We start from the raw sequence: 57,671 nt of genomic DNA, 5'->3' as shown, positions 1-57,671 counted from the left end.
CCGCCAGCGAACGCACGGTATTTCTGCAGATCAAAAACACGTCTGATAAAGACATGAGTGGGCTGCAGGGCAAAATTGCTGATGCTGTGAAAGCAAAAGGATATCAGGTGGTGACTTCTCCGGATAAAGCCTACTACTGGATTCAGGCGAATGTGCTGAAGGCCGATAAGATGGATCTGCGGGAGTCTCAGGGATGGCTGAACCGTGGTTATGAGGGCGCAGCAGTTGGTGCAGCGTTAGGTGCCGGTATCACCGGATATAATTCCAGTTCTGCCGGTGCCACACTCGGTGTGGGCCTTGCTGCCGGTCTGGTGGGTATGGCTGCAGATGCGATGGTGGAAGATGTGAACTATACCATGATCACGGATGTGCAGATTGCAGAGCGTACTAAGGCAACGGTGACAACGGATAATGTTGCCGCCCTGCGTCAGGGCACATCAGGTGCGAAAATTCAGACCAGTACTGAAACAGGTAACCAGCATAAATACCAGACCCGTGTGGTCTCAAATGCGAACAAGGTTAACCTGAAATTTGAAGAGGCGAAGCCTGTTCTCGAAGACCAGCTGGCCAAATCAATCGCAAATATTCTCTGATTATCTTCCGGAGGCTGGTCTGACCGGCCTCCTGACTGACGCCTCGCTTTGCTCGTTGTCCAACCCCGGAAAGAAATAAAATAAATTTTATTTCTCCCCGGCGTTTCCGAAATAAATATGAAAACACTGAGCGGTTGTGCAAATTCTTTGTGCGACCGTGAAGTGTTGCCGGCGAAGCCGGAATTTAACGGTTATTAATCTTTTCATCATTAATAATCAGTCCGACTGACTTTTTTCTTCGGAATATCATCATGAGTTTTAACGCAAAGGATATGACCCAGGGCGGTCAGATTGCGTCCATGCGTATCCGCATGTTCAGCCAGATCGCCAATATCATGCTTTACTGCCTGTTTATTTTTTTCTGGATACTCGTTGGTCTGGTTTTATGGGTAAAAATAAGCTGGCAGACGTTTGTGAACGGCTGTATTTACTGGTGGTGTACCACGCTGGAAGGCATGCGGGATTTAATCAAGTCCCAGCCGGTCTATGAGATCCAGTATTACGGCAAAACCTTCCGGATGAACGCTGCTCAGGTACTGCATGATAAATATATGATCTGGTGCGGAGAGCAGCTATGGTCCGCATTCGTTCTGGCTACAGTTGTGGCACTGGTTATTTGCCTGATTACCTTCTTTGTTGTCTCCTGGATTCTGGGGCGTCAGGGTAAACAACAGAGCGAAAATGAAGTCACAGGTGGTCGTCAGCTGACGGAGAACCCGAAAGACGTTGCCCGGATGCTGAAAAAAGACGGCAAGGACTCCGATATACGGATTGGCGACCTGCCGATTATCCGGGATTCCGAAATCCAGAACTTCTGTCTGCACGGCACGGTCGGGGCCGGTAAGTCGGAAGTTATCCGTCGTCTGGCCAACTACGCCCGTCAGCGTGGAGATATGGTGGTGATTTATGACCGTTCAGGGGAATTTGTTAAAAGTTACTATGATCCCTCCATCGATAAAATCCTGAATCCGCTGGATGCCCGTTGTGCCGCCTGGGATTTGTGGAAGGAGTGCCTGACACAGCCGGATTTTGATAATACCGCAAATACTCTGATCCCGATGGGCACAAAAGAGGACCCGTTCTGGCAGGGTTCAGGACGTACCATTTTTGCGGAAGCGGCGTACCTGATGCGTAATGACCCCAACCGCAGCTACAGCAAACTGGTGGACACACTGCTTTCCATCAAAATCGAAAAACTGCGTACCTTCCTGCGTAATTCACCGGCGGCCAACCTGGTGGAAGAGAAAATTGAGAAAACGGCGATTTCCATCCGTGCTGTGCTGACCAACTACGTGAAAGCCATCCGTTACCTGCAGGGGATTGAGCATAACGGTGAGTCTTTTACCATCCGTGACTGGATGCGGGGTGTCCGGGAAGATCAGAAAAACGGCTGGCTGTTTATCTCGTCGAATGCCGACACCCATGCCTCCCTGAAGCCGGTGATCTCCATGTGGCTGTCCATTGCCATTCGTGGTCTGCTGGCAATGGGAGAAAACCGTAACCGTCGTGTGTGGTTTTTCTGTGATGAGCTACCCACGTTACACAAACTGCCGGACCTGGTGGAGATCCTGCCGGAAGCCCGTAAGTTCGGTGGCTGTTATGTGTTTGGTATCCAGTCCTATGCCCAGCTGGAAGATATCTACGGTGAGAAAGCGGCTGCCACGCTGTTTGACGTCATGAACACTCGTGCCTTTTTCCGTTCTCCCAGCCATAAGATTGCAGAGTTCGCTGCCGGTGAGATTGGTGAGAAAGAGCACCTGAAAGCCAGCGAGCAGTATTCCTACGGTGCTGATCCGGTACGTGACGGGGTATCGACCGGTAAGGATATGGAGCGCCAGACGCTGGTCAGTTATTCCGACATTCAGTCTCTGCCGGATCTGACTTGTTATGTCACCCTGCCCGGACCGTATCCGGCAGTAAAACTCTCACTGAAATATCAGGCACGTCCGAAGGTTGCCCCTGAGTTTATTCCGCGTGACATCAACCCGGAAATGGAGAACCGTCTGAGTGCCGTACTTGCCGCAAGGGAAGCAGAAGGTCGTCAGATGGCCAGCCTCTTCGAACCGGATGTGCCGGAAGTTGTTTCCGGAGAAGACGTGACTCAGGCTGAACAGCCGCAACAGCCGCAACAGCCGGTGTCTCCTGCCATAAACGATAAGAAGTCAGATTCAGGTGTGAATGTTCCGGCAGGGGGGATCGAGCAGGAGCTGAAAATGAAACCGGAAGAAGAGATGGAACAGCAACTGCCACCCGGGATCAGTGAATCCGGTGAAGTGGTGGATATGGCCGCTTATGAGGCATGGCAACAGGAAAATCATCCGGACATCCAGCAGCAGATGCAGCGTCGTGAAGAGGTGAACATTAATGTGCACCGGGAGCGTGGGGAGGATGTTGAGCCGGGAGATGATTTCTGATGATGAGTATCGCGCAGGTCAGATCGGCCGGAAGTGCCGGTAACTATTATACCGACAAGGATAATTACTATGTACTGGGCAGCATGGGAGAACGCTGGGCCGGCAGGGGGGCTGAACAGCTGGGACTGCAGGGCAGTGTCGATAAGGATGTTTTTACCCGTCTTCTGGAGGGAAGGCTGCCGGACGGAGCGGATCTAAGCCGCATGCAGGATGGCAGTAATAAGCATCGTCCCGGCTACGACCTGACCTTCTCCGCCCCCAAAAGTGTCTCCATGATGGCCATGTTAGGTGGCGATAAGCGCCTGATTGATGCACATAACCAGGCCGTGGACTTTGCTGTTCGTCAGGTGGAGGCGCTGGCCTCCACACGGGTGATGACGGACGGACAGTCAGAAACGGTACTGACCGGTAATCTGGTGATGGCACTGTTTAACCACGACACCAGTCGCGATCAGGAACCACAGTTACACACGCATGCGGTGGTGGCTAATGTTACGCAGCATAACGGTGAGTGGAAGACACTGAGCAGTGACAAAGTGGGGAAAACGGGGTTCATTGAGAATGTGTACGCTAATCAGATTGCCTTTGGCAGGCTCTACCGGGAAAAACTGAAAGAGCAGGTTGAGGCGCTGGGCTATGAAACCGAAGTGGTGGGTAAGCACGGTATGTGGGAGATGCCGGGCGTACCGGTGGAGGCCTTTTCCGGACGCTCACAGACTATCCGGGAGGCCGTCGGGGAAGATGCCTCGCTGAAATCCCGGGATGTGGCGGCACTGGATACGCGAAAATCCAAACAGCACGTCGATCCTGAAGTCAGAATGGCTGAATGGATGCAGACGCTGAGGGAAACCGGGTTCGACATCCGGGCGTATCGTGACGCGGAGGATCAACGGGCGGAGACCCGCACGCAGGCGCCCGGGCCTGCTTCACCGGACGGGCCGGATGTGCAGCAGGCGGTGACACAGGCGATTGCCGGATTAAGTGAACGCAAAGTGCAGTTTACGTACACGGACGTGCTGGCCAGAACGGTCGGCATACTGCCGCCGGAAAATGGTGTGATTGAACGGGCACGCGCCGGTATCGATGAGGCCATCAGCCGTGAGCAGCTTATCCCCCTCGATCGTGAGAAGGGGCTGTTCACGTCCGGGATTCATGTGCTCGATGAGCTGTCAGTCCGGGCACTCAGTCGTGACATCATGAAACAGAACCGGGTGACCGTACATCCGGAGAAAAGTGTCCCCCGGACGGCCGGTTACAGCGATGCGGTCAGTGTTCTGGCACAGGATCGCCCGTCGCTGGCTATTGTGTCCGGGCAGGGCGGTGCAGCCGGGCAGCGTGAGCGGGTGGCGGAGCTGGTCATGATGGCCCGGGAGCAGGGGCGGGAGGTGCAGATTATCGCCGCTGACCGTCGCTCGCAGATGAACCTGAAGCAGGATGAACGGCTGTCCGGTGAGCTGATAACCGGACGTCGTCAGCTGCAGGAGGGCATGGCCTTCACGCCGGGCAATACTGTTATCGTTGACCAGGGCGAAAAACTCTCCCTGAAAGAGACGTTAACCCTGCTGGACGGTGCTGCACGTCATAACGTACAGGTCCTGATAACCGACAGCGGGCAGCGAACCGGTACAGGCAGTGCACTGATGGCCATGAAAGATGCCGGGGTGAACACATATCGCTGGCAGGGGGGAGAACAGCGGCCGGCCACCATCATCAGTGAACCGGACCGTAATGTCCGCTATGCCCGGCTGGCAGGAGATTTTGCGGCCAGCGTGAAAGCCGGAGAAGAGAGCGTGGCACAGGTCAGCGGGGTACGGGAACAGGCCATACTGACACAGGCCATTCGCAGTGAGCTGAAAACACAGGGCGTGCTCGGACACCCGGAGGTAACCATGACCGCCCTGTCACCGGTCTGGCTGGACAGCCGGAGCCGTTATCTGCGGGATATGTACCGTCCGGGGATGGTGATGGAGCAGTGGAACCCGGAGACACGCAGTCATGACCGCTATGTTATCGACCGGGTGACGGCGCAGAGTCACAGCCTGACCCTGCGGGATGCGCAGGGTGAAACGCAGGTGGTGCGTATTTCCTCCCTGGACAGCAGCTGGTCGCTGTTCCGGCCGGAAAAAATGCCGGTGGCAGACGGCGAGCGTCTGAGGGTGACCGGGAAAATTCCCGGACTCCGCGTCTCCGGCGGTGACCTCCTGCAGGTGGCATCCGTCAGCGAGGACGCGATGACGGTTGTTGTGCCGGGACGGGCTGAACCGGCCTCCCTGCCTGTGGCTGATTCACCGTTCACGGCACTGAAGCTGGAGAGCGGCTGGGTGGAAACGCCCGGGCATTCCGTCAGCGACAGTGCGAAGGTTTTTGCCTCCGTCACACAGATGGCAATGGACAACGCCACCCTGAACGGTCTGGCCCGCAGCGGTCGTGATGTCCGGCTGTATTCCTCACTAGATGAAACCCGTACTGCGGAAAAACTTGCCCGCCATCCCTCCTTTACGGTGGTTTCTGAGCAGATAAAGGCGCGTGCCGGTGAGACATTGCTGGAAACCGCTATCAGTCTGCAGAAAGCCGGGCTTCACACGCCGGCACAGCAGGCCATTCATCTGGCCCTTCCTGTGCTGGAAAGTAAAAACCTGGCCTTCAGCATGGTGGACCTGCTGACAGAGGCGAAGTCGTTTGCTGCAGAAGGAACCAGTTTTACTGAACTGGGAGGGGAAATCGATGCGCAGATAAAACGGGGTGATTTACTGTATGTGGATGTGGCAAAAGACTATGGCACAGGCCTGCTGGTTTCCCGTGCGTCGTATGAGGCAGAAAAGAGCATTCTTCGCCATATTCTCGAAGGTAAGGAGGCGGTCACGCCGCTGATGGAGAGAGTACCTGGCGAACTCATGGAGAAACTGACATCAGGACAGCGCGCCGCCACCCGCATGATACTGGAAACGTCCGACCGCTTCACGGTGGTGCAGGGCTATGCAGGTGTGGGTAAGACCACACAGTTCCGGGCGGTGATGTCAGCCGTGAACATGCTGCCGGAGAGTGAGCGTCCCCGTGTCGTTGGGCTGGGTCCCACACACCGTGCGGTCGGGGAGATGCGCAGCGCCGGCGTGGATGCGCAGACATTGGCGTCTTTTCTGCATGACACGCAGCTGCAGCAGCGCAGCGGAGAAACGCCGGATTTCAGCAACACGCTGTTCCTGCTCGATGAGAGCTCAATGGTGGGCAATACCGACATGGCACGGGCATACGCCCTGATTGCGGCCGGTGGCGGTCGTGCCGTGGCCAGTGGTGACACGGACCAGCTGCAGGCCATCGCGCCCGGTCAGCCTTTCCGTCTCCAGCAGACGCGCAGTGCTGCCGATGTGGCCATCATGAAGGAGATTGTGCGTCAGACGCCGGAACTGCGGGAGGCGGTATACAACCTGATTAACCGGGATGTGGAAAGGGCACTATCCGGGCTTGAGAGTGTGAAACCGTCTCAGGTGCCACGTCTGGAGGGCGCATGGGCACCGGAGCACTCCGTGATGGAGTTCAGTCACAGCCAGGAAGCGAAACTGGCAGAAGCGCAGCAGAAGGCGATGCTGAAAGGCGAGGCTTTCCCGGATGTCCCCATGACACTGTATGAAGCCATTGTCCGCGACTATACCGGCAGAACACCGGAAGCACGGGAGCAGACGCTGATTGTCACGCACCTGAATGAGGACCGGCGCGTGCTGAACAGCATGATTCATGATGCACGGGAAAAGGCCGGTGAGCTGGGAAAAGAGCAGGTCATGGTGCCTGTCCTGAACACAGCGAATATACGCGACGGGGAGCTGCGTCGTCTCTCCACCTGGGAGACACATCGGGACGCACTTGCCCTGGTGGATAATGTGTATCACCGGATTGCCGGTATCAGCAGGGATGACGGGCTGATAACCCTGCAGGATGCTGAAGGTAACACGCGGCTGATTTCGCCCCGGGAGGCGGTGGCTGAAGGCGTCACACTGTACACCCCGGACACCATCCGGGTGGGAACCGGTGACCGGATGCGCTTCACGAAGAGTGACCGGGAGCGCGGTTATGTGGCCAACAGCGTCTGGACGGTGACAGCGGTTTCCGGTGACAGTGTCACGCTGTCGGACGGACAGCAGACCCGGGTGATTCGCCACGGTCAGGAGCGGGCAGAGCAACATATTGACCTGGCCTATGCCATCACCGCCCACGGTGCGCAGGGGGCAAGTGAAACCTTTGCCATCGCGCTTGAAGGTACGGAAGGCAGCCGGAAACAGATGGCCGGCTTTGAGTCAGCCTACGTGGCCCTGTCGCGTATGAAGCAGCATGTGCAGGTGTATACCGATAACCGTCAGGGCTGGACGGATGCCATTAACAATGCCGTACAGAAAGGAACTGCCCACGATGTGCTTGAGCCGAAATCGGACCGGGAGGTCATGAATGCAGAGCGGCTGTTCAGTACGGCGCGGGAGCTGCGGGACGTGGCGGCCGGCCGTGCCGTTCTCCGTCAGGCAGGGCTGGCCGGGGGAGACAATCCTGCACGGTTTATTGCACCCGGGCGCAAATATCCGCAGCCGTATGTGGCACTGCCGGCTTTTGACCGTAACGGCAAGTCAGCTGGTATCTGGCTGAATCCGCTGACCACGGATGACGGAAACGGGCTGCGGGGCTTCAGTGGTGAAGGCCGGGTGAAAGGCAGTGGGGATGCGCAGTTCGTGGCCCTGCAGGGCAGCCGTAACGGAGAGAGCCTGCTGGCTGATAATATGCAGGATGGTGTCCGGATTGCCCGTGATAATCCTGACAGCGGTGTGGTGGTAAGAATCGCCGGTGAAGGTCGTCCGTGGAATCCCGGTACCATCACCGGTGGTCGCGTGTGGGGGGATATCCCGGACAACAGCGTTCAGCCGGGAGCCGGAAATGGCGAACCGGTCACGGCAGAGGTACTGGCACAGCGGCAAGCTGAAGAGGCCATCCGCCGTGAAACGGAACGCCGTGCGGATGAAATTGTCCGTAAAATGGCAGAGAACAAACCTGACCTGCCGGACGGCAAAACAGAGCAGGCTGTCAGGGATATTGCCGGGCTGGAGCGTGACCGATCTGCCATATCTGAACGGGAAGCCGCGCTGCCGGAGAGTGTACTGCGTGAACCACAACGGGTGCGGGAAGCGGTCCGGGATGTTGCCCGGGAAAATCTGCTGCAGGAGCGACTGCAGCAGATGGAGCGGGATATGGTTCGTGCCCTGCAGAAAGAGAAAACCCTGGGCGGAGACTGATACAGGAAGATAAACGCTGATGACAACGGATAACACGAACACAACACGTAATGATTCACTGGCTGCCCGGACCGATACCTGGTTGCAGTCGTTGCTGGTCTGGTCACCCGGACAGCGGGATATCATCAAAACGGTGGCACTGGTGCTGATGGTTCTGGACCATGCAAACCGCATTCTGCATCTGGACCAGTCGTGGATGTTTCTGGTCGGGCGTGGGGCCTTTCCGCTGTTTGCCCTGGTGTGGGGGCTGAATCTGTCCCGTCATACGCATATCCGGCAGGAGGCCATTAACCGGCTGTGGGGATGGGCGGTGATTGCCCAGTTCGCATATTATCTGGCCGGCTTTCCCTGGTATGAGGGGAATATCCTGTTTGCCTTTGCAGTTACGGCACAGGTGCTGACATGGTGTGAAACGCGCACCTGGTGGCGTTCCGCAGAGACCATGTTGCTTCTGGCAATGTGGTTGCCTTTCTCCGGCACCAGTTACGGCATTGCCGGGCTGCTGATGCTGGCAGTCAGCCACAGGCTGTACCGGGCGGAAGACAGAATGGAACGTCTGGCGCTGGTCGCCTGCCTGCTGGCTGTTATTCCGGCGCTTAACCTTGCCACCAGTGATGCAGCGGCGGTGGCCGGCCTTGTGATGACGGTGCTGACCGTTGGTCTGGTGTCGTGTGCAGGAAAATCATTACCCCGTTTCTGGCCCGGGGATTTTTTCCCGACGTTCTATGCCTGTCATCTGGCTGTGCTGGGCGTTCTGGCGCTGTGACGGGTATGGTATCTTTGGCCGCAAGAGGATGATTCGTCAGAGGCAGAACACAGCATGACAGAGCAGAAGCGACCGGTACTGACACTGAAGCGGAAGACAGAGGGAACAGCGCCTGTCCGCAACCGGAAAACCATCATCAATGTCACCACGCCACCAAAATGGAAGGTGAAAAAGCAGAAGCTGGTGGAGAAAGCGGCTCGGGAGGCAGAGCTGGCGGCAAAAAAAGCGCAGGCCAGACAGGCGCTGTCCATTTATCTGAACCTGCCCACACTGGATGAAGCCGTGAACACCCTGAAGCCCTGGTGGCCGGGATTATTTGACGGTGACACCCCCCGGCTTCTGGCCTGCGGTATCCGGGACGTGTTACTGGAAGACGTGGCGCAGCGGAATATCCCGCTCTCGCATAAAAAACTGCGCAGGGCGCTGAAGGCCATCACCCGTTCAGAAAGCTATCTGTGTGCCATGAAAGCCGGTGCCTGCCGGTATGACACGGAAGGGTATGTGACGGAGCATATTTCTCAGGAGGAGGAAGCGTATGCGGCAGAGCGTCTGGATAAAATCCGCCGCCAGAACCGGATAAAGGCAGAACTTCAGGCCGTGCTTGATGAGAAGTAAAAAAAGCCTCCATCAGAGAGAGGAGGCAGGGAAATAAGGCTTAAAAGGAAATAAACTTCCGTACCCGAAAGGAAGCCAATTCAGTAGATTATTTAACACCATAATACTGACGGGTTAAAGAGGAGTGATAAAGATGAATGGATTCAGAAACAGTTCACGGAACGGTCAGGTCTGGCGCTGGCAGCGTGCCGGAAGCCGGGCCGTTATTCTGGAGGTCAGTGGACGCTGGATGGAAGCGGCAGAAGGATGGCGACGGGCTGCCTGTGTTGCGCCCCGGACAGACTGGCAGCAGTTTGCCCGAAAAAGGGCTGAACACTGCTACCGGCGCTGCCGGGGAAGGGTGTAACGAAAAAGCAGCCTTCATTACTCCAGGAGTCAGAAGGCTGAAAGGAGTTTATGAGATTTGCTTTTTTAATATCCGGTCGGGCAGTATGACCAGTCAGTTCTGAGTAGCACAGAGTTTTTTCCGTATTAAGTCGCGATTTTATATTTTGTGATTAATGTCACGAAATAACGTCTTATTCAATGTGCGCTGCAATATTCAGGATTGCCTGAAATACAGGTGTACAGGTGCCATTTATTTGTTATGGATAATAATATGAGGAAATATATTCTACTGGGATTATTTATTTTTTTTATGGTCGGTATTGTCTGCAGATGTTCACGGGCAGATTTATGCACCAGACGGAATGAATGTTAATTAGTTTATGAATACAACAGGGGCTGATCAGCAATCACCGGAACATCGTAGCTGACGCGTTCGCAATGCTCAGTTGTCCCCCCCGGAAACGGGAAAAAGTAAGTTTTCCCCCGCTCCCGGCGTTTTTGTAACAAAAACAGGCAAATGGGGGTAATAGCCAGCAACAGGGAATGTGGTATTATCGCGGCGGGTGTCTGAGCCTTTCTGGTTCAGGCAAGACGCAGGTACCAGAAATGCGAAGACCCCACTCGTTAATCCATTAACTCGTGAGGTCTGCATGAAGTACCTTAACACTACTGATTGTAGCCTCTTCTTTGCAGAGAGGTCAAAGTTTATGACGAAATATGCCCTTATCGGGTTGCTCGCCGTGTGCGCCATGGTGTTGTGTTTTTCACTGATATTCAGGGAACGGTTATGTGAGCTGAATATTCACAGAGGAAATACAGTGGTGCAGGTAACTCTGGCCTACGAAGCACGGAAGTCCCCGCTTTCCGGAAGTGTGAGGTATTTCAGGGGCAGACATCCTATATACCAGAAACAGCCGGTCCCGCCCGGGGCCGGCACCCTGGCTAAGGCATTTCCAGCTTTTCAGTCATTTCATTATCAAAATCACATTAAACGGTCGTAATCAGACATGATTTGTGCGCCAACACAGATCATCGTCACAACTTTCAAGTCGCTGATTTCAAAAAACTGTAGTATTCTCTGCGAAACGATCCCTGTTTGAGAATTGAGGAGGCGAGATGTCGCAGACAGAAAATGCAGTGACTTCCTCATCAGGCACCAAGCGTACATACCGGAAAGGTAACCCTGTTCCGGCCAGAGAGAGGCAAAGAGCTTCTCTGGCTCGCAGAAGCAACACTCATAAGGCTTTTCATGCGGTTATTCAGGCCCGGTTAAAAGACAGGCTGAGTGAACTTGCGGATGAGGAAGGTATTACTCAGGCGCAGATGCTTGAAAAACTGATTGAATCAGAGTTGAAACGCAGAGCGACTTCGTAAATATTCACATTCTTGCTTATCTCAGGAGTGAGTGGTAGATTGCTGATCGTTTAAGGAATTTTGTGGCTGGCCACGCCGTAAGGTGGCAGGGAACTGGTTCTGATGTGGATTTACAGGAGCCAGAAAAGCGAAAACCCCGATAATCTTCTTCAAGTTTGGCGACTAGAAAGATTACCGGGGCCCCATAAAACCGCATAGCCAACAATTCAGCTATGCGGGGAGTATAGTTATATGCCCGGAAAAGTTCAAGACTTCTTTCTGTGCTCACTCCTTCTGTGCATTGTAAGTGCAGGATGGTGTGGCTAATCATGAAACACATTCAGTAATAGCGGGTGGGATTGAATCAGATCTTCACATTGATTCCAGCAAGTATCCTCACCCGTTTTGCTGCCTTCTCCAGAAAAGGGCTCATTTTGACTCCTTCAAGCATCTGATCTTCATCAGAGGTTTTCTTGCAATAGCGCATGGCAAACGTAAAAATAAAATCAGCGCGTCGATGGTTAGTTTTTATGTTTCCCTCGTACAAGTAATGTGCGCACACTACATCCCTGATACGAACAAAGTTAACTTATCTGTTAAAGAGCTTTCAGTTTGTAGTGGAGGTTCATACACTCGTGTTTGGAGAGCCCTCAAAACTCTTGATAATGATCTTCATCTCATCGCTTTTGATGGAGGAACCATCTGGTTCAGACCAGATATGTTCGAAACTTTACGTGTCGGCCCAGACGAGCTAGTTGCCGCCCGTAGGAGGGGGAATAGTGTTGGAGGGGGACATGGCTGATCTCCTTCAAAAATACTATTCACAGGTTAAAAACCCGAATCCGGTGTTCACACCCCGTGAAGGTGCCGGAACGCTGAAGTTCTGCGAAAAACTGATGGAAAAGGCGGTGGGCTTCACCTCCCGTTTTGATTTCGCCATTCATGTGGCACATGCCCGTTCGAAGGGACTGCGTCGGCGCATGCCACCGGTACTGCGTCGCCGGGCTATTGATGCGCTGCTGCAGGGGCTGTGTTTTCACTATGACCCGCTGGCCAACCGCGTCCAGTGCTCCATCACTACGCTGGCCATTGAGTGCGGACTGGCGACGGAGTCTGCTGCCGGAAAACTCTCCATCACCCGGGCCACCCGAGCCTTGACGTTCCTTGCAGAGCTGGGACTGATTACCTACCAGACGGAATATGATCCGCTTATCGGGTGCTACATTCCGACCGATATCACGTTCACACCGGCGCTATTTGCCGCCCTTGATGTGTCTGAGGATGCAGTAGTTGCTGCGCGCCGCAGTCGTGTTGAATGGGAAAACAGACAGCGCAAAAAGCAGGGACTGGATACCCTGGGTATGGATGAACTGATAGCGAAAGCCTGGCGTTTTGTGCGTGAGCGTTTCCGCAGTTACCAGACAGAGCTTAAGTCCCGTGGAATAAAGCGTGCCCGTGCGCGTCGTGATGCGAACAGGGAACGTCAGGATATCGTCACCCTGGTGAAACGGCAGCTGACGCGTGAAATCTCGGAAGGGCGCTTCACTGCCAATCGTGAGGCGGTAAAACGCGAAGTGGAGCGTCGTGTGAAAGAGCGCATGATTCTGTCACGTAACCGTAATTACAGCCGGCTGGCCACAGCTTCCCCCTGAAAGTGACCTCCTCTGAATAATCCGGCCCGCACCGGAGGCATCTGCACGCCTGAAGCCTGTCGGCGAACAAAAAAACAGCACCGCATACAAAAAACAACCTCATCATCCACCTTCAGGTGCATCCGGTCCCTCCTGTTTTTGATACAAAACACGCCTCACAGACGAGGAATTTTGCTTATCCACATTTAACTGCAAGGGACTTCCCCATAAGGTTACAACCGTTCATGTCATAAAGCGCCATCCGCCAGCCTTACAGGGTGCAATGTATCTTTTAAACACCTGTTTATATCTCCTTTAAACTACTTAACTACATTCATTTAAAAAGAAAACCTATTCACTGCCTGTCCTGTGGACAGACAGATATGCACCTCCCACCGCAAGCGGCGGGCCCCGACCGGAGCCATTTTAGTTACAACACTCAAATACAACCACCAGGAAAACCCCGGTCCCGCGCAGAACTGAAACCACAAAGCCCCTCCCTCATAACTGAAAAGCGGCCCCGCCCCGGCCCTTCGGGCCGGAACAGAGTCGCTTTTAATTATGAATGTTGTAACTACATTATCATTGCTGTCAGTCTTCTGGCTGGAAGTTCTCAGTACACGCTCGTAAGCGGCCCTGACGGCCCGCTAACGCGGAGATACGCCCCGACTTCGGGTAAACCCTCGTCGGGACCACTCCGACCGCGCACAGAAGCTCTCTCATGGCTGAAAGCGGGTATGGTCTGGCAGGGCTGGGGATGGGTAAGGTGAAATCTATCAGTCCGTACCGGCTTACGCCGGGCTTCGGCGGTTTTACTCCTGTGTCATATGCAACAACAGAGTGCCGCCTTCCATGCCGCTGACGCGGCATATCCTGGTGACGATATCTGAATCGTTATATACTGTGTATATACGTAGTAATGACGAGGTGATAAATGGCACAGGTTAATATGAGTTTAAGAATCGACGCTGAACTGAAGGATGCTTTTATGGCCGCTGCAAAAAGCATGGACCGTAATGGCTCCCAGTTAATCCGGGATTTTATGCGCCAGACCGTTGAACGGCAGCATAATACCTGGTTCCGTGACCAGGTTGCGGCAGGACGTCAGCAACTCGAGCACGGCGATGTGCTTCCCCATGACATGGTCGAATCCTCTGCTGCAGCATGGCGGGATGAAATGAGCAGGAAGGTTGCCGGTAAATGATGGAGATATTCTGGACCATGCTGGCCAGCCAGGACAGGAAGCGCATTCGTGAGTACATTGCGGAGCAGAACCTGATGGCTGCCATTGAACTGGACGAACGGATTGGTTATTCAGCCAGCAGCCTGGCCGGGCAGCCGTATAAAGGCCGCAACGGTCGTGTGGAAGGTACCCGGGAACTGGTTATTCACCCGCATTTTGTTCTGGTTTATGAGGTCGACAGCCAGTGGGGAAAAGTGTATATCCTGCGAGTATTGCATACTGCACAGAAGTGGCCATAGAGGGGCTGTCCGGATATAAAAACGTCTGACGGAGATGCAAGAACCATGAATAATGATGAGCTGGTCACCAGACGTGCGCAGGCGATTGCCGAAGACAGGTGTTTCTCGAAAGGACGTCTGCGCGATGAATTCAGAATGAAGCCAGCCCCCGGTGCTGAGCCGGTTAAGTGGTATAAAAATAGTTATGGTGGCAGGTTCGCTGTATACCGAATTGCAGACTGTGTTCCGATGCGTGAGAAACGCCCTCTGACGAGTAAACAACAGCTGGCTGGCCAGCGGCTTTCCGTTTTATCCCGACTAAACAGCACCAGTGGCCGGATGGCACGGCAGGCATATGACTGGCTGAGTCTGGCACCACTCTTTCTGGATACTGAAACGACAGGACTGGATAATACCGCGGAAGCCCTGGAAATCGGCCTGACCGATGCGGCCGGTCAGGTGGTATTTGAAACCAGGCTGAAGCCCACGGTCGCCATCGGGGCGCAGGCCGCCGCCGTGCATGGTATCAGTGAGCAGGCTCTCTGCGGCGCACCATCATGGACAGATGTGGCGCGGCAACTGCGTCATGCTATCGGGGGCCGACCAGTAATTATCTTTAATGCCCGGTTCGACATCCGCATTCTGAAACAGACTGCTGCCGCACATAGCGATCCGGCTGACTGGCTGGAAGAAATGACGGTATATTGTGCGATGGAGCTGGCAGCAGGATATTATGGGGCCACCAACCGCTATGGCACGATTTCACTGGCCAGTGCTGCCAGCCAGGCCGGACTGACCTGGGAAGGGCTGGCACACTCAGCGATCGCCGACGCACGGATGACGGCAGGGGTGGTAAACGCTATTGCTGCATATCATCTGGAACTGCTGCAGGAACAGGCACGGCTGGAAATCTGACCGCCTGGCCTGTATACCGCAATCATTTACGTTATCCGGACGTAAATCCGCCGCTTGTTGCTGTCAGCATGTTAATGCTAATGTATGCGTACATTAGCATTAATGAGGGATGATATGTGAGAGACAAAACCAGGGAGGCCATGCGGCTTTTTTTAGGCGGCAGGTGCTACACGGCTGAAAAACTTGAAAAGGATTATCTGGCTGAAGTGGCTAATTACAGTAACGACCGCTGGGAAGCACCGCAACGTGCCGCACGCCTGGCTGCCAGCGTAAAGCGTTACAAGACATCAGAAATGCTGCGCTTTATTTTTGCTACCATTGCCTACGATCCCGATCCAGATTTAACCCCGCTGACTGTGAGACGTTTGTGCAAGACATTGTTCGGCAGAACCGGAAGCCAGTGGCTGGTTGTTGAAGTTTTTGGGGAGAAGGGGCGTCAGCACCGCAGCGCGGACAGCAATCCGGAGATGGTGGAAAAAATGGCTGCCAGATATCGTCATGCCGCCGAACTACACTGGTCCGCAACGCTGGCAGAAATTGAACGGGTAAAGCGGCTTTATCAGACGAAAATTAAGAAATCCAAAAAAGAAGTGGGTTGACTGCCATTGTTATTCTTTTCCTTCATCATTAATGCTAATGTATGCATACATTAGCATTAATGTATGGTGCGTTAAACGTACAATAATTTCGAATATCCAAACTGATCTCATACACGCTTGTAAGCGGCCCTCACGGCCCGCTTACGCGGATTAAAATTTATCAGCCAGCCTCCTGTTCTCCCTTTCTTTTGTCAGTGTACCGGTGCATGACAACATAATCACAGCATGATAATAATAATCAATAACAATAAGCTGTGTCACGTTTACATCATGGAACGGAGGTGTTCCTGTGACCTTTGAGCAGAAAAAAGCCCGGGCCATTGCCCTGATGGACAGCAAAAAGATGTGGCGGAGCAATTATGCCCCTCCTCTTCTGCGTATTCTCTGGAGGCTGGGTATCCGGCTTCCGCCATTACCCTTTATGCCGTTCTGGCAGGTCACGCTGTTGATGGGGAGCTTATGGGGCATTTCCTGGGGATGTGCAATGTGGTTTATCTACTTGGGGCCGTCAGGAATGGTGGCAGGTGAGGCCATTATTATAAGTATCACGGGTGGTTTTTTGTTCGGACTGCTCATGGCCTCTTTCCACTGGTGGCGCAGGAAAGTTAACCGGCTGCCATCATGGGATGACGTGTAAACCGTGCTGGCATGTTTTTACGGAGTGACGCTTTCATTAACCTGTACACGAACTTCTATTCCGGCATCATGACAGGCCTGCAGCCACTGCGCCACTTCCAGCGGATCGCCCTCCCGGCGTACCACTCTGCCTTCTTTATTCCATAACTGCAGACAGGTGCTGCCGTCGAGACGCACCACAAAATCCCCACGACAGGCCTGATACGTTATGCCGTTCAGCTCCACCGCCAGATCAGTGGCAGAAGTGCCGCCTGCGGGCAGACCTGCTGCCGGGACCAGCGGCAGTACGACGACTTCTGCCGCACGCTGTTCTGCCCGGATGCGGTCCTGTTCTGCCAGCAGCAGAGGCTGTGCCACGGCCCGGCCGGCGTCCGTCAGCTCCACTGCCAGCTGCAGGTTCGGAGCGCGCAGGGTACGCAGCCAGCCGGCATCCTCCAGACGACGGCAGGAGGCGCGCAGGTTTGGCCCGTAGACCGGGGCTTCCCCGCTTCGCTCCAGCACCCGTTCTATGTCCCGCGTCAGCACGGGTCCTGGCCGTTTTTCATCAAGGGCAGCCAGCACAATCAGCACTCTCCGCTGCAGTGGCGACGGTCGGCGGCTCTGGGTCATTTCCAGTCATCCTCCGGCCAGATGAGCTTTCTGAGGCGCTGATGGTCGGCGTCAATGATCTCCTGTCTCTTTATGGCATTCATTGAGGTATAGCCATTTATGGCCAGTTCATGCCAGAAGATCAGCACGGCTCCGGCTTTGGCTGACTCGCAGAGATAAGTTACGCCGTGGCTGTCCAGATTGCATTCCCGGATGCGTTTTTCCGCAAACCGGGTCAGTTGTTCATAGCTGAGTGAAAACGTCATTTCCTGATCCATCCTGCACGCTCCATCTGATAATGTTCTGATAGGTAAAAATCATATCCTGCATGATTTGTGTGCTCTTGATTTCTGATAATATCAGATATTGTTTAATTTTTAATGATAAAAATCATATCTGATATGATTTTATGTGAATTGCTTAATTATCATATCATTTGCCCGTTTCCCGTCGTGCAGATCCGGTTTCCGGCTTAATCGGAAATGTCGTACCAGAGCCGTCAGGCTGACCGGATGGTATAGTGGATTCTCGAACCGGAACGGGAGGGTTAGATGGGAAATTATTCAGATTTTGAGACCGATTTTGTTCAGCGAACACTGGCGCTTATCGATCAATATAACGAAATGATTGAGGTACAGGGCAAGCCATTCAGGGAGCAGTACAACTACACGTTGACCCTGAATTGCCTTCTGGGTCTTATTGTGTTACCGAAAGAGAGGGCGTTATCTTTCCTGCCTGCCGACCGTTTAACGTTGCAGCTTAAAGCTGAAATGGGATTACATGAGTCACAGTTGCCCGGACCGGAAATGAACCTGCGGGAGTTGATCCATAAGATGCGGAATTCAGTGGCTCATCTCTGTGTCCAGGTAAAGTCAGTCAGCGATGCACACCTTGTAGACTGGATTGTTTTCAGAGAATCCCATGGAGATGGGGACGTCTACGCCAGCTTCAGCGCTCCGGAGCTTTTACCCTTTCTGAAATATTATGCGACCCTGCTGCTCGACAATATGGCCCGCCGTGGAGCCCCAGCTGTTAACGTCTTGGGTTTGTGAGGGATTTACACAATGTTGATTCTCGATTGCTCCTCACGATCTCAGGCGCTGCTTTCACTTTCCTCCGGTTTTGGTTGCAGTGTAATGGAGCTAAAAAAGGTTTTGTTATCTCTCGATCTTGAACAGATTTACGAGACGGATCATTCCATCATGATCGACTCTCAACAATATCTGAGAGAGTACGTATGTAGGGAGCTGGGTTCTCCGGGCAAGTTCACCACCGCATACTGGTTTCACGGTACCCGCACTTCAGCTGACAATACTTTTGACAGTGGTTTACTTCCGCTGAACCAGACTGAGTCACTGGTGATGGATATGCTGGTAAATCTCGCACCAGACGCTGTGGTCAAAGAGAGATTGCAGGCGTGGAATTTTCATGCTGGCGTACCTGATACTCTCTTCCGGACGCGCACCAGAAACGAAATGCACTGGGGGCCATACGGGTACCTTGTACAGGAGGTTCATTTTCATGCCCGCAAACTCTGGCAGCACGATTATCTGCGGCTACCGGAGCTGGTAGAAGATGTCTGCAATGCTTACCAGAAAAAGTATGGGCAGGATCTTACAGAACATTATCTTAAGGTACTGAAACCCTGCATAGTCTGTTTCAGGGCAGATATTGAGTATGAAAAAGGTGCATTTGAAGCCGCGCTAAGTTACGCATACACGTCCGTTAGAAAATTGCCGCCGGATAGCGGTGCAGTGTTCGGTATTGATCGACATGGTATATCTGTTTGTCTCGATGAAATTGTGAACGTTGAATTCACGAAGTTGCATGAGCTTGATGGCTGAATCTTTTAGGTTGTACCTGTCATCCATACTACGTTTGTAAGTACCAGTGTTTCCTTCAGGAAACACTGGTTTGTGACAGATAATCTAAACAGCCTTATATATGTCTTTTAAATTACTGTAATTATTTAACTAAAACACAGGCTTTGTTGTTTAGCAGCTCAAATGTATTGTTATTATTAAATACGCAGTGTGACAAGCGAGCAAAAGATGACATCACTTATAGTTACTTCGTTACGCAAAACCGGTCCTTGCCTTAGCTCTGTACTTGTAGAGGAAATGCAGAAAACCCAGGGAGTTAATCGTGATACCGCGCGCAAACAGATTTCCCGGGCGGCTTCTGCAGGGCAGATCCACTGTGTTGACAAGCTTTTCCCCAAGCGCGAACGATTTATTTATCTGAAGCAGCAGTATGGTAGCGGGCGCTTCTGGTCCAGTCTCAATACAGCCCTCCTTGATACCGGGTCGGCCTACGGTCTTGCCCTGAGTTGCCTCCGGGCTCGCGGGGGGATCCTGCCGGTCAGGCATTTTCCTTCTGCCTGCGGTTCACCAGTAGCAATGAAAAACAGATTATCATGGAAGTCAGTTCTGGACGGTCTGCTTCAGTACAAGATGGTCAGGTTCGTTACGTTACCCGGTCTGGGGGAGTGCGTGGCCCTGACAGAAAAAAATGATAACGGGTATCAGCGCGCGCTCCATCCCCTCAAAGCCAGGCTGCTTACAGAGTCCGTTCTGATGAAATCCCTGAGTCAGTGGGTCCGACATAACGGTATCATCAGTTACGACACGCTGCGCACACGGGAAGAACTCGATTCAGATCAGGCGCCCTGTGTGGCAAATTTTGATTTTGACGTCACTGCTGCATCCTATCTTAATCCTCTTCTGCAGTTCTCCCTGTCAGGGGAAATTCGGCCTGGTTTCTTTGTCTGCGATATGCTTCTGGGCTGTAAGCTCAGTCTTGTGCACCTCCAGCCCTTTATTACAAAATGTCGTTCAATAAACAGCCTCAGGAACAGCCCAAGATGCCTGTTTATGTTTGTTGCCGACGAATACAGCGAAGAAGCTTTTCTGGAAATGAAGCGTGCCGGGATAATACCCGCGACACCGGAGAATCTGTTCGGAAAAGACTTTGCTGATGCACTCTTTCAGTTACGGGATCTGGTTGGTTCAATAACGCTCAGCTTAAGAGATAATATAGCCGCAATAGATGACATCATGTCCAAGCTTGAGAGTATTGCCGGAGTAACCAGTCAGCTTCAGGGGGATTTATTTGAATATATTGTCGCTGAGACCGTGCGCATAAACAGTAATGATGTTGAGGTTGGTAAAATATGTAAGTCAGAGAGGAAGGGGACTGCAGAATGCGATGTCCTGAGCCGACAGGGAAATGCAAAAATCACCTTTATTGAATGCAAGGGTTATAAGCCCTATTCGACAGTGAAACATGAAGATGTGAAAAGATGGATTGGTAAACAGGTGCCGGTATTCTTCGATTATGCCAAAAGGGAATACCCCAATGCTGAAATTAATGTTGAGTTATGGACTACTGGTAAACTCGGCGATGATTCCAGAGAGTCTCTTCGTAAGTTTCAAGAAAATAACTCAACTAACCTGCGTTATAATATAACCGTCATAGAGCCGCATGAGGTCCGGATAAGAATAAAGGCGACTTGGAATGACGCTCTTATCCGGGTTTTTGAAAAGCATTTCCTCAGCTATCCGGAAAAAATCGTTCGCCGTAAACATGTTCCCGAACCCGTCAGACTTGCAGGTCACGATGAGGCAACAGAATTCGACTTCTGATGCGGTATACCTGTTTAATCAGAGAGAAATGTTATGGACTACACAAAAAATCAGCATGTACTTTCACAGTGGGTGTTACGCAACTTTCGCAGCGATGACACAGCCCTGTCTGCAAAAGAAAAGCAGCGAGTATGGTGTCACACCGTGTATATGACGCCTGATAAAGAAAATGTTCTTCACACGCAACCTCTGCCAATATCCAGTGTGGCAGTATCGAAAAACTGCTTTCGCCTTATTGATGCTGAGACAGGGCAGCCTTTCGATATTGAAGACGAACTGGGTGTCTACGAACGCCTGACCGCCGGGATCGTGAACGATATCATTCATGAGCACAATTTCTCACGCCTTCGTCACACGCAGCCGGAAGATTTTCCGGTAGAGAAACTCGCCAGTTTTGCGGTGATGCAGTTAATGCTCAATCTGCACAATCCACAAAATAAAAATCCGTACAAGCATGAAATGCTTGAACAGTTCCATGCAGATATACAGGATCACTTATCAGAATACATCCATTCGATAAATCAGTTGCCTCACACAAATCCTGAGTTAATGGACGATCATTTCTATCTCAAAATTTTGCGCGTTGCTAATTCAGTTTCTTCCGAAGAAGATAAAAGCAGAGCGCTGTTTGTTTTGTTTGGACTTTTATCAATTCTGAATAAACCAACTCTATATGACAAAATCAATATATTAAGAAACAAGATTTTTGCTGGTATCCATACCATTGAGGTTATTCATACAGGTCATGATTTCGACAGCACTGAACCCAGACCGGCATTCGCAATAGCACCCAATATCTTTTGTCTTTATAAAGATGAAAACAGAATTTATCTTCCTTTATCCCATAACTTTACTCTCAGCTTTATTACTGGCGTTGCATCATATTTCAATCCGCGAATAGACGTTTTTTCTCCTCGTCCCGAGCGGCTAAAATGCAGCCAAGATCGGAGCCTAAACTTTTTCAAGGTCTCGTTTGATTACATTGACAATGTAATGACAACAATCGATATGTATAATGTTGGCTCTTCCAGTACTTTTTATTCAGCCTATGAGCTAAGCAAGCTTAATGAATATCTGGATAAGCAGGATTTGGATCATGGCTATTATTATACGCCGGAAAACCCTGTGCTGTGGCAATCTGCTCAGGAGGATGAATTATGAATGCGGATGCCGAAGGGTATTTCAGCGATCTTATCGAGGCCAAAAAATTTAATGGCTATACGCTGGTCAGCGGAGAAGACTGGCAGAAGCCCACAGTCGACGAAATCCAGCTGGTCAGGGGACTTATCTCCCTTACTGACAGCCAGCTGGCCAACCGGCTGGCTGTGAACGAGCGGACAATCCGGAAGTGAAAATCAGGCTAGGCCAGTATGGTGTACACGACCTGGTGCTGGCTGGCCGGACTGGGGATGCCGCTCGATAAGATTATCAATGGCTGAAGATACGTTTCCAGATGCGTCTGAAAATGAAGCGTCTCTGATATCGCCAGTGAGAACGGTAAATATGGGGGAGACGGTCATAGTTTTTCCAGAATAATGTCCAGCCCTGATACCCCTTCACTACTAACTGAATGATGCAGCCGGTTTGAAAGATGCCATATGCGATGGCGGTGAGGATGAGAAATACAGTCATACGATGTTCCTTATGTAAAACTGTATTTAGGAAATCCGACGCGGCCTTTAAGACCGCCTTCCAAAAAAATGAAAAAAAGTTTTCTCAGACCTTTTGTTGCGATATTGGCACCACCATTCCATTAGTTTTGCTTACTAAGCAATAATCTCCTCATCACAACAATTAACTGGTTTTTGTGCTTAACCCGCAACAATTAGTCTTATCTTCTCCGCAGATCCGGTTTTCGGCAAAGTAGGATCTCGACCACAGCAAGCCTGTTTTGCTTTGCATCCGTAAATGCGGCAAACCGTTGAACGGCAGCATAATACCTGGTTCCATGACCAGGTTGAGGAAGGACGTCAGCAACTCGGCTGAACACCAACTAGAACACCTGTGCGGTGTATATCCCTAAATCAGCACTCGACAGGGCGTTCTCCGATAACGGGAAATGTGGACGCTCTGGGCGAGTTATTCGCCTCCTGTAGCTGGCTGATTCAGCCCTCCGCTGAGCCTAACGTCTTGCTTCTCCTGGCCGGAGAATGTTGTTAACGTAGATCAAAAACTGTAGATGTAACGGACTACGGCACTCAGGCGTTTTATCGAGAATCATAGTCTGATTGAAAGGTGGTCTTTTCAGATAGGAGAAGAATAATTATGGCAGATACAGATGTGGATTTGATTCTTTTCGGTATAAGGGCTCAACTGGACTACTGCGTTCAGTTGAATATACGGTGTGAGCGTCGCAAAAATGAGCTTCAGCATCGTCAGAACCTGCTTTTTAAAGAGATTACTGATGCCCTGAAGAAATATGAATCTATAGGCTTTGGCATTATTTTTACTGGTGATCATGATCTGTGTTGTAGGACATCAGAAGGGGACTCTTTTCCATTTCCTCTGCCAGCTTTTTCAATAGTACGTACGTGCGAACAAAAGAAAAAAAGACGCCTTCATTTTAAACCCAGAGTTAATGATAACGGCGCGATCTCATACGCTTTAGAAAACGATTACGATGTAATTTTAGGAGAACTGTCATGGCAAGCGTGCTCACCCGGACAGAATGATGGCTACTGGTTTATAAATGCAGTGCGACGTAGTCATGAGAGCATCAAGAGTTGTCCTTTTAATTTTAAAGGAGCTGAAATGTTGTTTGCAATACTGTGTAACTAACCGTCTGAGGCGAAGGTGACTATGGGTTTACGCTGACACTCAGGCAACCAGAATTGTTTATCGGATGTGCTCCGGCATACGTAAATCCTACACCGGAGCTAAGGAGGGATTACTTCTGAAGGTGCAGCTCCTTCAGATTTGTTTCAAAGTAATCAACATAAATTCGTTCATTTTTGGGCTTCATTATCAGCTGAATACCGTTGGGAACGGGCGGACATGAGGCCCGGTAGGTAAACATCTCATCCTGGATATTCCGGAGCGTATAAGCCAGTTGCTCTTCTTCTGCCCTTCCGGACACCCTTATGCCGGATAATTCCTTCTCAACGTACTTTTTCAGCTTCTCGCTTCTTTTCATACTGCTGCGATTATCCAGAAACTGAAGCAAGAAATAGCGGATGACCGGCAGTGTGAACACCACATAGAAGAGGATCTCATTCAGCCCGGATTTCATGACGATGCCGTAAACAAGCATCGCGACAGGCGAGACAATAAAAGCGGAAAGATAAAATACGTGCAGAACCTCCCTGAGCGATTTGTCCCAGCCGAGATTTTTTCCGTGGCAAAGGAGCGCCATTACGGCCTGCGGCGCGTCATACACCTTACTGACGTACCACCCCTCTTCGCCAAATCGCTTTCGTGCTTTTTCCGGGCTGTCTCTAAAATATGCAGCTTCCCGGATGATGTCATCCCGTGGGATCTCCTCCACCTTCAGTTCATTACGCCGGATGCCAAGTACCCGGCAGTCGTACATTTCCTGGATTGAGGCTGCCTTCCTGCGCAGAGCCGAGATGTGTCCACTGATAACAATGTTAAAGGTAAGCACCAGGAGTCCATATAACCCCAACAGCGAAGACAACAACTCTGAATCGACAAATTCCCGGCTCCGGTTGTATACGGTAACGAAAGAAAGCAGGAGCGGTACGATGATGCTGAAGAGAAAATTCAGTCTGTTCCAGTTTTTTACCCTGTCGTAGACACGGGCCTGCGCATACAGTAAATCCATGTTTTCTCTGGTCGACTGGTTTGTGTAAATGGCATTCATGGTTCACCCGTAAACAGGAAAGAACGGCCCGAACACATCGCGCCATTTATTGATGGATTTTTCATACTCTTTATTATTTTCAAACCATCTCGCCTCCGATACCTTTTGCGCATCGAGATAACATCTGTCCGATATCGCCTTACGTGCCTCGGCTGAAAGTGAGTTGATATCACCCTGTATGCCTTTGGGATCGTTGACAGAGTACCGCACGGATTGACCAAGGTGGCGGAAAAGAGCTTCCAGCTCCATGTCAACAAACGATGAGCAGGATGTCCTGCCAGCGTAATAGTCCAGAATCAGCGTTTCCAGCAGGTAGGAACTCATGGATGGCATCGTCGGTCGCCGCTGCCAGTATTTGACTGCTCTGATGACATTGAGCACATTGCCGTTATTCTGCACATTGATAGTAGTGACTCTGTCCCTGTCTTTACGGGGGTCGGTAAACTTCCAGTGGCCGTTGCCATCGGGGATCAGGTAGTAAGTCCGTCCAAAGGCATCTTCGCTGGTAATAAAGCAGGGGACGATGTCAAAATTCCAGTCCTTGCTGACCAGTTTCAGCGTGACAGCTTCCTGGTTACGCCTGATATCAGCTTGGGCGTACTGGGCAATGTCCTGCAGGCGGTTTTTAAAGGCATTCAGAATTCTGACGGAGCAGACGGTGTCAGCTCCGGAATGGCGGTAACTGTGCAGACGTGACCCCTCTCCGGAGGAGGTTACAGTTATCCGGTCACTCAGGATGGTATAGGTGGCACCTTGCCCGGTTAAGCCAAACATCAGATCGATATCATCAAGCGGACGGATTTTGGTTCTTCTGGCAAAGGAGCCAAAGGCAATATGGATCGCTGGGAAACTCACCGGAAATTTATCGTCCTTCTCAAAATCATTCATCTTACCGATAAGCCAGTCGCGACTTGCACGCGCGTCATCGGTATCTGCCTTTTTGAGATTCACGGTATCTTTCATAAATTCGTTAAAGGCAGCTATTACTGTGGTCGCCATGTTCAGTCCTTTAATTATTTATTACAAAAGGCGCAGGGCTCTGTCGTACATCTGAACATTCCAGTGCCCAGGAAGAGTCGGTACAGTTTATTCTTAGTACCGCAAGTTCACTACCGTCTCGCTCTCTACAAGGGCATATAATTTACATGGGAAATATGAGCCTCGTTCTTTCATTGATAATTATTCAATGTATTTCAGTTATTAATGACAAATAAGCAATAATGCAATTAAGTTAAAAATATATCATTAGTATTGCATTATCAGCACAAATCCTTCTTCCCCTCTCCTGAGATCCGAAAAAAGTAATAATCGGAAAATTGAAAAAGCCGCAAAGCGGCTTTTTCTGCATGTTCTACATGCCTGAGGAAATCAGGTTTTACTGAGCCATGAGCCGTAAACTTCCCTGCGCCGCTCAAAGGCCTCCCGCCCGCCCTCCATCACAGAAATGATATGTTGTTGTACTGGCGGGGCATCCACACCGCCAGCGGATGTCTGGATCTTTCCGCCCGCATATTTACAGGTACAGACATTCTCTGCATCTCCCAGCACCGGTATGTTGGCATTATGAGTGGCAAAGATAAACTGGGTACGGGGTTTCATTGTCCGGATGATTTTAATCACGTCGTCATAAATAGTCTGATTGTCCAGGTCATCTTCGGGCTGATCGATGATCACCACATCATTATCCTGCTGATTCAGAACAAACAGCATTAAAGCGGAGGCGCGCTGACCCAGCGAATGTTGTTCCAGGGGCTTGCCCCGGAATTCAATGGTGTAGGTATTCGGGATCTGCCAGACAATCAGCGATTCTATCTGCTGTTCCAGATACACGCTGAATGTCTCTGCAGAACCGCTGATAATCCCCGGCAGTTTATCCCTGTTCAGCCAGAGCTCGCCAAAATCTCTGAAGCTGTCAGCCACGGTCTGGTAAGTACTTTCCCGCAGCCGGCTGCCGGTGAAGGCCTCTTTCAGAACGGCCTGCATGGCTTTTTTGTCGTTTGCAAAGGATGGCACGATCTTCAGAGGCGAATCGGCCTGGCTGATGCCGGTCAGCACGGCTTCAATTTCCTGATACTCTTCCACCCACAGTTCATGCAATCGGTTCAGCGCTTCTGTCAGATTTTTCTCCAGTAACGCCTGACTGCTTTCAGCCCGGGTCAGCTCGGCAATTTTCTGTTGCGCAAGTTCCAGCCCGGCCTTCAGTTTCAGAAAGTCAGCCGGATCGGCTTTTTCCACGCCTGCCTGCCGTAGCTCTTCAGCTAGGCCACGCTCTATTTCGGCAAATTCTTCCGTCAGCGCCAGCTTTTTCTCCAGAAAAGCCTGCTGCTTTGTATCGAGTTCTGTGAGAAGCTGGCGGGCGCCGTCCACAATCGTGCTCAGGGAGCTGAGATGAGCGGTAAAGCGGTCATATCCCTCACGATAATCATCAATATCCGCTTGGTTATGGGGGGACTCATGTTTTTGATCCTGCTTCAGCTCATCGAGTGTTTCCCTGATCACGTCCTGCATACTGTCCAGCGCCCGAGTTGCTCGTGCAGTAGTACTGCTGAGGTAGCGCTCATCCCGTCCGAAGGTGGTCTGACGCGCCAGTTTTTCTTCCATACCGTGCTGGGCATAAAAGCGCAGGCGGAACTGCGCATCCTTCTCTTTCGCCTGCCATTCACCGAGTGTTTCTCCTGATGTTTTCAGACGACGATACTCGCGTAACTTGTCAAGGACGACCTCTTCCTGCTGGCGGATTTTGTTTCGCACGGCAGCCAGGCGTTCTCCAACCAGTTTTTCAATCAGGTCGTGTTCAAATCCGGCCCCGGTATTGGACAGATCTTTCTGGCCAAAATACACCGGCTTGTGCAGCACCGTTTCCCTCAGCGTCACCCCGTGCTGGATCTGTCCGTCAAAAATGATCTGCGGCTCCTGACCGAAGATACGGACTATCTGATAGGTCCGCCCGTGACGGCATACGGCCTCAACGGTAATCTTCCCCCCGCTTTTGAGTAAATTACTGACCAGATTTTCTTTGTAATCGCGGTCAGAAGCCTTCTCGCCAAACGGAATGTCCAGGGCATACCGGAGCCCTTCAAGGATGGAGGATTTGCCGCTGCCGCGGATTCCTATCAGGGTGTTCAGCTCCGGAGATAATTTCACTACTGTTCCGCCAAGCGAACCGGCTCCCTCGAATGCTATCTGGCGGATATGGCTGTGCCTCAGTGCTGGTTTCTCCCTGCTGACGCGGTGCGGGAAATCCTGTAGCGCAAAGCGGACAGCCTCAAAACTGTAATCCCCCAGTTTCAGATAGCTGGCGACCTTTCTGGCACCAATGTGATCCAGCGTTTTGGCATCGCATCCCTGGACTTCGGCAGGGTAGCGTTCACCGAGCACGTCCTTAATTTTGACCCGCAGGTCGTGGGTCATCACCTTCTGAAATCCCGTTACGCGCCGGCGGATAAGCTCGTTATCAAAAAGCTCTCTGATCCTGCCAGGGCTCAGCCCGCCCCATAATCCGTTAGGGGCCTCCACGTGGGCAAACACAATAAAGTAATCCCGTTCGTACCGGTCAAGGCGCTGGATAGTCTGTGTTATATTTTCTGTTGAACGGGCATTTTCGTTCTCAAAATTATCAATGCCCGCAAACGTGGAAGTCAGGAAACTTTCAATATGGTTTGTCTGCTGCGGATTGATAAACCATTCATCAGCAAACACTACTAGTGTGTGTACACCGGCTTGGCCATCATTAACGGATAGCTCCACGCCGGGAAGCAGTTCTATGCCTTCATGGCGCGCAGCTTTGCGCAGTGCCTTAAACTCACCGGGATCGAATTTATTGTGATTGGTGATCACGCCGACGCCCACTTCAGCCGCTTTCAGGGCACTGACGTAGTCGCGAATATATCTGTCGGATTCACCGGCATAGCGAAATTCTTTATCTGCACGGGTATGAAGATGAAAATCTACCTTGACCCAGCAGGAGCCATTCTCAAATACAGGATACATTCCTTGATACCTTTATTCAGTTGCTGATAAATGCCCGAAGGCTTTGAATAATTTTATTCATATTAAGGCGATTTCGTTCCGGCTTCATTTTATTTCCGTCAAGGGTTAATCAATATTTGATCTGAACCCGAAGCACATGTAACGGTTACGCATGAGAGGTGGGCTTTCTTTCCGGTGTGCTGATTGCAGCAACAGAGTGTGATGATTGTTGCCTATCATGCAATGTTGAAATAAAAGCAATAATAATTGGTAATTATTGCTTTATTTGTATTAGTTTCTTTCACTTCTCGCAGAGATCCGAAAACTCCTGGTTCCGGATCCGCAGATCCTTCGCTGCCGTCCGTTGGCCAGATTTCACAGGATGTTGTGTTCATGCCCGCTGACATAACACTGTATGTTGTGTTTATTCCCGTGTTCGCGAGCCAGTCATCAGCGGCAGAAAAGATCACTTCGCTTATTCACTGATCGTGATCAACTTCCTGAAATTCCTGAATCCTATAAAAATCGGATCATGAAAAAACAGTTATTCTGTAATTTAGCATGGTTACTACATTGCTGGTTATTACTGCCATGGTTACTTTTTGTGTTGGTTATTGATGTGAGTGTTAATAATAGCCTGATAACAATATTCCATTGCCTGAGGCATGCTATAGCGTAATACTGGTGTATACTTAATTGTGTATAGAGAGTATGTAGGATGAGGTGCATTATGAAGCAGCGCATTACAGTCACCGTCGACAGTGACAGCTATCAGTTGCTCAAGGCATATGATGTCAATATCTCCGGTCTGGTAAGCACCACCATGCAGAATGAAGCCCGTCGTCTGCGTGCCGAACGCTGGAAAGCGGAAAATCAGGAAGGGATGGCTGAGGTCGCCCGGTTTATTGAAATGAACGGCTCTTTTGCCGACGAGAACAGGGACTGGTGAAATGCAGTTTAAGGTTTACACCTATAAAAGAGAGAGTCGTTATCGTCTGTTTGTGGATGTCCAGAGTGACATTATTGACACGCCCGGGCGACGGATGGTGATCCCCCTGGCCAGCGCCCGCCTGCTGTCAGATAAAGTCTCCCGTGAGCTTTACCCGGTGGTGCATGTCGGGGATGAAAGCTGGCGCATGATGACCACCGATATGGCCAGTGTGCCGGTCTCCGTTATCGGGGAAGAAGTGGCCGATCTCAGCCACCGCGAAAATGACATCAAAAACGCCATTAACCTGATGTTCTGGGGAATATAAATGTCAGGCTCCGTTATACACAGCCAGTCTGCAGTCATGGTACCGGCAGTGTATTCTGCCGGACAGCCTGCATCGCTGCCTGTTGCCATTGATTATCCGGCTGCGCTGGCACTCCGCCAGATGTCGATGGTTCATGATGAACTGCCAAAATACCTGCTCGCCCTTGAAGTGAGTGCCCTGCTCCATTACGTCCCGGATCTGCGCCGCAAGATGCTGCTGGCCACACTGTGGAACACCGGTGCGCGCATTAATGAAGCACTGGCGCTGACGCGGGGGGATTTTTCGCTCGCGCCTCCGTATCCGTTTGTGCAGCTGGCCACTCTGAAGCAGCGGACAGAAAAAGCAGCCAGGACGGCAGGAAGAACGCCAGCCGGGCAGCAGACTCACCGGCTGGTTCCGCTCTCTGACTCCTGGTACGTCAGCCAGCTGCAGACGATGGTGGCAACACTGAAAATCCCCATGGAACGGCGTAATAAACGAACAGGCAGGACAGAGAAAGCGCGGATCTGGGAAGTGACGGACAGAACGGTCAGGACCTGGATTGGGCAGGCGGTTGCCGCCGCTGCTGCTGACGGTGTGACGTTCTCTGTTCCGGTCACACCACATACGTTCCGCCATTCCTATGCGATGCACATGCTGTATGCCGGTATACCGCTGAAGGTTCTGCAGAGTCTGATGGGGCATAAGTCCATCAGCTCAACGGAGGTCTACACGAAGGTGTTTGCACTGGATGTGGCTGCACGGCACCGGGTGCAGTTTTTGATGCCTGAGTCTGATGCTATTGCGATGCTGAAACAATTATCCTGAGAATAAATGCTCTTGCCTTGCTTCCATTACTGCTGCTGAATGGTTGGATGTCAGTAAAACGGAATAAAGCTTTTGAGGTCAGCTTGGATATCGAATTTATTGTACTATAAGGGCTTCCCCGAACAGTCAACGGTTATCGATTCGGCCCCTGTTGTCAACAACGGATGAAAAGTGATCCACTTATATCTCCACCAACGGCCCAATATTGATCCACCGTTTTACTCAGGATTAGCTTCTGCTATAACCCCGGCCTTTCGTTTCTGTCTGAGTCGATAGCTTTCTCCTTTGATTTGAACGACATGTGAGTGGTGTAAGATACGGTCTAGCATCGCTGAGGTCAGTGCTGCATCACTGGCGAACGTTTGATCCCACTGCCCGAACGGCAGATAGCCTATTTCATCAATGATGAGCAGGCGGGGGGCCATTACTCCACGCTGAAGCGTCGTTTTATAACGGCCCTGACGTTGTGCCGTAGATAACTGAAGTAACAGATCTGCTGCTGTTGTGAAGCGAACTTTGATACCTGCACGGACTGCTTCATAGCCCATCGCTATTGCCAGATGGGTTTTCCCCACACCTGATGGCCCCAGTAATACGATATTTTCATTACGTTCTATGAAGCTGAGTGAGCGTAACGACTGGAGTTGCTTCTGCGGTGCTCCGGTGGCGAATGTGAAGTCATACTCTTCGAACGTTTTCACCGCCGGGAAGGCTGCCATTCGGGTATACATCGCCTGTTTACGTTGATGACGTGCCAGTTTTTCTTCATGAAGCAGATGCTCCAGGAAGTCCATATAACTCCATTCCTGGTCTACTGCCTGTTGTGACAGCGCAGGCGCTGCGCTTATAAGGCTTTCCAGTTGCAACTGCCCGGCGAGCGCCATCAGTCGTTGATGTTGCAGTTCCATCATCACGCCACTCCTCTGCAGAATGAGTCGTAGATGGAGAGTGGATGATGCAGGGGGTGTTTGTCGAAGTTCACCAGATTTTCATCAAGATGCACGTCATACTCTTTTTTCTCCGGAGGCAGTGCCAGCATGGACTGCTGCTCTTCGAGCCAGCGATCGCAGGGACGGGCCTGGATTGTTTCATGCTTTCGTTGGTTAGCGACATCGTGCAGCCAGCGCAGACCGTGGCGGTTGGCTGTTTCAACATCGACAGTGATCCCCATCGGGCGCAGGTGAGTCATTAGTGGGATGTAAAAACTGTTACGGGTGTACTGCACCATCCGTTCCACCTTACCTTTAGTCTGTGCCCTGAAGGGGCGACACAGTCGGGGAGAGAAGCCCATCTCCTTGCCGAACTGCCACAGCGAAGGATGGAACCGGTGCTGACCGGTCTGATATGCGTCACGTTGCAGAACCACAGTTTTCATATTGTCATACAACACTTCGCGCGGCACACCACCAAAGATGTCAACGCCACGATGTTTGACCGTTACCGTCTTATATCACTGGCGCTGACACTACCGGGTAAACGAAGACAAAAGTCCGCCATTGCCAAATATACTGAACCGGCAATTTAACCCCGCCGCATCAAACCGCGTCTGGTGCGGCGACATCAGTTTTATTCGCCTGCAGGACAAATGGTGTTATCTCGCGCTCGTGTTGATTTATATTCACGGCGGATTATCGGTTCAGCCCTCTCATTAACCGCTGATGCTGAGTTGGTTTGTAGGGCTTTGCGTAATGCACTGGAAATACGACCGATGATGGCCGCATGCTGCTTCATTCAGATCAAGGTGTTCAGTATAAAAGTAATAAATACAGAAAGTTACTCTGCCGTTATGGGGTAATGCAAAGTATGAGTCGCAGAGGGAATTGCCTGGATAATTCGCCGATGGAAAGTGTCTTTCGCAGCCTTAAAAGTGAATGGCTTCCGAAAGGTGGTTATGGTGATTTTAGCCATGTGGTACGCGATATAAACCAGTGGATTAATGGTTATTACAACGTTTATCGACCTCACACGAACAACGGTGGTTTACCGCCTTGCTTACATGAAGAAAAGTGAAAACAGGTTATCCCGGTGTCCTGATTTTGTGATCCACTACATTCTTTTTTCAACCTAGCTCCGAAAAAAGATAGTTACGGTCCCTTATTCCGAGCAGGTGAGCCGGGGCTAGCAGTCGCACAGGATGTTCTGAGATTACCCAGCAGAGATCCGTAACGTCATATACACAACGAACGGCTTGAGTCGGTTGAACAATGTGATCAAACATCCAAGAAACATAAGGTGTTCCCGACGAGCGAGGCCGTAAAAAAAGGGGGATTTGATAATCTTGGTCGTATCACAGAAATGGACAATACCGCTTTATTATCAAGTTTGGTGACAGCCATGACAGTCACTTTTGAACAAAGAAATTTACCCTAAAATGGGCAACAGACTCAAATTTAGGAGTTTACACATCACATTTAACATTAAGAACATGTATAAATAAGAAACTTCCATTGATAATGGGGGTGACTTGAAGTAAGCCTTATTTTTCACCTCCTTTGTATTCAAAGGAGGTTTTTTTATCTTATTTATCTAAATAAATACTTAATCCATCTGTTATTTAACAAATCGGACGTTTTTTTGCGCACTTGATAACTCTTACTTTCGCTGATATCAATTTTGAGAAAATTAATATCAGATGAATAAAGTATAATATTTTCTAGGTAATATTAATAATATTAAATTAATCAGAACCACCCGCTATATGGGTGGTTCTGAGTTTTAGACTTGTTTTAATGAAGCTAGCAACTTTCGTACAAATGCATCTGCAGGTAGCGGTGATGATAATGCAATGCCTTTTAAATATTTAACTCCTCTTTCAATCATATAACCTGCCTGTTTCTTCGTTTCTATACCATCAGCAATAACATCTATATGCAGTTGTTTTGATAAATCAATAATTGTAGTTGCTATTATATCTGTTAAACTATTGCTTTCTATATCATGGAACATTGTTTTATGTAGGTTTACATAGGAGAAAGGTATATTTTGCAAGTGTGAAAGCTCAGCATATCCCATACCGAAATCATTAAGCGATAAATAAACATTATTATTTCTGATACGTCTTAAAGAAGACTGGTATCTTCTTATTATGTAAAGTTCTTCTTTAGTTGAAAACTGCAAGACAAGTCTTATCCGTTCCGTTCCGAAAACTTTAATAAAATGTAAACACTCCCTTTCTATATCACAGGTAAGAATATCTTCAGGATTAATGTTTATCGTAATAAAAAAACCATGTGGAAGATTATTTTTAATTGGTGAGAATAGTTTGTTGATATGTCCAAACAAATAAGATATTTTGTTATCATTGGGGTTATAATTAATTCTGTCAGAATCTAGTGCAAAAGCACTACCATCTGAATTTTTTAACGCAATAGTAACATCACATCCAGCAATATTTCCATTTTTTGCGTTATAGATTGGTTGGTAATATATGTTGTAGTGCGCCATACTCTCCCCTTTAGATGAAACAACTGGTAAAACAGAACTATTAAAATTATCACAGATGATATTTTTAGGTTGTAGGTAGACTTTAAATCTTAAAAAAACATCTCGCCATAAAGTCAGATCGCTTTTTACGTTAAGTTTTTTATATAATTTCATTTTTTGGCACGAGACTGTTTTGATACTTCTGTTTCTTCGCTTGGAAATCTCATTCACAGAATACCCCTTCAGTAATTGAGATAATAACTCTATCTCTATTTCAGATAGAAGACAGGGAAGTTCAATATTTACAATTGAATCATAATCAATTAGGTTTAGCTTTATTTTTATAGTATTCATAAAGAGTCTCATGAAATATATTAATCATCCCCATCTAATGTGAGGATGATAGATAAAGTATATTTTCTGCAATAAATTGCATTACCTTGGCATTTGTTTTTTCTATTGTTGGAATTTGTTTTTAAGGTGCTGAAAACTTTCAAACTTTACTCTTGAGCAGAGGACATCCTTTTTAACATTTAGCCCTCTTACCAATAATTCAATTGAATCTTTATTCATGAATGTTCTGTTATCATCAAGAAAACGATACCCCTCTGCAATTTTATGATAATCATTTATATAATCGCTATATTTCTCGGGGTCCTCTTCACTTAAAAAAACCAAGGCTTCAATACATCCACTGTTGATATTTTTTGTAAGCTCCATCTGTCCGTGTTCATATTTTTTTATGCTATCCGAACCATAAATTATTGCGAACATATCTTCGGGGATATCTTCTTTCTTTAAATTATTATTAGTACACCCTGTCATGTATACGCTTAAAATAATAATAATTAAATATCGAAATATAATCATCATATTATCCACACGTAATCATTACATTAAATGTAATCACTTGTATACATCGGAATATACATGTATTTCTTTGTAGTAATCATTCGCTTCAATTAAATTTGTTATCACAAAATAAAACATAATGACAAGAACAAGGAGTAAGATAACATTCTCGAATTTCATATTTTTAACTTTCTCTCGCTTTTACTAACTCAGATACATTGTTTTGCACTTCGTCAGTCACCTTGTTTACAATCCCTGTAATACATCCGCCATTGCGAATCTCCAGAAATCGATAGCTAACTTCTCCTTGTAAAAAACCATTTTCATAAACATCTAACGTGGAGCAACAGCATTCACCATACAATTCACCATTTAAAATCATTTTTTCACATAAAACCCTACCATTAACAACTCCTCCTTTATCAATAAATACCACACCATTGTTAGTATTTATATTACCATTAATTTTTCCGTGAATTATTATTTTTTCACCAGAACTAATATCGCCAACAAACGAAGTATTTTTTGAAATAATTGTCGTGGTCGAATCACTTTCCTTTATTTTTCCTTTAGAAAACATATTCTCTCCAATAAAATATAAAGTATATAAAATGATTATCAGTAATACAGAAATGATATAAAAGAGCAATGAATAAAATCCAGTCCCCCATAACACAATTAGAGAAAACCAACACAGTGATGCGATCCAAAATAACATAAATTGATAATGAGGGCAGTAAGCCCTCATTCCTGTTTATAAGTCCATAACTTTTTTCATTTTCCCATAAATACCTACAAATGAGGCGTTATCGACTCGTACACATACCATATCTAGTTTAGAATCAAGAACGCTAGCCATTAACTCTTTAGAGTCTTTATTCATTAAATCAACATTTCTTTTATAAAAATAGTATGCATCATTTATCTCATCGAACTGATTTCTATACATGCTAAACTTATCCGTGTTTAATTTTTGCAGTAGCGAAAAGCTCCTTGAGCATTGTGATTGAGCTTGTATTTTCTCCTGGGATCGAGGTATTATTTTTAGCTGCGTATTAACATACGTAGCATTTGCATCCCTGGAGGCAAATCTATTAGATGAACAACCTGATAACATGAATACAGCACAGGAAAAAACAGACAGAAATAAGACGCGCCTATTAAACATAATATCTCCTTTGATTTGTCAAAAGAATATGATACGCTTCGGTAGATGATGCTATAATATTATCTCTAATATATTTATATAAAGAATCACTATATGGAAGAATAAAATAAGTTGTAAGCCCCCCAAGATAATTAACTAATGTTCTCGCATTAATGTTAAGAAAATTCACCATTTCAGCAAAAGAAAATCCTTTTTTTATACAGGCAATAATCACCTGTTTTTTTCCTGTAAATACAGATATATGGTAGAGGCCACATAAAAATAAAAAGCATATAAGCAAGTTACTATTACAATAACGAAGTTTTTTTAAATGTCTACTCCAGTTGCGTATGCTATCTTTTGTATCCAGAAAAAAGATGTTTCTTGGTTTTTCTTTGCTGTGTATAAACCTATCGGAACAGAGAAATATTATATTTTCTTTTCTCCTCTCCTTAAATAACTGTATTAATTTGTAGGCAACATCCTCTATTTTAAAAAACCTTAAATCATAGATCTTAATACTACGGCAATAACACCTGTCATCAAAATACTTTTCGTGCAGTAGCTGCTCTATTGCAATCTTTGTATATGTGCAATCAGTATTTATACAATACATCTTATAATTATGTGATTTGGTTGTTTTGATGCTCTGAAAATTTAATTAGATAACTTGATATGTTATCTATTAAAATATTTATACGCCTGCAACCATCAATTTCTACAATACTTACCTTGCTATCTTCTCCCGTCCTTTTTAAAATAACAGATTTTATCTCTTTTATCATCAGGTCTATTTTTTCATTATCTGTCATATCATCTTCTTAAAAGAAGCCCTCTTTTTGAGGGCAGGCACAAAGTCGGAGTTTATATTGTTTATTATAATGAATGCTGCCCCCCCATTTTATGGGTATTATTATGATGAAAAATAAGTGTTATTTTCCAATTTTATTATTTAGCATTATTTGATTTTAAAATTATAAAATCCTTTATGTTAAATCAAAACAAAAAGGAGAAAGAATAGTTACGCTGTGTTATCATCATGTTAACTCTTTGGGCTATAAACTAAACACCTCCTGTCCGTGATAATTTTTTTTATTTTAAACGTGAAAATTCTTAAAGAAAATGTAATGAATTGAATAAAGCATAAATTGTTAACATAGTTTATTAACACATTGAAAACTATAACTTTTATTGTTGTTTAAATTTGTGATTATTCTTATAGTTATCATTTTTTAAATGACTAGCGTCTAAAAAATAAATACCAAATAAGAGTTATTCTGTGTTATCTAATATCTGAATACTTGAACATTAAGTAATCAGATACATAAAACTGAATTTAACATAAAATAAATTGTACGCCTAATTGTTGTATAGATTAAATTGTAGTGCTGTTTTAGCACTAACACATCACAGCTATCGCTGATTTCAATGGATTAGACTCATGAAGGCATACGGAACGGAGTTTTTCTCAATGCATGCTCAAAACTTGTCGGACTAAGCACACGGCTGAAGGCAAAGCGGCCAGTGCGGATTCTTTGTTATTTATTCGGTGTTCACCGTACCGTTTATTGCGCGCAGGTGAAGCGTCCTGTTTATGTACAAAGAATTGAATTACGAAGCCGGGCAATCAGCCAGACGTTGCGCCAGAGTGGTGTTGATGCAGGCCAGTGGCTGGCACGGTTGAAGAAGCAACAGGACACCATCTGCCAGATGGATGAATACAACCGCCTGCTCTCATCGCAGGTGGCGACTTATACTTCCGAAATCAACCGGCTGAAGGCGCTGGTTGCAAAACTGCAGCGCATGCGGTTCGGTAAAAGCTCAGAAAAACTTCGCGCAAAAATCGAACGGTAAATACAGGAAGCACAGGAGCGAATCAGCGCACTTCAGGAGGAAATGGCAGAAACACTGGTGAGCAATATGACCCGGCACTGCCATCTTCCCTGCGCCTGTCTTCAGCCCGTAAATCGTTACCAGCCTCACTTCCCTATGAAGCCAGGGTCATCCGGCCGGAAGAGGAATGCTGCCCGGCCTGTGGTGGTGAGCTCAGCCCTCTGGGGTGTAATGTGTCAGAGCTGCTAGAGCTTATCAGCTGCACCTTTAAGGTTATCGAAACACAACGCCCGAAACAGGCCTGTTGCCGGTGCAACTATATCGTGCAGACACCTGAGCCTTCAGCAGTTATGCCGGACCGGGGCTTTAGGCCCATGTAGTCACCGGGAAATATGCAGACCATCTGCCGTTATACCGCGAGTCAGAAATATACCGTCGCCAGGGCGTGTAGCTGAGGCGTGCCACGCTGGATCTGTTCCGTTACGAACTACTGAGCTGCTGTATAACATACTGCGCCAGTATGTGCTGATGGCCGGTAAAACTCGAACCGTCCGGCAGTGGTGCTACGTCCGTGATGACCGTGATGCCGGCTCAGAGATGCCCCCGGCGGTCTGGTTCGCGTACAGTCCGGCTGGAAAGGTATCCATTCACAAAATCACCTGGCTGGTTACAGCGGTGTGCTTCAGGCCGATGCTTACGGTGGCTACCGGGCGTTATACGAATCAGGCAGAATAACGGAAGCCGCGTGTATGGCACATATTCGGGGAAAAATCCACAATGTGCATGCAAGAGCGCCAACCGACGTCACCACGGAAGCTCTGCAGCGTATCAGTGAACTGTATGCCATCGAGGTTGCGGTCCGGGGCTGTTCAGCAGAACAGCGTCTGGTGGCAAGAAAAGCCAGAGCTGCGCCACTGATGCAGTCACTGTACGACTGGATACAGACTCAGATGAAAACACTGTCACGTCACTCGGATACGGCAAAAGCGTTTGCATACCTGCCGCAGTAGCGGGATGCTCGGAACGTGTACTGCAGTAATGGTTGGGTGGAAATCGACAACAACATCGCAGAGATCGACTTACGGGGAGTGGCCATAGGCCGGAAGAACTGGCTCTTCGCGGGTTCCGACAGTGGTGGCTAACATGCGGCGGTACTGTACTCGCTGATCGGCACATGCCGTCTGAATAATGTGGAGCTGGAAAAATGGCTGCGTTACGGCATTGAACATATCCAGGACTGGTCGGCAAACTTGGTACGCGATCTGTTACCCTGGGAAGTTGATCTGACCGCTCAGTAAATATCAATACTGTTCTGGTGAGCCGTTTACTTGCATAGTGCTCAGGAAACACAACCGCGTGATGGCCATCTGATGTTGCATTCAGATCAAGGTGTTCAATATAAAAGCAATAAATACAAAATTTTACTCTGCCGTTATGAGGCGATGCAAAGTATGAGTCGCAGAGGGAATTACCTGGATAATTCGCCGATGGGAAGAGTCTTTCGCAGATTTAAAAGTAAATGGCTTGCGAAGGGTGGTTATGGTGATTTTAGTCATGCAGTACGCGATATAAAGCAGTAGATAAATTGTTATTACAACGTTTATCGACATCATACAAACAATGGTGGTTTATCGCCTTGCTTACATGAAGAAAAGTGGAAACAGGTTATTCCAGTGTCCTGATTTTGTGAACCACTACAAACAACCCTGAATATATGTAATAGCAAAGTTGTTATGTACTCTCTTGACTAAGTTAAGATGTCTGTCATGTAGCTTTACCATTGTGATATTATTATGAACACTCATGCAAAGGAGTTTTTCATTTTGGGGGACGTAAATCGACTTAAAAAACTTCAGGATAGTATCAAGCGACACATGAGAAAATAAGTGGCCATATGTCGCTTGACTACCTTCAATCAGTAAAGATGCTCTCTTTGCGTTACTGAGAGCAAAGGTCTATTGATATGGCTAAAATTCATAGGAGAAAGCCTGGCAATAATAATTCTCCGTAGTTCTTTCCCCCCTATATAATCTCAACACATTCCGCAAGCGCTATATCAACTTTTGGCAGACGCTCATTTGTGATGTCTAACTGTTCAAAGAAACATTTTCTTGCTTATGGTTAAAACTGATCCCGGGAGCATCATAAATGGCAATAACAAATGTTATTCGTTATTAATAATAATAGACAGTCTCCCATGTGTCATTTTATTTTAGAGTGGCCGTCATGTGAAATTTCTTTTTATCTTTATAGTCATATCTATTATCATTTTTAAATTTTGTAAATATAGCAATTTTTGTTTGAAAAACATATTCATCAATGATGTGTAAAGTATAAAAAGCATGATGGCGACAATAATTTTATCACCAGTCTCTCCAACAAAAATACCATCTATGCTACCTCCATTAACGATACAAATAGCCGAATACGATAGGCATAAAATTGATATAATTGCTGTTTTCCCGCCTCCCCATAAGAAACATTTTGATTTTATTTTGGGAATTCTTACCTGTATACAGTTTGACACATATGTCAACTCTTCTAATGAATAAGGTAACAATGCTTCAATATGTTGCTCATCACTATCAATGTCATATATTAATTCATTGACCACCTCCCCTTTAAAATTATATATATACCTTATTGTATTAATTACAGGAACTGATAAATATGTAACTCCCATAATGACATTAATAAAATAAAGAGATAGTGCGCTAATAAAACTCAAGTTACTTTTTGTATTAAACGGTCCATATGTCAAAGTAATTATGGCAAGAAGAAAAAAAGAAATAACAGAGATGCAAAAAGATATTTTTTGCACCTTACTCAACCGTTCAGCAATTCTGTTTACTTTCATGTGCGGAGTATAAGAACTCATTTCATTTATTGTTCTCATAATATGATTAACTCTATACATCACTCCTCCAGGTTAAATGGCTTCTTTTTGTCTTTTAATAGTATATTTACATAAGCATGATTTCTTTAAGTTCAACTTGAGAATAAATCAACCGCAATGATTAATTTCATACCGCAAGGCCTAACGCTGATATTACCCCATATAAAAAAGATATTAAAAACAACATAATCATAACTCCACCTGAAAATATAAATATACTTAAGGCAAAAAGTCCAGAGCATGATACTTTGTTATCATAAAACCACATGACTATTACTGTAGACCAAAGTACAACCCCTATCCAAAACATATAATCGATCATATACACTGTCGGAAATTATTTGATTCGAATCAACAACATACAAAACATATATTTACTTTGATTATGGTAGATACATGCACAAAAAAGAAAAATATTAATGTTACATTTGATAAAACATTCTATTTCCACATGTTTATTTTTTCAACTCATCAATCATTCCCCTGATTATTTCTTTATCATTTGCGTCCAAACCGTCTGTGCTGAAATCTATTAATTCTAACTCGTCCTCATTGAAGGATAATTCTCGAATTATATGAAGATGATTACAATTTGATGTATCTCTCTTTTTCGTTAGCTTCTTACAAAAAAAGTAACGTCCAGATTGTTGATAAAGATAGTATGTAAATTCGCCATGATATCTTACCATTATTACCTCAAAAAACCAATGACAGAATATAGCAATCATCCTGCAAATAATTTGCTGGACGATTGCTAACCCTCACCAGTAACGATTAAAAATAATAATTGCCACCAAGAATAAAACTCAAGTTGCGATCATTATTTATTGAGTATGAGGATGATAATAAAAGACGTGCATCCTTCAAAAATTCAAATTCAACACCACTCTTAAGAACGAAGTTATCCGATGTATTATATTCAACCATATCTGAATCAAAGTTAGTACGACTATAATTTCCAGTTTTAAATGAATACCCCCCACCAAACCATACATCGACTACAGATTGTTTTATATAATCTTTAAACATTGCTTCATCATTGGAAGTCGATTCATGAGTTTTTCGATAAGAGAAAAGCACTCCTGGTTCAATAATAGTTAGCGAATTCGGATAAGTTATTTTCCCTCCCTGAAGATCTTCAACTACACCTCCAGACAACTCAGTATGCGAAAGGTATAACTTAGGTTCAACGTAGAAATCGCTTGGTTGTATGCCACCTATATTTTTTAGATAACCAACCTCACCTGTCAGGCGAAAACCATTTACACCATAATCAGCCTTGAAATTATTTGTTGAACTGACGCTGTTATCATAATCCATGTATTGTATAGACGAATAAGTCCACAGCCCCTGACGTTCTGACTCATTTAGTCCATCACTGATATTTTGTTGAAATACATGATAAAGCCCAAGAGTATAACCGTCTACATTTCCGGTAGCTCTTTTATTATTTGTTGACGTTGTTTTGTTAGCGGCACTCCCCATCCCGCCCATTATCCCGATATGTGAATAGTTATATCCATCAGTCCAATTGTATATATCCCCTCCAATCATCATAGTATTTAAACTATAACTGGTCTTGAGATTATCATACACCTCACTATTACTACCTGAGTTGTTGTTAATTTGAATCCACATCCCATTGTTATATAAGTTTTCAAACAATGTAGGATAACGATGTTGCCCGGGGATGTCATACCGTTGTAGAGCAAACATATCTAACATACTTTTACTATTGTTTATAAACGCACCTGGCTCAGGACGCATATCCACACTCAGATACCAATTCTTCCTTTTCTTGTTCAGCGCATACTCCCAGGCCCCCACATCAATGTAGTCACCTGTCACCTTATACTCCTTACCATTCTTAATCAGTGAGTTAAGGTAAAAACTACCTGATGAGTCCCCATTAACCTCAACAAGAAGAATGTCGCCACCTTTCTTTATTTTATTTTTACTGTTTGTCGTGACAACTATACCTGAACTCCCGGATGTATCACCTTTAACATGCATCACATCCGCCTCTTTCTGCCCGAAAATCCCGAACTGTACACCGGAACCATCATGTGCAACATAATCTTTATCCAGATACACATCTGATGAAGCACTTCCGTCAGAAAGATAAATCATCCCTTTATTATCTATCCCTGTCATATGCTGCGAGTATCCGTTAAAGTCAACCTGTGCTTCTTTGCTGACATTCAGTATACCATCAACGGCATCATTCCCCCTTGCATCCAGTCGGGTTCCGTCATAAACATTTATCTGCCCTTTCCAGTCATTTGTTCCTGACAGAGAAACTGTCCCTCTGTTTACATTTATGACAGTGTCTGCACATGAACCGGAATCCATACAAATGAAATTAGTTGAGAGTGTATAGCCATTAACACCATCAAAATTTACTTCCGCATAACCATCTCCTGCTCCCATAGATACAGGATTGAACTGTCCGGAATTCATATTACTAACATTCACGATTGCTTTACTGCCCAGTCCTGTAGCAAGTGAAATGTTGTTGGCATTAGTTACTGCATTATCCTGAAGATTCAGTACTGCAAAACTATTATTACCTTTTGCCAAAGTTAATGAACCATCACCATAAACTGATGCATCATTAATGGTGACTAACGACTGGCTGTAATCACCTTCACCAATGGTTGATTCCTGAGATGAACCGAAATTAAATATGGAATTTCCAGTTATACTTATAGAATTTTTTGAATATGCACCATTACCAATATTTATACGTTCTCCTTTAAACACAGAGTGATCAGATATAGAAAGATTAGTTATGGCATTATCACCTTTACCGATGATGATTCCATCAGATGCAACAAATTTACTGTTATCCAATGATAAATCTGTTTTGACTCCGGAACCAGCACCGAGTATACCATTCCCAAGATTAATATCTGAGTTTTTGTAAATCAACGTAGCTTCTGAACCATCACCTTTTGCTACTGTATAATCCCCTACAACAGATATTTCTGAATTATTAGCGCTCATAGAAACAACTGCATTGTTAGCCGTCCCAAGCAACAGGCCGCCACTATAAAGCTGAGAATGCTCAACAGACATTTCTGCTTCTGTACTATTCCCCTGTCCGAGAACCAGGCTGCCACCTATATTCAGTACACTATCTTTTACTGAAAATTTTGCTTTAGCCTGATCTCCAACGCCAATACTAGCATTCCCTTTTATTAACATGTTACTACCAGCCCCGACAGAAACATTAGCTATAGTGGAGCTGCCTTTACCTATATCAATATTCCCAGCGGCATGGAAAGTTGAGTTGTCAAGTTTTAGTAATGTATGAGATTTTTCGCCCACACCGACATATCCATTACCGATATTAATTTTTGAATCAGAGTAGTCCAGCGTTGCAGATGCGTTATTACCTTTTGCGACCGTGAAAGTATTGCCGCTGCTAATCGTTGCTCCGTTTCCGGTCATTGTCACTGCTGCTGTATCGCCTTCACCAATCGACATGGAGTTCGCAGATAAATCTGCATTGTCCACAATCACTTTGGCTGAAGCGGCGTTACCTTGCGCAATAGACATATTCCCGGATACTTTTATGGATGACTGGGGGCTTAGCGTCAGGTCTGTCTGAGTTTCCTGCCCCTGTCCCATAATTACATCACCGGTTGCAGCTAACGCAGAATCCTTCAACGTCAGCACTGTCTGGGCTTTTTCACCCCCACCGATATATCCATTACCGATATTAATTTTTGAATCAGAGTAGTCCAGCGTTGCAGATGCGTTATTACCTCTTGCGACCGTGAAAGTATTGCTGCTGCTAATCGTTGCTCCGTTTCCGGTCATTGTCACTGCTGCTGTATCGCCTTCACCAATCGACATGGAGTTCGCAGATAAATCTGCATTGTCCACAATCACTTTGGCTGAAGCGGCGTTACCTTGCGCAATAGACATATTCCCGGATACTTTTATGGATGACTGGGGGCTTAGCGTCAGGTCTGTCTGAGTTTCCTGCCCCTGTCCCATAATTACATCACCGGTTGCAGCTAACGCAGAATCCTTCAACGTCAGCACTGTCTGGGCTTTTTCACCCCCACCGATATATCCATTACCGATATTAATTTTTGAATCAGAGTAGTCCAGCGTTGCAGATGCGTTATTACCTTTTGCGACCGTGAAAGTATTGCCGCTGCTAATCGTTGCCCTGTTTCCGGTCATTGTGACTTTAGCAGCCTCACCTCCCCCCAGAGACAGAGAGTCAGCAGACAGCACTGCATTAGTGACTGTCACATCTACCGAAGCAGAATTTCCCTGGGCCACTGACATCTCGCCGCTCACATTTACTGACGACTTATCATTTAATGTCAGGTTTGTTTGGGTTGTATTTCCCTGCCCGATAAAAACCTTACCACTGGCAGTCAGTGCCGAATTATTCAGCTCCAGCTGGGTCTTAGCAGCCTCGCCCTCTCCGATATAACCGCTACCGATATCTATTTTCGAATCAGTGTAATCTAGCGTCGCTGATGCATTATTACCTTTTGCAACAGTGAAGGTATTTTTACTGTTGACAGTAGCTCCCGAACCGGTCATTGTGACTTTAGCAGCCTCACCTCCCCCCAGAGACAGAGAGTCAGCAGACAGCACTGCATTAGTGACTTTCACATCTACCGAAGCAGAACTTCCCTGGGCCACTGACATCTCGCCGCTCACATTTACTGACGACTTATCATTTAATGTCAGGTTTGTTTGGGTTGTATTTCCCTGCCCGATAAAAACCTTACCACTGGCAGTCAGTGCCGAATTATTCAGCTCCAGCTGGGTCTTAGCAGACTCGCCCTCTCCGATATAACCACTACCGATATTTATCGTCGAATCAGTGTAATTCAGCGTCGCTGATGCATTATTACCTTTTGCAACAGTGAAGGTATTTTTGCTGCTGACAGAAGCTCCTGAACCGGTCATTGTGACATCAGCATTATCTCCCTCACCAACTGATAGCGAACCAGTATTTAACTGCGAAGAAGATATATTTATATTAGCCTGTGTACCTTTACCTTTAGCCAAAGTCATATCACTGATGCTTGTTACAACAGAGCCATTCTTAATATCAAATTTAGTTATGGAGCCATCGCCACTTCCGATGGTAGAGACTCCATTCACTGACAGGTTTGAGGCATCTAATTCTAGTTTAGCATTCGAGTTATTTCCTGTAGCTACAGTAAAATCCCCGGTTGAGGATATAGAGCTTCCACTAGCCGCGCTTACAGAAATATTAGATTTACTCCCAATACCTACAGCAATACTTTTATCAACACGCAGGTTTGAACTATTGTCCATATTTAACTCTAACTGGCCTGCAGCAGAAATGCCTCCTTTCATGTCCCCATGAATCAAGAAATTACTTCCATTTTTTATATTTATAACAGAAGGCTTTTCATTAGGAATACCATCTACTCCCGTAGATACAACCACATCATTTTTTACATCTAGTTTTGAATTGTTATCTATGTCAATAATGCCATTGCCTGTTTTACCCAAGACTAAATCCCCGGAGGAAACCGTCCCATCTGTTATATTATTTCCTTGTGAAATAATATTTTGGTTCCATTTTACTGGGTTGGTTTTAAATGTCGTATCATCTTGAGATGATACGACAAAAACATTGCTTCCATTGTTAATTTTCAATGAACCATTACTGTCATCACTGACATTACTGGTCTTGTCATTATCATTCCCAGAAACCCATAATTGCTGTGTATATAGAGTGCTACCACCATCTATATTTAATTCCCCCTTTGAAGAGTCACCTACAATAGTAACACTTGCACCTACCGTTGCAGAGTTATTAATATTTGCTGATGCATTTAACCCACCTGCAGGGCAGGTGCTAGATTGACCATTGCAAGTAGCCACCGAAAAATAATCTTTAATATTTACGGTGCCATTAATATCAACATTGGCATTTTTATTAATACCTATATTTAATGAGCCCGAGATGTTTCTATCACTAATGGTAGTGTTGCTGTCTATATTTTCAGCATATGCTAGGCGAGATCCCAAAAAGAAACACATGATATATCTATTGATCTTTTTTAATTCTTTCATAATAGATAAAGTAAAAATAAAACAAAATTAAAATTGAGAAAATAGATAATGATTTCTTTTACAGAATACCCTCAACATCACGAAAAATCAGAATATTCTTTTCAGCTTAAGCACAAATCATCAAGCGCCATCGTAATGCTATGTATTTTATGACAAAAAAAATGTTAACTTTCGTGCAAACTCCCAAAGAAGGGCTCTCTTTTGCTATGACTACTTATCTGAATTTGTTTGTGAAATTGCTTATTTTTCTTTATATTCAAAATACCAAAGCATGTCTATCCATAAACAATGTTAACAATAATAGCAAGAACAAGTTGCGCAGTGGTGTTTCTTACTACATCATCAACTTAAAGATGAGTATGTTATTTACTGAACAGATAGTTACCATATATAATAAATTGATATTCTGAGAGCACCTGATTCAGGTTAAACATATTAATATCTTTATGTATATTACAGATGACATGAATGGATAAAAATAATTATATTTTATGCTCTTTTATTTGTATTTACTTCTTGTTGTTATTCTTAATTCTGTTTTGTCAGTAATTAGTATGAAATTATCAGCCATTTAATTTATGATTAAACTTGACTCATAATAAACTAAGTATATTTTGAATTTACAGAAAACCATAGTCAGAATGTATACTTCACACCCAGCATGGCTGAGGTGTCGTTATACCCTTTATCACCAACTTGAACTCTCACATTCCCCCACAGGTTCAGATGGGGATTTATTTGACCTTCCACACCAGTTTTGACCTCTCCGATATTACGGGTACCATCCTGATACACCGGTTCGCCGTTCATACGAACCCCAAAATCACGGGTATTATGCAACCAGTTCACCTCCACAAATGGGCTGAACTCACGTGATTTACCATCATCCATTTTATTGAGCCTTTTAATCCAGGTTTTCACGCCCAGACGGGTATGGACATTACCGTCTCCGGTGCTTTCAATAAGAGTACCGTTACTTTCATAGAGTTCATCAGCTTTAACCCCCATCCAGACAAGCTGGGCCTGAGGCTGAACATACCATTCGTTCAGATTGCCATAGTTGCTGCTGAATTCCCCGATTTTCCAGGCATAACCTGTTTCCAGTGAGGCGGTAAGTCCTTTTGATTTCCAGGATTCACCCGGCAGTCCGTCACCTTTCACATGGTTATCGAACCAGCCGTACTGAGCCCAGGTATCCAGATAAGCTCCGTTATGAGTCTCATCATCAGCATACCAGGTAGCATACAGCCCGGTACTGTAACCATTTACGCTGCCTTTTGAATGGTATCCGGTGCGTACTGCACCTGTACTGCTATGGTTGTTACCGTAACCAGCCATAACCCCCAGATGCCAGCGGTTAGTTCCACCCCAATCCCATTGTGCGATATCACCACCCAGTTGAATCACATAACGATTACTTTGAGTTATCAGTTGACCAGAACCGTCGCGCCAGCGGTTATGTCCTCCTTCATGGCGCATCCACATACTGGTTGCTTTCGGTTCTCCGGTAATTGCATCGACGTATTGCGTCTGCCCCAGACGTTCATGAAGGCGGGTCACAAACATGGTGTTTGCCGCAGCTATATTCGCGGTATAGGAGCTGGCTTCCGGGCGCAGGTTGTTATCATGCCCTTCCGGAGTAGGTTCAGGATCAGGCCTTGGTTCTGGAGTGTTTTTACTACTGCTCAGATACCAGTTTCCATAGTTGCTTCCCGGCCCACGTCCAAGAGTGTAGTCATAAGCGCCGGCCGCTATACGTCCGGCCTGAATAAATTCAGCGTTAGCTGCATTACCATCAACATGAATAACTTCAATACTATTCAGCGTATTAGCGCCTGAACCACCAACATTCGTAACAGCCACTCGGGTCTTACCGGACGCATCGCCTTTAATTACCAGTTTGTCGGTTGCAGAAGAGCTATCATCCAGCACTGTGTTAATGAGCAGCGTGCCATTATTACCGGTGTAGTTACCTCCAATCGTCAGAATATTTCCCGGAGCCGCCGATCGCAGGTCAAGGCTTCCACTATTGGTTACGTTCCCTACTACGCCACCAAATCCGGTAAGTTTACCGTTCTTTGCAATATTGACCAGGCTACTGGCGAGCATGACAGGTGCATCAGATTGCCCAAGAATCAGAGAGCCGTCATCAATATCTGTCTGTCCGCTCCAGGCAGCATTGCTTCGGACAGTCAGTGAACCGGAACCGGTTTTACGGACATTACCGGTTCCAGTAACATTATTTATAAGTTGCCAGTCTGTTGTGTTGTTCAGCTGCAAGATTCCACGGTTACTCACGGAAGCAATCCCAAGATTCTGCGCTCCAGTGGCAGTCAACTGAGAGCTGGTATCTACTACAAACAGCCCTGAGTAGTTACTGTTATTTCCTGAAATCTGGGTATCACTATTGATCAAAGATACTGTACCAGAACCACTCAGATTATTACTTAGCAAGCCTGAGGCATGAGTAAGAGATAATGTCCCAGCGTTACTGATGTTACCAGTACCCAGTCCGGAAACATCGTTCATTCGGACAGTTGCATCTTTTGCTATTATGGTGCTGACAGCAAAAGTGTGGTTGCCTCCTGTAATATCGAGGACGCCGCCGCTGATATTCAGGAAGCCACCTCCAGTCAGAGTACCGGCAGATACGCCATCATCAGTCAGGGTCAAATTCCCGCCATTGATGTTCAGTACAGAACCTGCAGCACCATTAAGCTTACCAACAGTCTGGCTATGACCGTTCATGTCCAGCCGGGTATCAGTAGCCAGACGAATCTCGCTGGTCTGTCCCAGAACACTGTTGCTGTTCATGAGGACATTACCACCGCGGATAGCTGTAACTCCTGTGTAATCATTATCCTGATTCGACAGAGAAACGGTTTCTCCTTTCTGACTGTTGAAAGCCAGGTCTCCGGCACCTGTGATACGGGCACTCATGTCTGCTGCATTTCCAGTTGTACCTGCAGCATCAAGCACGAGTGCATCAACACCAGAGGCTAGCAAATCAAGCTGAGTCAGAGCATAACCTATATACAGTCCATCATTATGGGGCCCTGATGTCAGACGATAATCGTATACCCCCTTAGCAACATTTTTTCCCAGTTGAACTATATTCCTTTGCTTACCTGAGGATATTACTTGCCCGGAGGCATCCTGCAGTTGAAGGTTTCCACCATTCCCCTTTACAACTGCGGAACTTGCATCTACAAGTTTAATGGTGGCATTACTGTCATCCTGTTCCAGCAATGAAAGTGAAGAATTAATAACCTGTGGAATACCATTCACATCTGTGGGTGTTGAAACCCGTACAGCACCATTTCCATTGATATACAGATTGTCAGTAACCTGAATCTGGGATTCAGTTTGCTGAGCTCCCTGAGTTACGGCACCGAAATTTACGGCTCCACCGTCAAATGAAAATCCGTTAATAACCTGAGTTCCAGTACCTGCAGTTATCACACTCCCGACCCCAGCAAGCACTAGTGCTGAAGTTAGTGCAGTGGTATTGTCGTCACTCAAGTCAAAGAGTGTATCAGACAATGCCAGCGTACCTGTAAATTCCTGTGTATTCGTTGAATTCTGGAAAGCAAAATTATGTCCACCAGTATGAACATTAAGATAACCGTTACCAGTCATATTATTATTGAATGTCCAGTCATCCTGGCTGGTTATTTGCAGCACCCCATTATTAACAATTACTGACTTGCCGATATTTTTTTGACTACTGATATCAATACTTGCCGTGGGTAAAATATTCAACAAACCACTATAATCGGTATTATCTCCCGTGAGATGCGTCTCGCCACTCTCTGCATTAATTATACCATTACCTGTGTTTTTAGAAATTAAAGGTGATGAAAAAGCATAATTGTCAGAGTTATGTTTAAAAATCAACTCTGCCTTCCCAACACCAAAAAGAATCCCTTTAGATTCAATAGTTCCAGGCATATCGCTATTGATGAATAATTTCCCTTTTGTGTCATTTGCCGTAGTTATATTGATGTAGTTATCTACATTAAGAATTCCTTGATCTGCTATGTAAATACCCGGCGCACCAGAACTTCCTGATATGGTTATCATATTTGCAATTAATCTGGAATCAGTACCGCTTATATTAACAATGGCTCTACCATTACCTCCTATATATAAGTTACTGGCAGATAACTGACCTCCATTTTTTAAGGAAATATCACCATTACCATAAAGCCCGACATATGCCTCAGAAAAATCTGCGGTCATCTTGCTGTTGCTGCCATCAATCACGATACTGCCATCTCCCCCACCAGGAGTATCTGAACCTACATATATATTAGTACTATTTAAAACTTCAAATACTCCACCATTAAAAATATTAATCCATCCTGTTGCACCAGGCCTAAAACCGACATAAATAGATTCGTTATGTCCAGAACTGCTGGGCGTATCTCTATATGATACTATACTGTTTCTGCCAGAAATATTAAGTTTTCCTGCAATATCATTACCGAATGCACCTACAATAAGAGGTGCGCTTCCTGAACGATTATCCATATGTAAAGCAGCACCATTAATAACATCAACAGCACCATTATATCCATTACCAATATGAAGTGTGGAAAATATACCATCCTCAATATCCGCATGATTATCAATAATTAATAGCCCGTCACTTTGTGAACCAACCAGAACTGGCTTGTTTTGATATTCTTCGGGAGCAGTCCTTATTTCAACAATGCCATTAACAAAACAAAAATAACGTTGGCAATTCATTTCATCACCTATCGAAGGTGATGATGCCAGAGAGAGAAGGAAAGAGATAACATAATAAAATTTATGGCTCATATGATTTTTAACAAACCTTAAGTGATAATTGACATGACTTTTATGTATATTGTAATATACAACTTTAAAAGTGCTATGCTATAAGGTCTGTTTTTTTGTATACAATAGCAAAATCATTATCAATGCAACTTACTGCAATAATTACAAGATCTTTTTTGAAGTAAAAAGATAAAAAAATCTTAAAAAATCCAACAATCCATCAGAAAAAACTGAGGACTTTATCCAGGCCCGGATAAGTTAAGAAAGCGACTATAATATTTCACTATGCCATATCAGGACGATATTTTCACCTCATATCCTGTAGTTGCGTCAGGCCCTCCATTTAGTAGCTAAACTCTTACCTCATTACAGAACCATATCAGTATATCAAATAGATAATGTGCCAGATGTATTAAGATAAAAATGACTATCTATATAAACAAATAGCCATGTTAACATTAAGTTCTGTCTATACAGACTATCCATAAAGAATGTTCAGATGACATACACACCATTACCGCATATCATTTAGATATATTGATATACCTCACAAAAACAAACTATTAGGTTAAACAAAAGCTAAACAAATTAAGTACTGATAATTGACTTACCGGTGTACATCAAAAGAATCATATACATATGTAGAAGTGACAGAAGGGAGTCATTGTTATGCAAACTAAGCTTCTGGCAATTATGCTTGCAGCACCTGTGGTATTCAGTTCTCAGGAAGCTTCTGCTTCTGATTTCTTCGGCCCGGAGAAAATAAGTACAGAGATTAATTTAGGTACACTGAGTGGCAAAACAAAAGAACGGGTTTATGAGCCTGAAGAAGGTGGACGTAAAGTCAGCCAACTGGACTGGAAATACAGTAACGCCGCCATTCTTAAAGGCGCCGTTAACTGGGAGCTGAATCCATGGTTATCTGTTGGTGCAGCTGGCTGGACCACTCTCAATAGTCGGGGGGGGGGATATGGTTGATCAGGACTGGATGGATTCCGGGACTCCCGGAACATGGACAGATGAAAGCAGGCATCCTGATACACGTCTTAATTATGCCAACGAATTTGATTTGAACGTTAAAGGCTGGTTTTTAAAAGAATCTGATTATCGCCTTGCTATTATGGCAGGTTATCAGGAAAGCCGTTACAGTTTTAATGCTACAGGAGGAACTTATATTTACAGTGAGAATGGTGGTTTCCGGAATGAAACGGGAGCGTTACCTGATAAAATAAAAGTGATTGGTTATAAACAACATTTTAAAATTCCTTATGTCGGTCTGACAGGAAACTACCGTTACGATAATTTTGAGTTTGGTGGTGCATTTAAATACAGCGGGTGGGTCAGGGGATCTGATAATGATGAGCATTATGTAAGACAAACTACATTCCGAAGCAAAGTAATAAACCAGAATTACTATTCTGTTGCAGTTAATGCCGGTTACTATATTACCCCAGAGGCAAAAGTGTACATCGAGGGTGTATGGAGTCGTCTCACAAATAAAAAAGGGGATACATCTCTTTACGACCGTAGTGATAATACTTCGGAGCATAATAATAACGGGGCTGGAATTGAAAATTACAACTTCATTACGACGGCCGGTCTGAAGTACACGTTTTAACAACTTTAACTGTCATCATCCCCGGTGAGAATTATACCGCCGGGGATTCTGTCTGTTGGTCAGGGTAATAATTTACCAATGCAGGAGATGCAATGCGTGTGATAATGAAGCCTTTAAGAAGGACTTTAGTATTCTTTATCTTTTCTGTTTTTCTTTGCGGAACTGTGTCTGCCAGACAGATCGAGTGGCAATCCTGTATGACCAGCCCATACAGTGACTGGTTTGGTACAGAAAGCTCTTCACCTGAGTTGTTATGCGGATATCTATCTGTACCGCTAAAATATACCGACACAGGTGAGGATGTGTCAGATGAAAATATACCACTTGTCAGACTGGCGATGACAAAGTTGCCGGCAAAAAGTAAACGTAAAGGGAGTATTATTATAATAAGTGGCGGACCTGGATTACCCGGAATTAATCCTTATATCAATTTTGACTGGCCGGTCACAAATCTTCGGGAATCATGGGACATTATCGGTTTTGATCCACGAGGTGTCGGTCAGTCCTTTCCTGCCATAAACTGCCAGCAACCCAATCAAGAAAGATTGGTGAATGTAAGTGAAAAGCAACTAATTTTACAGAAAATTAATGCCTGTATCCATAATACAGGAGCTGAAGTCATTCGCCATATTGGATCTCATGAGGCTGTATATGATATTGAACGCATCAGACAAGCTCTGGGAGATAAACAACTGACAGCTGTAGCATATTCATACGGTACACAGATTGCAGCCTTATATGCCGAACGCTTTCCATCCAGTATCAGATCTATAGTTTTTGACGGTGTCGTTGATATTGATGATTTAAATGATAATTTTTCATGGAAACTCAGGCAGGCCCACAGTTATCAGGAAACGTTTGATCGTTTTGCTGCATGGTGTGCCAGGACAAAAAGTTGTCCACTTTCTTCAGACAGGAATCAGGCAATACATCAGTTCCATCAGCTTTTATTAAAATTACATAATTCTCCTTTAACAGACAGCAGGGGGGAAAGTATATCTTCAGATGATCTCATATCATTAACGACAGAGCTTCTGTTATGGCGCTCATCATGGCCAACACTTGCAACGGCCGTACGTCAGTTCTCTCAGGGTATTGTCAGCAATGAAATTGAAACTGCACTTAATTCTTCCATAGCATCGGAAAAAGTCAGTGATGCTCTGGGTGTAATATTATGTGTTGATCAGAGTGATGAACAATTATCACAGGAACAACGAAAATCGCGAAAAAAAGCCCTTGCTGACGCATTTCCGGCCGTTAATTTTGAGAGGGAACAGTCCGATTTACCTGAATTTTGTGAATTATGGCCAATTCATCGCGATCTGCAACAGACACGCCTGAAGAATACTGTTTTACCATCCGGTTTACTGTTTGTGGCACACAAATATGATCCGACAACTCCCTGGATAAATGCCCGTAAAATGGCAGATAAATTTTCAGCTCCGTTACTGACTATTAACGGTGACGGGCATACGCTGGCGCTAGCTGGCTCTAATTTATGTGTGGATGAGGCTGTTGTTCGTCACCTCCTGTTTCCGGGGAAATCTGAAGATATAACGTGTCAGGGAAGTGGTACCGGAGACACTAACTGATATTAAATAAAATATTACTCCCGACATTAAATAACATCAGTGCTTTGATGTCAGGGCCTGCTAACCCTCTTTTGATATCAGTTGAGCGCAGGAAACGCCAGTTCAGAGGGGACAGGACTTAGGATAAATAAGAGAGTGGCAATCATGAGTAAGATTCATGTACATGCAGGTTACGGAAAGAGGATATCAGGCAATGAATAAGGCACTAATATAATATCATATCTCAGACTTGATACATTTTAGTTACATATATTTTCTTATTTTATGCGGAAAATGCTATATGGAAATGTAGTAATTATATACATCTTATCGAAAGTGATTTTCTGCATAATCATTATTATGATTTATATTAATCATGGGCAGGATTGCATATAAATCAGTCATTATGCTGAGTCTGCAACCTTCCTGTGTAAAGTCAAACTGTCAGGGGGACGGTGACGTCCCGGGCCAGAATACACGTGGTGCACCTTCTCCCTTTCTGTTCCCTTTCTCTGTTTTCTCCGATCCCATTCATCCTGGCATTACCCCAATTCTCCCAAAAACGGCAAACCAGCCATCAGCCCGCGCCACGACTGGCTTAAGACGGGATCCCTGCGGCAAAATGCGCCTTTACGTATTTGGTTTTACCCGCAATAATGCGTGATAAGCAAACAAAAGGATCCGCGTGCTGCGATTTATTGTCGTGGAAGGATCCGGGCGTTCAGGTCAGAATACCTGTATCCATAAACAGTGCGTGTGCTACGTGAAAAATAACTCATGAACAATGTCATTCCCCTGCAGAATTCACCAGAACGCGTCTCCCTGTTACCCATTGCGCCGGGGGTGGATTTTGCAACAGCGCTCTCCCTGAGAAGAATGGCCACTTCCACGGGGGCCACACCGGCCTACCTGCTGGCCCCGGAAGTGAGTGCCCTTCTTTTCTATATGCCGGATCAGCGTCACCATATGCTGTTCGCTACCCTCTGGAATACCGGAATGCGTATTGGCGAAGCCCGGATGCTGACGCCGGAATCATTTGACCTGGATGGAGTAAGACCGTTTGTGCGGATCCTGTCCGAAAAAGTGCGTGCGCGACGCGGACGCCCGCCAAAAGATGAAGTGCGCCTGGTTCCGCTGACAGATATAAGCTATGTCAGGCAGATGGAAAGCTGGATGATCACCACCCGGCCCCGTCGTCGTGAACCATTATGGGCCGTGACCGACGAAACCATGCGCAACTGGCTGAAGCAGGCTGTCAGACGGGCCGAAGCTGACGGGGTACACTTTTCGATTCCGGTCACGCCACACACCTTCCGGCACAGCTATATCATGCACATGCTCTATCACCGCCAGCCCCGGAAAGTCATTCAGGCACTGGCTGGTCACAGGGATCCACGTTCGATGGAGGTTTATACGCGGGTGTTTGCACTGGATATGGCTGCCACGCTGGCAGTGCCTTTCACAGGTGACGGGCGGGATGCTGCGGAGATCCTGCGTACACTGCCTCCCCTGAGGTGACGGCATACGCGCTTCCTTATATAAGCTGTGGTCAGCAGAACAGACATAACATAAGCTGGAGCATGTATATAAGCTGTAGTGAGTAAGTCATGTTTTATGAAGGGAGCAATGCCTCAGCATCAGGTTACGGGATCACTTACGTAAGGGACAGGCAGATGGCAGCTCAGCTACAGACAGTACTGCAGGAAACAGAATATAAACTGCAGTGAGCAGAGCACTCACTGCACCGGTTAATATAAGCTGTAGTCAGTAAAGGGGCGTTCTTCACTGACTACAGTTTATGTTCAGCGGGATTTGAAGAGTTTTTCCAGGTCATCCAGCGTGATGCCCAGTTTTTCAAGCAGGGCAAGTTTCTCCGCCATCTCCGGACTGACTTTTTCCGCAGGTGAAGGTGGCAACGGATTTTCCTTACTCTCATCATTCGGCGCTTTTAACCGGGGACGCCGGTAGTGAATACAGAAGAGTTTTGTTCGCCCCCGCTGGATCTCCGTGTAATCAAGATATCCAATCTCGCGTAACTGCTCCATTGCCCGTCTGACCGTCTGGTTCTGGGAAAATACCGGAGACTTCAGATTGAGGCGTGCACGCAGCCGCGCCAGCGATATCGGTGCCGGATCCCGGGGCAGGCTCTCTATAAAGGTGTAGAGTGCCTGGGCGGACTCCCGTCGCTTCAGGGCATTAATCGCCTTAAGCTGGAGAAGGACTTTTCTGTCAAACTGGTACAGTTCAAACAGGCGGGGATCAGCCTGTAACTGAACAATATCCCGCTCAGTATCGTAGTAGGCTGACTGTACCAGATGGGTGATGTATTCCCGGGTGTGCTTCTCATCGGTGCGGGAAAAGGAGATCACGGTACCGGCAATGCGTTTCAGGGAAGGGCTGATGCGCTCACGCAGCCTGCGTGATGACTGGCTTGAGGGTATACCACACAGTTTTGCAAACTCGACAAAAGGCAGTTCAACTTTGTCACCAATCACGTTATGGCGGGCAAAGGAATGAATGATCCCCACCCAGGTCTTGAAATCGTTATCCATATCCAGCCGGGGGCCGGTGATCTCAACCTTATCGAATCCTTCTGCACGGGCCAGGGAAAGACGCGTCAGTTCTTCCGTGGCATCGGTGCGTGACAGAGTATTTTTTTTACTGTTCTTCAGTGACTTAAGGGTCGGTACAAAGACGCCCAGACGCATCAGCGCCACAGGTTGTACGGTGTTGTTATTGTTTGGTGTCAGTGTCACCAGCTCACCGGACGACTTATCCAC

Annotated in this window: 43 protein-coding genes and 9 pseudogenes (1 of these 52 running past the window's edge); 35 read left to right on the top strand and 17 right to left on the bottom strand. The window is 46.5% G+C overall.

Annotation, left to right across the window (positions count from 1 at the left end):
• From traT to HUZ68_RS24385, 17 genes are all read left to right on the top strand, one after another.
• Nucleotides 1–593: the 3' portion of a conjugal transfer complement resistance protein TraT gene (gene traT, locus HUZ68_RS24470; RefSeq protein WP_000850424.1), read on the top strand. It extends 139 nt beyond the left edge of the window; only the last 593 of its 732 coding nucleotides appear in the window; its start codon lies beyond the left edge, outside the window; it ends in the stop codon at nt 591–593.
• Between the two features lie 251 nt (nt 594–844).
• Nucleotides 845–3,007, top strand: a complete 2,163-nt coding sequence (traD, locus tag HUZ68_RS24465) for a type IV conjugative transfer system coupling protein TraD (protein WP_001332348.1) — start codon at nt 845–847, stop codon at nt 3,005–3,007.
• Nucleotides 3,007–8,277, top strand: coding sequence for a conjugative transfer relaxase/helicase TraI (gene traI / locus HUZ68_RS24460; RefSeq protein WP_109954974.1), 5,271 nt, complete (start codon nt 3,007–3,009; stop codon nt 8,275–8,277). The genes traD and traI overlap by 1 nt, the downstream gene beginning before the upstream one ends.
• Nucleotides 8,278–8,296: 19 nt before the next feature.
• Entirely contained in the window at nt 8,297–9,043 is a 747-nt protein-coding gene (gene traX, locus HUZ68_RS24455) for a conjugal transfer pilus acetylase TraX (RefSeq protein WP_089533201.1), read from the top strand.
• A 54-nt stretch (nt 9,044–9,097) separates the two neighbouring features.
• Nucleotides 9,098–9,658 carry a fertility inhibition protein FinO gene (locus tag HUZ68_RS24450; RefSeq protein WP_063073483.1) on the top strand — a complete coding sequence of 187 codons (561 nt, stop codon included), beginning with the start codon at nt 9,098–9,100 and terminating at the stop codon, nt 9,656–9,658.
• 133 nt (nt 9,659–9,791) lie between these two features.
• Nucleotides 9,792–10,004: a hypothetical protein gene (locus HUZ68_RS24445; RefSeq protein ID WP_032084501.1), complete on the top strand. Its 213-nt coding sequence runs from the start codon at nt 9,792–9,794 to the stop codon at nt 10,002–10,004.
• Nucleotides 10,005–10,635: 631 nt separating this feature from the next.
• Nucleotides 10,636–10,986, top strand: a complete 351-nt coding sequence (locus HUZ68_RS25165; RefSeq protein ID WP_373415215.1) for a Hok/Gef family protein — start codon at nt 10,636–10,638, stop codon at nt 10,984–10,986.
• 115 nt (nt 10,987–11,101) lie between these two features.
• A complete protein-coding gene (locus HUZ68_RS24435) occupies nt 11,102–11,359 on the top strand; it encodes a replication regulatory protein RepA (protein ID WP_000083845.1) in 258 nt (85 codons plus the stop codon).
• A gap of 231 nt (nt 11,360–11,590) precedes the next feature.
• Complete coding sequence (gene tap / locus HUZ68_RS25060) at nt 11,591–11,665, top strand: RepA leader peptide Tap (protein WP_001442103.1); 75 nt, start codon at nt 11,591–11,593, stop codon at nt 11,663–11,665.
• Nucleotides 11,658–12,140: a hypothetical protein gene (locus HUZ68_RS24420; protein ID WP_074149688.1), complete on the top strand. Its 483-nt coding sequence runs from the start codon at nt 11,658–11,660 to the stop codon at nt 12,138–12,140. Before tap ends, HUZ68_RS24420 begins: the two co-directional genes overlap by 8 nt.
• Nucleotides 12,133–12,990, top strand: coding sequence for an incFII family plasmid replication initiator RepA (gene repA, locus HUZ68_RS24415; RefSeq protein WP_019842754.1), 858 nt, complete (start codon nt 12,133–12,135; stop codon nt 12,988–12,990). The genes HUZ68_RS24420 and repA overlap by 8 nt, the downstream gene beginning before the upstream one ends.
• 700 nt (nt 12,991–13,690) lie before the next feature.
• Nucleotides 13,691–13,831: a hypothetical protein gene (locus HUZ68_RS24410; protein ID WP_012512742.1), complete on the top strand. Its 141-nt coding sequence runs from the start codon at nt 13,691–13,693 to the stop codon at nt 13,829–13,831.
• A 72-nt stretch (nt 13,832–13,903) separates the two neighbouring features.
• A complete protein-coding gene (gene yacA / locus HUZ68_RS24405; RefSeq protein WP_000079928.1) occupies nt 13,904–14,173 on the top strand; it encodes a type II toxin-antitoxin system antitoxin YacA in 270 nt (89 codons plus the stop codon).
• Entirely contained in the window at nt 14,173–14,451 is a 279-nt protein-coding gene (gene yacB, locus HUZ68_RS24400) for a type II toxin-antitoxin system toxin YacB (RefSeq protein ID WP_001384452.1), read from the top strand. The genes yacA and yacB overlap by 1 nt, the downstream gene beginning before the upstream one ends.
• A 45-nt stretch (nt 14,452–14,496) precedes the next feature.
• Nucleotides 14,497–15,345, top strand: a complete 849-nt coding sequence (locus tag HUZ68_RS24395) for a 3'-5' exonuclease (protein WP_020219167.1) — start codon at nt 14,497–14,499, stop codon at nt 15,343–15,345.
• Nucleotides 15,346–15,461: 116 nt separating this feature from the next.
• On the top strand, nt 15,462–15,944 hold the full coding sequence (locus tag HUZ68_RS24390) for a hypothetical protein (RefSeq protein WP_194161623.1): 483 nt from the start codon (nt 15,462–15,464) through the stop codon (nt 15,942–15,944).
• Between the two features lie 289 nt (nt 15,945–16,233).
• On the top strand, nt 16,234–16,581 hold the full coding sequence (locus HUZ68_RS24385; protein ID WP_194161622.1) for a DUF6404 family protein: 348 nt from the start codon (nt 16,234–16,236) through the stop codon (nt 16,579–16,581).
• A 17-nt stretch (nt 16,582–16,598) separates the two neighbouring features.
• Here HUZ68_RS24385 and HUZ68_RS24380 read toward each other — a convergent pair whose 3' ends face one another.
• Both HUZ68_RS24380 and HUZ68_RS24375 read right to left on the bottom strand, forming a co-directional pair.
• Nucleotides 16,599–17,189 (bottom strand): hypothetical protein, encoded by a 591-nt coding sequence (locus HUZ68_RS24380; RefSeq protein ID WP_020219166.1) that lies wholly within the window; start codon nt 17,187–17,189, stop codon nt 16,599–16,601.
• Nucleotides 17,186–17,446, bottom strand: a complete 261-nt coding sequence (locus HUZ68_RS24375; RefSeq protein WP_000371882.1) for a hypothetical protein — start codon at nt 17,444–17,446, stop codon at nt 17,186–17,188. Before HUZ68_RS24375 ends, HUZ68_RS24380 begins: the two co-directional genes overlap by 4 nt.
• Nucleotides 17,447–17,719: 273 nt before the next feature.
• Between HUZ68_RS24375 and HUZ68_RS24370 the strand changes: the two genes are divergently transcribed.
• The 5 genes and pseudogenes from HUZ68_RS24370 to HUZ68_RS24350 all read left to right on the top strand — a co-directional run bounded on the left by HUZ68_RS24370 (nt 17,720) and on the right by HUZ68_RS24350 (nt 22,251).
• Complete coding sequence (locus HUZ68_RS24370; RefSeq protein ID WP_020219165.1) at nt 17,720–18,220, top strand: HEPN family nuclease; 501 nt, start codon at nt 17,720–17,722, stop codon at nt 18,218–18,220.
• 12 nt (nt 18,221–18,232) lie between these two features.
• Complete coding sequence (locus tag HUZ68_RS24365) at nt 18,233–19,012, top strand: hypothetical protein (protein ID WP_020219164.1); 780 nt, start codon at nt 18,233–18,235, stop codon at nt 19,010–19,012.
• A 207-nt stretch (nt 19,013–19,219) separates the two neighbouring features.
• The gene (locus HUZ68_RS24360; protein ID WP_024201545.1) at nt 19,220–20,812 is read left to right on the top strand and encodes a hypothetical protein; all 1,593 of its coding nucleotides are present in this window, start codon (nt 19,220–19,222) and stop codon (nt 20,810–20,812) included.
• A 33-nt stretch (nt 20,813–20,845) separates the two neighbouring features.
• Complete coding sequence (locus HUZ68_RS24355) at nt 20,846–21,973, top strand: DUF4238 domain-containing protein (protein ID WP_020219161.1); 1,128 nt, start codon at nt 20,846–20,848, stop codon at nt 21,971–21,973.
• Nucleotides 21,970–22,251: pseudogene (locus HUZ68_RS24350) on the top strand (korC). Before HUZ68_RS24355 ends, HUZ68_RS24350 begins: the two are co-directional and overlap by 4 nt.
• On the opposite strand, the gene HUZ68_RS24345 reads toward HUZ68_RS24350, so the two are convergent.
• Nucleotides 22,241–22,444: a hypothetical protein gene (locus HUZ68_RS24345; protein ID WP_020219159.1), complete on the bottom strand. Its 204-nt coding sequence runs from the start codon at nt 22,442–22,444 to the stop codon at nt 22,241–22,243. The pseudogene HUZ68_RS24350 and the gene HUZ68_RS24345 overlap by 11 nt on opposite strands.
• 633 nt (nt 22,445–23,077) lie before the next feature.
• On the opposite strand from HUZ68_RS24345, the gene HUZ68_RS24340 reads away from it, so the two are divergent.
• Complete coding sequence (locus HUZ68_RS24340) at nt 23,078–23,590, top strand: hypothetical protein (RefSeq protein WP_194161621.1); 513 nt, start codon at nt 23,078–23,080, stop codon at nt 23,588–23,590.
• 109 nt (nt 23,591–23,699) lie between these two features.
• On the opposite strand, the gene HUZ68_RS24335 is transcribed toward HUZ68_RS24340, so the two are convergent.
• The 3 genes from HUZ68_RS24335 to HUZ68_RS24325 all read right to left on the bottom strand — a co-directional run bounded on the left by HUZ68_RS24335 (nt 23,700) and on the right by HUZ68_RS24325 (nt 28,622).
• On the bottom strand, nt 23,700–24,632 hold the full coding sequence (locus HUZ68_RS24335) for an S-4TM family putative pore-forming effector (RefSeq protein WP_000991832.1): 933 nt from the start codon (nt 24,630–24,632) through the stop codon (nt 23,700–23,702).
• Nucleotides 24,633–24,635: 3 nt separating this feature from the next.
• Complete coding sequence (locus HUZ68_RS24330) at nt 24,636–25,631, bottom strand: nucleotidyltransferase family protein (RefSeq protein ID WP_000246636.1); 996 nt, start codon at nt 25,629–25,631, stop codon at nt 24,636–24,638.
• A 369-nt stretch (nt 25,632–26,000) separates the two neighbouring features.
• Nucleotides 26,001–28,622 carry a TrlF family AAA-like ATPase gene (locus tag HUZ68_RS24325; RefSeq protein WP_020219157.1) on the bottom strand — a complete coding sequence of 874 codons (2,622 nt, stop codon included), beginning with the start codon at nt 28,620–28,622 and terminating at the stop codon, nt 26,001–26,003.
• Nucleotides 28,623–29,331: 709 nt separating this feature from the next.
• Between HUZ68_RS24325 and ccdA the strand changes: the two genes are divergently transcribed.
• From ccdA to HUZ68_RS24310, 3 genes are read left to right on the top strand one after another with little or no spacing between them, the layout of a single operon-like run.
• Nucleotides 29,332–29,550 (top strand): type II toxin-antitoxin system antitoxin CcdA, encoded by a 219-nt coding sequence (ccdA, locus tag HUZ68_RS24320; RefSeq protein ID WP_000813634.1) that lies wholly within the window; start codon nt 29,332–29,334, stop codon nt 29,548–29,550.
• A 1-nt stretch (nt 29,551) separates the two neighbouring features.
• Nucleotides 29,552–29,857 (top strand): type II toxin-antitoxin system toxin CcdB, encoded by a 306-nt coding sequence (gene ccdB, locus HUZ68_RS24315; protein WP_001159871.1) that lies wholly within the window; start codon nt 29,552–29,554, stop codon nt 29,855–29,857.
• Nucleotides 29,858–30,664: a site-specific integrase gene (locus tag HUZ68_RS24310; RefSeq protein WP_020219156.1), complete on the top strand. Its 807-nt coding sequence runs from the start codon at nt 29,858–29,860 to the stop codon at nt 30,662–30,664.
• A gap of 218 nt (nt 30,665–30,882) precedes the next feature.
• Here the strand turns inward: HUZ68_RS24310 and HUZ68_RS24305 are convergent, their stop codons facing one another.
• Nucleotides 30,883–31,578, bottom strand: a complete 696-nt coding sequence (locus HUZ68_RS24305) for an AAA family ATPase (protein ID WP_074440817.1) — start codon at nt 31,576–31,578, stop codon at nt 30,883–30,885.
• Nucleotides 31,575–32,078 (bottom strand): annotated as a pseudogene (gene istA, locus HUZ68_RS24300) (IS21-like element IS100 family transposase); the annotation flags it as partial. The pseudogene istA and the gene HUZ68_RS24305, both read right to left, overlap by 4 nt.
• 49 nt (nt 32,079–32,127) lie before the next feature.
• Between istA and HUZ68_RS25160 the strand changes: the two are divergent.
• Together HUZ68_RS25160 and HUZ68_RS24290 are read left to right on the top strand one after the other, a co-directional pair.
• Nucleotides 32,128–32,674: pseudogene (locus tag HUZ68_RS25160) on the top strand (IS3 family transposase); the annotation flags it as partial.
• Nucleotides 32,675–32,810: 136 nt separating this feature from the next.
• Nucleotides 32,811–33,015, top strand: a pseudogene (locus tag HUZ68_RS24290) (transposase); the annotation flags it as partial.
• A gap of 364 nt (nt 33,016–33,379) precedes the next feature.
• Here HUZ68_RS24290 and HUZ68_RS24285 read toward each other — a convergent pair.
• The 5 genes from HUZ68_RS24285 to HUZ68_RS24265 all read right to left on the bottom strand — a co-directional run bounded on the left by HUZ68_RS24285 (nt 33,380) and on the right by HUZ68_RS24265 (nt 36,898).
• Entirely contained in the window at nt 33,380–34,441 is a 1,062-nt protein-coding gene (locus HUZ68_RS24285) for an EAL domain-containing protein (RefSeq protein ID WP_068858826.1), read from the bottom strand.
• 102 nt (nt 34,442–34,543) lie between these two features.
• Nucleotides 34,544–34,960, bottom strand: a complete 417-nt coding sequence (locus HUZ68_RS24280) for a hypothetical protein (protein ID WP_032221909.1) — start codon at nt 34,958–34,960, stop codon at nt 34,544–34,546.
• A 163-nt stretch (nt 34,961–35,123) separates the two neighbouring features.
• A complete protein-coding gene (locus tag HUZ68_RS24275; protein ID WP_000491615.1) occupies nt 35,124–35,519 on the bottom strand; it encodes a bactofilin family protein in 396 nt (131 codons plus the stop codon).
• 174 nt (nt 35,520–35,693) lie between these two features.
• Nucleotides 35,694–36,107 carry a hypothetical protein gene (locus HUZ68_RS24270; RefSeq protein ID WP_032221911.1) on the bottom strand — a complete coding sequence of 138 codons (414 nt, stop codon included), beginning with the start codon at nt 36,105–36,107 and terminating at the stop codon, nt 35,694–35,696.
• Nucleotides 36,108–36,709: 602 nt separating this feature from the next.
• On the bottom strand, nt 36,710–36,898 hold the full coding sequence (locus tag HUZ68_RS24265; protein WP_000131420.1) for a hypothetical protein: 189 nt from the start codon (nt 36,896–36,898) through the stop codon (nt 36,710–36,712).
• Between the two features lie 676 nt (nt 36,899–37,574).
• Here HUZ68_RS24265 and HUZ68_RS24260 point away from each other — a divergent pair.
• The 3 pseudogenes from HUZ68_RS24260 to HUZ68_RS24250 form a co-directional block, all read left to right on the top strand.
• Nucleotides 37,575–37,766, top strand: a pseudogene (locus HUZ68_RS24260) (IS3-like element ISKpn37 family transposase); the annotation flags it as partial.
• Nucleotides 37,758–39,217: pseudogene (gene tnpC / locus HUZ68_RS24255) on the top strand (IS66 family transposase). The pseudogenes HUZ68_RS24260 and tnpC, both read left to right, overlap by 9 nt.
• Nucleotides 39,218–39,247: 30 nt before the next feature.
• A pseudogene (locus HUZ68_RS24250) lies at nt 39,248–39,601 on the top strand (IS3-like element ISKpn37 family transposase); the annotation flags it as partial.
• A gap of 542 nt (nt 39,602–40,143) precedes the next feature.
• Here the strand turns inward: HUZ68_RS24250 and HUZ68_RS24245 are convergent.
• From HUZ68_RS24245 to HUZ68_RS24235, 3 genes are all read right to left on the bottom strand, one after another.
• A complete protein-coding gene (locus HUZ68_RS24245; protein WP_032221916.1) occupies nt 40,144–40,836 on the bottom strand; it encodes a hypothetical protein in 693 nt (230 codons plus the stop codon).
• A 753-nt stretch (nt 40,837–41,589) separates the two neighbouring features.
• Entirely contained in the window at nt 41,590–46,899 is a 5,310-nt protein-coding gene (locus HUZ68_RS24240; protein WP_239594269.1) for an autotransporter outer membrane beta-barrel domain-containing protein, read from the bottom strand.
• A 636-nt stretch (nt 46,900–47,535) separates the two neighbouring features.
• On the bottom strand, nt 47,536–51,651 hold the full coding sequence (locus tag HUZ68_RS24235) for an autotransporter outer membrane beta-barrel domain-containing protein (protein WP_194161729.1): 4,116 nt from the start codon (nt 51,649–51,651) through the stop codon (nt 47,536–47,538).
• Nucleotides 51,652–52,371: 720 nt separating this feature from the next.
• On the opposite strand from HUZ68_RS24235, the pseudogene ompP reads away from it, so the two are divergent.
• The 4 genes and pseudogenes from ompP (at nt 52,372) to HUZ68_RS24215 (ending at nt 56,409) form a co-directional block, all read left to right on the top strand.
• Nucleotides 52,372–53,320 (top strand): annotated as a pseudogene (ompP, locus tag HUZ68_RS24230) (omptin family outer membrane protease OmpP).
• Between the two features lie 92 nt (nt 53,321–53,412).
• Complete coding sequence (locus tag HUZ68_RS24225; RefSeq protein ID WP_012775847.1) at nt 53,413–54,912, top strand: alpha/beta hydrolase; 1,500 nt, start codon at nt 53,413–53,415, stop codon at nt 54,910–54,912.
• A 501-nt stretch (nt 54,913–55,413) separates the two neighbouring features.
• Nucleotides 55,414–55,548: pseudogene (locus tag HUZ68_RS24220) on the top strand (serine/threonine protein kinase); the annotation flags it as partial.
• A gap of 120 nt (nt 55,549–55,668) precedes the next feature.
• Nucleotides 55,669–56,409: a tyrosine-type recombinase/integrase gene (locus HUZ68_RS24215; protein ID WP_001066942.1), complete on the top strand. Its 741-nt coding sequence runs from the start codon at nt 55,669–55,671 to the stop codon at nt 56,407–56,409.
• A 284-nt stretch (nt 56,410–56,693) separates the two neighbouring features.
• Here the strand turns inward: HUZ68_RS24215 and HUZ68_RS24210 are convergent, their stop codons facing one another.
• A complete protein-coding gene (locus tag HUZ68_RS24210; RefSeq protein WP_000361612.1) occupies nt 56,694–57,671 on the bottom strand; it encodes a RepB family plasmid replication initiator protein in 978 nt (325 codons plus the stop codon).

The organism is Shigella dysenteriae (genome assembly GCF_022354085.1).
Classification (GTDB): Bacteria; Pseudomonadota; Gammaproteobacteria; order Enterobacterales; family Enterobacteriaceae; genus Escherichia; species Escherichia coli.
The sequence above is the reverse complement of the archived record's forward strand: the minus strand, read 5'-3'. Positions and strand labels throughout refer to the sequence as shown.

Bases quoted from the DNA above. Each gene is read 5' to 3' on its own strand.
- traD (WP_001332348.1), top strand. From the start codon at position 845: ATGAGTTTTAACGCAAAGGATATGACCCAGGGCGGTCAGATTGCGTCC.
- traI (WP_109954974.1), top strand. From the start codon at position 3,007: ATGATGAGTATCGCGCAGGTCAGATCGGCCGGAAGTGCCGGTAACTAT.
- traX (WP_089533201.1), top strand. From the start codon at position 8,297: ATGACAACGGATAACACGAACACAACACGTAATGATTCACTGGCTGCC.
- HUZ68_RS24450 (WP_063073483.1), top strand. From the start codon at position 9,098: ATGACAGAGCAGAAGCGACCGGTACTGACACTGAAGCGGAAGACAGAG.
- HUZ68_RS24445 (WP_032084501.1), top strand. From the start codon at position 9,792: ATGAATGGATTCAGAAACAGTTCACGGAACGGTCAGGTCTGGCGCTGG.
- HUZ68_RS25165 (WP_373415215.1), top strand. From the start codon at position 10,636: ATGAAGTACCTTAACACTACTGATTGTAGCCTCTTCTTTGCAGAGAGG.
- HUZ68_RS24435 (WP_000083845.1), top strand. From the start codon at position 11,102: ATGTCGCAGACAGAAAATGCAGTGACTTCCTCATCAGGCACCAAGCGT.
- repA (WP_019842754.1), top strand. From the start codon at position 12,133: ATGGCTGATCTCCTTCAAAAATACTATTCACAGGTTAAAAACCCGAAT.
- HUZ68_RS24410 (WP_012512742.1), top strand. From the start codon at position 13,691: ATGGCTGAAAGCGGGTATGGTCTGGCAGGGCTGGGGATGGGTAAGGTG.
- yacA (WP_000079928.1), top strand. From the start codon at position 13,904: ATGGCACAGGTTAATATGAGTTTAAGAATCGACGCTGAACTGAAGGAT.
- yacB (WP_001384452.1), top strand. From the start codon at position 14,173: ATGGAGATATTCTGGACCATGCTGGCCAGCCAGGACAGGAAGCGCATT.
- HUZ68_RS24395 (WP_020219167.1), top strand. From the start codon at position 14,497: ATGAATAATGATGAGCTGGTCACCAGACGTGCGCAGGCGATTGCCGAA.
- HUZ68_RS24380 (WP_020219166.1), bottom strand. From the start codon at position 17,189: ATGACCCAGAGCCGCCGACCGTCGCCACTGCAGCGGAGAGTGCTGATT.
- HUZ68_RS24375 (WP_000371882.1), bottom strand. From the start codon at position 17,446: ATGGATCAGGAAATGACGTTTTCACTCAGCTATGAACAACTGACCCGG.
- HUZ68_RS24370 (WP_020219165.1), top strand. From the start codon at position 17,720: ATGGGAAATTATTCAGATTTTGAGACCGATTTTGTTCAGCGAACACTG.
- HUZ68_RS24365 (WP_020219164.1), top strand. From the start codon at position 18,233: ATGTTGATTCTCGATTGCTCCTCACGATCTCAGGCGCTGCTTTCACTT.
- HUZ68_RS24360 (WP_024201545.1), top strand. From the start codon at position 19,220: ATGACATCACTTATAGTTACTTCGTTACGCAAAACCGGTCCTTGCCTT.
- HUZ68_RS24355 (WP_020219161.1), top strand. From the start codon at position 20,846: ATGGACTACACAAAAAATCAGCATGTACTTTCACAGTGGGTGTTACGC.
- HUZ68_RS24345 (WP_020219159.1), bottom strand. From the start codon at position 22,444: ATGACTGTATTTCTCATCCTCACCGCCATCGCATATGGCATCTTTCAA.
- HUZ68_RS24340 (WP_194161621.1), top strand. From the start codon at position 23,078: ATGGCAGATACAGATGTGGATTTGATTCTTTTCGGTATAAGGGCTCAA.
- HUZ68_RS24335 (WP_000991832.1), bottom strand. From the start codon at position 24,632: ATGAATGCCATTTACACAAACCAGTCGACCAGAGAAAACATGGATTTA.
- HUZ68_RS24330 (WP_000246636.1), bottom strand. From the start codon at position 25,631: ATGGCGACCACAGTAATAGCTGCCTTTAACGAATTTATGAAAGATACC.
- HUZ68_RS24325 (WP_020219157.1), bottom strand. From the start codon at position 28,622: ATGTATCCTGTATTTGAGAATGGCTCCTGCTGGGTCAAGGTAGATTTT.
- ccdA (WP_000813634.1), top strand. From the start codon at position 29,332: ATGAAGCAGCGCATTACAGTCACCGTCGACAGTGACAGCTATCAGTTG.
- ccdB (WP_001159871.1), top strand. From the start codon at position 29,552: ATGCAGTTTAAGGTTTACACCTATAAAAGAGAGAGTCGTTATCGTCTG.
- HUZ68_RS24310 (WP_020219156.1), top strand. From the start codon at position 29,858: ATGTCAGGCTCCGTTATACACAGCCAGTCTGCAGTCATGGTACCGGCA.
- HUZ68_RS24285 (WP_068858826.1), bottom strand. From the start codon at position 34,441: ATGAATACTATAAAAATAAAGCTAAACCTAATTGATTATGATTCAATT.
- HUZ68_RS24280 (WP_032221909.1), bottom strand. From the start codon at position 34,960: ATGATGATTATATTTCGATATTTAATTATTATTATTTTAAGCGTATAC.
- HUZ68_RS24275 (WP_000491615.1), bottom strand. From the start codon at position 35,519: ATGTTTTCTAAAGGAAAAATAAAGGAAAGTGATTCGACCACGACAATT.
- HUZ68_RS24270 (WP_032221911.1), bottom strand. From the start codon at position 36,107: ATGTTTAATAGGCGCGTCTTATTTCTGTCTGTTTTTTCCTGTGCTGTA.
- HUZ68_RS24265 (WP_000131420.1), bottom strand. From the start codon at position 36,898: ATGACAGATAATGAAAAAATAGACCTGATGATAAAAGAGATAAAATCT.
- HUZ68_RS24245 (WP_032221916.1), bottom strand. From the start codon at position 40,836: ATGTATAGAGTTAATCATATTATGAGAACAATAAATGAAATGAGTTCT.
- HUZ68_RS24240 (WP_239594269.1), bottom strand. From the start codon at position 46,899: ATGAAAGAATTAAAAAAGATCAATAGATATATCATGTGTTTCTTTTTG.
- HUZ68_RS24235 (WP_194161729.1), bottom strand. From the start codon at position 51,651: ATGAATTGCCAACGTTATTTTTGTTTTGTTAATGGCATTGTTGAAATA.
- HUZ68_RS24225 (WP_012775847.1), top strand. From the start codon at position 53,413: ATGCGTGTGATAATGAAGCCTTTAAGAAGGACTTTAGTATTCTTTATC.
- HUZ68_RS24215 (WP_001066942.1), top strand. From the start codon at position 55,669: ATGAACAATGTCATTCCCCTGCAGAATTCACCAGAACGCGTCTCCCTG.